We start from the raw sequence: 57,098 nt of genomic DNA, 5'->3' as shown, positions 1-57,098 counted from the left end.
GCCTTGTCGACGGCGGCCTGCATTTCCGGCGTGATCAGCGACTTGTTGTTGTCGTCGATCGCGGCGCCAACACCATCTTCCTTGACGCCGAGGGCCTGAACGCCAGCGGTGAACTTGTCGTTCTTGGTGTCGGTGTAGGCGTTGTAGACGGCGAGGTCGACGCGCTTGACCATCGAGGTCAGGACCGAGCCCGGATGCAGATGGTTCTGGTTGGAATCGACGCCGATCGACAGCTTCTTGTTGTCGGCGGCGGTCTGCAGAACACCAAGGCCGGTGGCGCCGGCAGCCGCGTAAATGACATCGGCGCCCTGATCGATCTGGTTCTTGGTGAGCTCGCCGCCACGAACCGGATCGTTCCAAGCGGCACCGGTGGTGCCGGTCATGTTCTGGAAGACCTGGATATCGGCCTTGGCAGCGCGCGCGCCCTGCTCATAACCGCATTCGAATTTGCGGATCAGCGGAATGTCCATGCCGCCGACGAAGCCGACCTTGCCGGTTTTGGAGGCCATGCCGGCGAGAATGCCGACCAGGTAGGAGCCTTCTTCTTCCTTGTAGACGACCGAGCGGACGTTCGGCTTGTCGACGACGGAGTCGACGATGATGAATTTGGTATCCGGGAATTCGGCTGCGACCTTCTCGATAGCCGAGGTCCAGGCGAAGGAGACGGCGACCACCGGGTTGAAACCGCGGCTTGCGAAGTTGCGGATGGCCTGTTCGCCCTGGGTGTCGCCGGTCGGCTCGAAATCGCGATAGGCGATGCCGGTCTCGGCCTTGAACTTCTCGGCGCCGTTATAGGCCGCTTCGTTGAAAGACTTATCGAACTTCCCGCCGGTGCCGTAAACCAGCGCCGGCTTAACATCGGCGGCAAGCGCCGTCGTCGACATGGCAGCCACGGCAAGGAGAGTGAGAAGGGATTTTTTCATTGTGCAGCCCTGTTGTTGCTATTCATTAGGGGTCCTCCCGCAAGCCCTTTTGGGCATGTCTGCGGAACCACCGACCTCCCCCCGGAGGCCTGGCTGCGCGCATCCTTGCATGGCTCACAGAAAAATTCACCAGAAATTTTTCAGGCGGTAAAGATTTGCAGCGATTGCTGAAAATCAGTTCTCCCGGGCTGATTTTTGGACATTTCCGCTGCCGGGATGCAAAATTTCCCGGCAATCCGACAGCCATGTTGGGATCACCGAAAGACCGGCGGCGACCGAATCTTCGGCCGAGCCGCAGCGGCAAGACCAGCTTGCCTATGCCGTGAAACGGCCGGCCACCGGCGGCTTCTTGTAGCCGACCATCCAAAGAAGCAGCGCGATCACAAGAAAAACCGCAAAGGCCGGCTGGAGCATCAGCCACTGAAAGATGAAGGCATAGAAGCGCGGGTGGATATAGTAGGAAAGCGCGGATTGCAGCGACGTCAGTGTGTCCGGGCTCACATCCTGCCAGGCATCCGACATCGGCGTCATGATCACGGCGGAGGCGGCAACCGATTGGATCGAATCGATGGTCCCGGCAATAACGGCTGCCGCAAGTGCGACAAGACTCGCCAGACGCAACAGGAAACGCATCAATCCCTCCGACGCTTCGATATGCCGGACAATTCCGGCGAGCCCGCGCCATTCTCCACCTTGAGAATTACATAGTCATCGCTGAGGTGAAGCACAATGGGATGGGCCGAGCGGAGTTTTATCGGAAGAAGTCAAAAAACTGTTAGATTTGGGTTGATCGGCAAAAATTCATCGGTATATATCGCGCCGTTCCGACGATTTGCTCCTATCCGGGCGCGAACGCCAAAGGACAGGTGGCCGAGTGGTTTAAGGCGCACGCCTGGAACGCGTGTGTACGTGAAAGCGTACCGAGGGTTCGAATCCCTCTCTGTCCGCCATTTTTCGCTAATAACCGTTGCTGCTTTCTCTTTAGCAGGCCGTCAAGTCTCGCGAGACTCCAATTGCATGCGGTAGCAGCCGAAACTGCGTGCCCGCCGACATCCACCGCGATGAACGACCCGTAGCTGGGCGTCGGAAGAGACCCATTCCCTCCCAACCACGGTCTGATCGACACCAGACCGGAAGTTGGCAGGCACTTGAGCAGCCGAACCTATTTAGCTGTACGGTCGCCGATGCTGCCGACGATGGGATCAGCGTGACGATAGCCAGACTCTATTCGAATATCTCCGAGACATTTGTCGCTGGGACTGTCCCCCCTTGAGGTCCTCCTTCGGACATCTGAAATTTGTGAGCCAGAACCGTGGAGGCATAGCAGATTCCAAATGTCTGCATGCTTTGCGAAACAATAAGGAGCGCCAATGTAATGAGGCTTATTTTACCACCCTGAAAGACAGCATCCGCTTCGTATGACATCGACGCCGCTATGGCTATCAATAGAAACGAAACAATGGGAGGAAGAATCATCCCCGCAAACAGGCGCAAAAAGGTTGGAAGGAAATTACGCCGCCCCCCGGCAAAGGCCTCTGCAAGCCCGCTAGTTGAGCCCGCTATTCCAGCAGTCGGCCAAGTTCCGACAAGAGCGAGGAGCAACGGATAGAAAATTGCGAACAGCCCGCCGCATAGCAGTACCAATGCACCCCTCGAGAAAGAAACAGCGCCGAATGCAAGAGGAACGCCGATTCCGATACCTATTACGACTAGCAGGATAAGAATATTTTTCCAGATGTAGCTGCCAAACCCGGCCATGCCCCGGTTGAGTTGCACTCGCCCGGTTCCGCTCAATATCGCATTTTGGACACAAAATCCTGTATATAACGCAATAAAGAACTGAGTAGAACCAACACCACTACTTTCGTTGTACTCTGAAAATAATATTATTGCACAGCTCATTGTGACAAATAAACAAACGAGAAATAAATTATATCTTATGAAGGAAATCGTTTCACGTAGCATTATCACCCCTGCCATCCGCCGTCGTTGCTGAGTCGAAGATATCGTCATCAAAATATAAGGCTGTCAAATGCGGGACGGTCATCAACGTGCTGGCGAACCCGGAATATGTCGGAGGTTGACAGCACACCGCAAAGATTCCTGAATTTTTACCACGCTGCTTCACCGCGTCTTTGCACGTTTGGGTTTAGGCTTCTGGCAAACCCAAAACAGAGGTAAAACAGGTGGAAGAACTTTCGGTGAAGTCGAAGATCATCAAATCCGTCTATTTCAGCCAGGAAGACGGGCGGCTCAGGATCTGTTTCAAGAATGGCGAGGAGCGTCTGTTCGAGGGCGTGCCCTCTTCGGAAGCCCATGCGATGACGGCGGCGCCGTCTCCCGGACATTATTATCTCGACCGGATCAGGACGCGGTTTCGCAGACTGGCTGCCTGAAACCGTCGGCACGGCCGGGATTGCGTCGGATTGAGACAGTGCCGGTGGATATTAATCCCCGGTTAACTCTCGCCTTCATCACAGTTGGATCAGCCCGAGCAGAAAGCGGCACTCTATCAGTGCTGCCGCTTTCAGAGATTCGGTCAGCCGGGAGGCTTGGTGGCGGACCCCAGCCAGGAAGCCGAGCCTCCCCGTCACCCCATCCGTTTCGCCGGATCGATCCGAGGTCGGGTTGTAATCGCCTCGAAATAGCCAATTGGGGCTAATCCTGTGAAAAACCGGAATGCTCACATCCGGACTCGACAATGCTTCATTAGCATGATTGCATAAACCCATGGAACGGGAGGCCGGGTCATGATGTTCGAGAATCTGCTTGAGATGCAGGAGCGCGGCGTGCGCGACCGTGCTCGTGGCCGCAGCCTGGCCGACAATCCGATGTCGAAGCCGGATGTGCTGCCGATCACCGATTTTCAGGAATGGTATTCGATGTTCGACGCCTGGCGCTTCGGCTGGTCGATCGAGGATGCGATGGCGGGGCACATCGAGGTACCCCGTGATGGCCGCGCTTCACCTCGAGCCTATACCAGGACGGTCTGATCGACCCTATCTTCGGCGCCGAAGAATTTCAGGTAGCGTTCGACTTCGGCCGGCTCGCCCGTCGCCTTCTGCGGGTTGTCGGAGAGTTTTACCGCCGGGCGGCCGTTGGCGTCGCTGACCTTGCAGACGATCGAGATCGGATTGAGGCCTGAGATTTCCGTCGGCGCACAGCCGGCAAAATCATTCGTCAGGTTGGTGCCCCAGCCGAAGCTCATGCGCACGCGACCTTCGAAATGCCGGTAAGTGTCGATGATGGCGTCGACATCGAGGCCGTCGGAAAAGATCAACAGCTTCTGGCGCGGATCGCGGCCCATCTTCTTCCACCAGTCGATGATCTTTTCACCGCCTTCGATCGGCGGCGCGCTGTCCGGACGGAAGCCGGTCCAGTCGGCGACCCATTCGGGGGCGTCGCGCAGGAAGGCTGCGGTGCCGAAGGCGTCCGGCAGGACGATCAGCAGGTTGCCGCCATAGAGCTTGTTCCAGTCGCGCAGGATCTTGTAAGGGGCGTTGCGCAGCTGCTCATCGGTCTGCGCCAGGGCGGCTGCCACCATCGGCAGCTCGTGGGCATTGGTGCCGACCGCCTCGAGATCGGAATCCATCGCCAGCAAGACATTGCTGGTGCCGGTGAAGGCCGGACCGATACCTTCCTTCAGCGCCTCGACGCACCAGCGCTGCCAGAGAAAACTGTGACGGCGGCGAGTGCCGAAATCGGAGATGCGCAGGCCCGGCAATTCCTTCAGCCGTTCTACCTTCGACCACATCTTTGCCTTGGCACGCGCATAGAGCACATCGAGGGTAAAGGGACCGAGCGCCCTCATCGCCGAGCGCGAACGCAGCTCGTTGACGATGGCAAGTGCCGGGATCTCCCACATGGTGGTTTCCTTCCAGGACCCATGGAAGTCCAGCACATATTGCCCCTCCTTCTTCGACAGCTCGTATTCGGGAAGCTGGAAGTTGGACAGCCAGGCAAGGAATTCCGGCTCGAAGATCTGCGCGCGGCCGTAGAAACTGTTACCCGCCAGCCATATCATCTCCTTCTTGGAGAGCCGCAGCGTGCGGGCGTGGTCGAGCTGTTCGCGCAGTTCGCCTTCATCGATCTCTTCGGCGAGATGCACGCGCTTGGTGCGGTTGATGAGGGTGAAGGAGGCGTTCACATCAGGATAGAGCTTCCAGATCATCTGGAGCATCAGCAGCTTATAGAAGTCGGTATCGATCAGGCTGCGGATGATCGGGTCGAGTTTCCAGGCGTGATTGTAGACGCGTCTCGCGATATCGGTCTTGGCCATGAGATTCCTGCCCTGTCCACTCCGGTCAGGTGCTGCCAAGTTCCGGGCCGGCGCACGAAACCGGCTCGTGCGCCTTCTTATCGAAAAATCGGCGGAGAAAGTCCAGACAAAACATAAACATCCCGCCGCAGCGTGGCGGCGGGATGCGGGAGATCGTCTGCCAAAGGCCTATTGGGCCGGTGCCGCAGGCTGGGCCGGTGCCGCAGGCGCGCTATTAGGGGCAGGCGCCGTTGCCGGCGTCTCGGTTGGACCCGCATTGCCATTCTGCATCGTCGGCGCGGGTGCTGCGTCGGATTGCTGCTGCTGAAGCTGTTGGCCGGGCTGCTGCGGCGCCACCTCGTTCGCCTCGCGGCGGCCCCAGATCTCGACTGGAATCCAGACCACGAAGGCAAGGATCAGCGCCACGAGCAGCACGGTCAGGATACGGTAACCCATACGCCCCTGCTTTGCCTTGACCGGCGGGATTTGCTGTTCCTTGTGAAGCTTTCCGTCGGATTTTTCCCAGCGTGTTTCGGTCTGATGCGCCATCATCGTCTCCTTCCGCTGCCTTGGCGGCCGATCTGGCCGCAAAGAACTTCGCAAGGAAAACGGGTGGCCGTCTGGAAGGTTCCGGGCTCAAACGTGCCGCGATCTTGGAATAGCCAAACCGCCGCAGCTTTGGCGCGAGATGCCGCTAATAACCGGCGGCGCGATCGATCACGAACTGCAGCGGCTCGCCGCGCTCAAAACGTGCGATCTGCATCTCGACATGGCGGAACAGCGCATTCTCTTCGGAGACCGCCGCGTCATGCGGGGTGATGAACACATTCTCCAATTCCCACAACGGGCTGTCGGCGGCGAGCGGCTCCACTTCGAAAACGTCGAGAGAAGCGCCGCCGAGGGTCCCTTCCCTGATGGCCGAGACGATGTCGGTCTCGATCTGGCTCTTGCCGCGGCCGGCATTGATGAAGACCGGCTGTCCGAGCGCACCATCGCGGCGGAGCTTCTTAAATAGCCCGCTATTATAGAAGCCGGTCGTCTCAGGCGTCAGCGGCAGCAGGCCGACCAGAATGTCGGTTTTGGCAAGAAACCGGTCCAGTTCGCCCGCGTCGAAGGTCTCGACGCCCTCGATTGTTTTGCGGGTGCGCGACCAGCCGATGACGTTGAAACCCATCACTTTCAGCTTGGCGACCGCATCCAGGCCCAGAATGCCGAGCCCCATGACGCCGATGGTCACCTCCGCCGCTTCCGGCGCAATCAATTTGGCCCATTCGCGCCGCCGCTGCTTGACGTCATGGGCATATTGGCCGCGCAGATGCATCAGGCACTGCATGACGACCCATTCGCTCATGCGGGTGGTCAGGCTGCGGTCGACGAAACGGACAATCGGAACGTCAGGCAAGCCGGCCATACCGATGATGTGATCGACGCCGGCACCACCCGAGAAGATCACCTTGAGGTTCGGCGCGCGTCGAAAGAGATCGGCATCCGGCTTCCAGAGAAGCGCGTATTCCGTTTCGCTGAAATCACGCTCGCGATTGGCGGGATCGGCCAGATTGATGCTGCCGCGGTCGGCAAAGGCCGTCTTCAGGACGCGGGCGACACCTTCGGGGTTGAACTTGATATCGACGAGGACGGGAGGACGAACTGACATGATCTTCTTTACTGCTGCACGGCGGGCGTCGGCACCGCCTCAATGTTGAAGGCGGCCGCCATGAGTGCCTTGGTGTAATCGTCCTTCGGCGCGCGGAAGATTTCCGCGGACGGTCCCTGCTCCACCACCTTGCCGAAACGCATGACGATGACGTCGTTGGCGAGCGCCTTCACCACCTTCAGGTCGTGGCTGATGAAGAGATAGGCGAGGTCGTGCTTCTTCTGCAGATCGCGCAGCAGGTCGACCACCTGCGCCTGCACGCTCATGTCGAGCGCGGATGTCGGCTCGTCGAGCATGACGAAACGGGGTTTCAGCACCATGGCGCGAGCTATGGCGATTCGCTGGCGCTGGCCGCCTGAAAATTCATGCGGATAGCGCCAGCGGGTCAGCGGATCGAGGCCTACCTCCTCCAGCGCCCAGCAGACACGCTGGTCGCGCTCCTCGGCGCTCAAGGCTCGCTCATGCACCTTCAGCCCTTCGGCAATGATATCGCCGACCGACATGCGCGGGCTGAGCGACCCGTAGGGGTCCTGGAAGACGATCTGCAGCTGGTTGCGCAATGGTCGCATTTCGCTGAAAGAATAACCGGCTATATCTTTACCGACAAAGGCAATCCGTCCCTGCGACGAGATCAGACGGGTGAGGGCAAGCCCGAGCGTGGTCTTGCCCGAACCGGATTCGCCGACGACGCCGAGCGTCTGGCCGGCGCGCAGCGAAAGATCGATGCCGTCGACCGCCTTCACATGATCGACGACGCGGCGCATCAGCCCCGCCTTGATCGGGAACCAGACGCGGATATCCGAGCCTTCCATCACCACCGGCTTCGACGGATCGGCAAGCGGCGGCTCGCCGCGCGGCTCCGAGGCCAGAAGATGGCGGGTATAGTCATGCTTCGGATTGGCGAAGACCTCTTCGACGGTTCCGGTCTCGACGATCCTGCCCTTGGTCATCACGCAGACGCGATCGGCGAATTTGCGGACGATGCCGAGATCGTGGGTGATGAACAGCAGCGACATGCCGTGTGCCGCCTTCAATTGCCGGAGAAGCTCGAGGATCTGCGCCTGCACCGTGACGTCGAGCGCTGTTGTCGGTTCGTCGGCGATCAGCAGTTCCGGCCGGTTGGCGAGCGCCATGGCGATCATGACGCGCTGGCGCTGACCGCCGGAGAGTTCGTGCGGATAGGCCTTTAGCCGCTTCTCAGGCTCGCGAATGCCGACCTGGTTCAACAGTTCCAGCACGCGCACCCGCGCCGCCTGGCCGGTGAGCCCCTGGTGCAGGGCGAGGATCTCGGCAATCTGCTTCTCGATCGTATGAAGCGGATTGAGCGAGGTCATCGGCTCCTGGAAGATCATGGTGATGTCGTTGCCGCGCACCTCCCGCAACGCCCGCTCGGATGCCTTCAACAGGTCCTGGCCCTTGAACAGGATTTCGCCGGAGGGATGACTTGCAGAGGGATAAGGCAAAAGCCGCAGGATCGAATTGGCCGAGACCGACTTGCCGGAGCCGGATTCGCCGACGAGCGCCACGACCTCGCCCTTGGCAATATCGAAGGAGATGCGATCGACGGCAAGCGAGGCTTCGCCGCCCTGGTGGAAGGCAACCGAGAGATCGCGGACGGAGAGGAGCGGTTCTGTCATGTCACTCATTGAAACGTCTTCCTCGGATCGAAGGCGTCGCGCACGGCTTCGCCGATGAAGATCAAAAGAGAAAGCATGATCGACATGGTGAAGAAGGCCGTCAGCCCGAGCCAAGGCGCCTGCAGGTTGGTCTTGCCCTGGGCGATCATCTCGCCGAGCGAAGGGGAGCCGGGCGGCATGCCGAAGCCGAGGAAATCGAGCGAGGTCAGCGTCGTGATCGAGCCTGAGAGAATGAAGGGCAGAAAGGTGAGCGTCGCCACCATGGCGTTCGGCAGCAGGTGGCGCCACATGATGGTGCGGTTGTTGACGCCGAGCGCACGGGCGGCGCGGACATATTCGAAATTGCGGGCGCGCAGGAACTCTGCGCGCACGACGCCGACAAAGCTGACCCAGGAGAAGAGCAGCATGATTCCGAGCAGCACGAAGAAGCCGGGCGGCAGGATCGCGGCGATAATGAGCAGGATATAAAGCACAGGCATCGACGACCATATTTCGATGAAGCGCTGCAGCAAGAGATCGGTCAGGCCGCCGAAATAGCCCTGCACCGCCCCTGCCGTGACGCCGATGATCGCCGAGCAGATGGTCAACGCCAGGCCGAACAGCACCGATATGCGGAAGCCGTAGATGACGCGCGCCAGCACGTCACGCGCTTGGTCATCGGTGCCGAGCCAGTTGAGATTGCCGAGCGTGCAGCCGGGATCGTTCACCCCTTGCGGATAACCGGAGCAACGCTCCTCCTTGGTCATCAGCCAGAAGGGGGGCGTCGGCGCCGAATGCGGAATGTTCGAGTTGACCGAGCGATAGGAATAATGGATCGGCGGCCAGATCATCCAGCCATTGGCATTGATCTCATCTGCTATCACCGAGGAGCGGTAGTCGGTTTCGGCGAGGAAGCCGCCGAATTTCTCCTCGGGATAGTCGATCAACACCGGAAACAGGATCTCGCCCTTATAGGAGGCGATGATCGGCCGGTCGTTGGCGAGGAATTCCGCGAAAAGGCTGAGCACGAACAGCAGCAGGAAAAGCCACAGCGACCAATAGCCGCGGCCATTCGCCCGGAAATTCTTCCATCGACGGATATTGGTCGGCGACAGCAGCCCCTTGCGCGGTGGCTTGACGGGGGTCGCGGTGACGGGATTGGCGGCCGCGTCCATCAGACATCCCTCCGCTCGAAATCGATGCGCGGATCGATCCAGGTATAGATCAGGTCGGAAATCAGGCTGACGAACAGACCGAGCAGCGAGAAAATGTAGAGTGTCGCGAAGACGATCGGATAATCCCGGTTGACCACCGAGAGGTAGCCGAGGCGTCCCAGGCCATCGAGCGAGAAGATATTTTCGATCAGCAGTGATCCGGTGAAGAAGGCGGAGATGAAGGCGCCGGGAAAACCGGCGATGATGATCAGCATGGCATTGCGGAAAACATGCCCGTAGAGCACCTGCCGCTCGTTCAGGCCCTTGGCGCGGGCGGTGACGACATATTGCTTCTTGATCTCCTCGATGAAGGAATTCTTGGTCAGAAGCGTCGTGGTGGCGAAGGCGGCGAGCGAAAGCGAGATCAGCGGCAGGGTGAGGTGCCAGAAATAGTCGAGCGGCTTCTGCCACCAGGCGAGCTCACCGAAATTGTCGGAAACGAGGCCGCGCAGCGGGAACCAGTCGTAAAAGGAGCCGCCGGCGAAAAGCACGATGAGCAGAATGCCGAAGAGGAAGCTCGGAACGGCATAACCGACGACGATGACGCCCGAGGTCCAGACGTCGAAGGTCGACCCGTCCCTGACTGCTTTGCGAATGCCGAGCGGGATGGAAATCGCATAAGAGAAGATCAGGATCCAGATGCCGAGCGAGATCGACACCGGCAGTTTCTCCTTGATGAGGTCGAGCACGGAGGTATTGCGGAAGAAGCTCTCGCCGAAATCGAAGCGGATGTAATTCCACATCATCTCGCCAAATCGCGTCAACGGCGGCTTGTCGAAGCCGAACTGTTTTTCGAGCTTGGCGATCAGCTCCGGATCGAGCCCCTGGGCGCCGCGATATTTCGAGCCTTCGTCGCTGCCGCCGCCACCGAGCAGATCGCCGCCGCCGGACAGGCGCTGATCGGCGCTGTCGGCCTGGCCGGTCAGCTGGGCAATCACCTGCTCGACCGGGCCGCCGGGGGCAAATTGAACGACAATGAAGGAAATTGCCATGATGCCGACGATCGTCGGTATCATCAAAAGCAGGCGGCGAATGACATAGGCGCCCATCAGCCTTCAGCCTCCGGAAATCTTCTTATTGTCTGCCTGCCGTCCAGTCGAATGCCGCTCAATCCGCCAGCCTTCCCTTGCCGGCCCTGCCGGCTTCTCCGTGATTCGCTCGTGCCATTTGGAGCCCAGAGCCCCAGCATTGCAAGCCCGCTCATTTTGCCGAGGTCGACCACCAGGCATCGGGGAAGCCAAGGCTGTAGGCCGGGAACTCGGCAGGGTGCGTTACTGTGTTCCAATAGGCGATATTAACGGTATCGCGGTAGAACAGGGGGATGACGTAATGGTTTGCGAGCAAGACTCGGTCCATTGCCTTGATCGCAGCGACCTGTTCATTGCGGTTCGGCGCGAAGATAATCATGCGGATGAGCTCATCGACGGCTGGATTGGCGATCCCCGCGTAGTTGCGAGAACCCTGCTGGTTGACAGAGCCGGATCCCCAATACTCGGCTTGCTCGTTGCCCGGATTCATTGTCTCCGCCCAGACATTCCAGATCATATCGAAGTCAAAGCTGCGTTCGCGGTTGACAGCTTGCGAAGCGTCGACTGTCCGAACTCGCGCATCTATGCCGATTTTCTTGAGATTGCTGGCATAAGGCACTGCCCAGCGCTCCAACATGGGGCTCGACAATAATATCTCGAAACTCATTGGCTGGCCGGTCTTGGTATTGACCATGCGATTGCCCTTCAACTCCCAGCCGGCTTCTTTCAGAAGAGCAATCGCCTTTCGGAGGTTGTCGCGGCTTTTCTGCGGATCACCGCCAACGGGATTGGTATAGGGTGTCGTGAAAACCTCCGGCGGAACCTTGTCCTTCATGCTCTGCAGTATTTCAAGTTCACGACCCTGGGGCAGGCCGGAGGAGGCGAGCTCGGTGTTCCAGAAATAACTGTCGATGCGCTTGTAGCTGTTGAAGGCAACCGTGCGGTTCAGCTCCTCGAAATCGAAACCGTAATTCAGTGCCTCGCGGACGCGCTCGTCCTTAAAGAGGTCACGCCGCATATTGGGTACCAGAGCCTGCAGAATGCCGGTGGAGCGCAGCGGATTTGCAACCTCTTCCTTCTTGAGGCGACCTTCCTTGACGGCGGGAAAATCATATCCCGTCGCCCAGCGGGCAGCCGTCGTCTCCTGCCAAAAGTCGCTGTTGCCGGCGCGAAAGGCTTCGAATTCGACGTCCCGATCACCGAAATAGGTGTAGATGACGTTGCGGAAATTGTTCTGGCCGACATTCACATTGAGATCCTTGCCCCAATAGTCGTCACGCAGTTCATAGCGGATCGCCGCTCCGGGCGAGAAGGACGCGATCTTGTAGGGCCCTGAACCCATCACTGGTTCGAGCGTCGTCTTTGAGATGTCGCGCGGCTTGCCGTCCGGTCCCTGCCCCTCCCACCAATGTTTCGGCACGACGACCAACTGGCCGAGAATATTCGGAAGCTCGCGGTTGTTCTTCTCGTCGAAAGTGAAGGTGACGTCGCGATCGCCGGTCTTTTCGGCCTTTACCACGTGGCGATAGTAGTTTGCGGTGGCGGGATTGTGCTCCTTGGTCTTATCCAGGCTGAAAATGACATCTTCGGGCGTCACCGGCTGCCCATCCGCCCATTTCGCCTCTTTGCGCAGGCGAAAGGTCGCACTCGAAACGTCTGCGGGAAAGGACAGTCCTTCGGCGAGCAGGCCGTAGGACACAAGCAGCTCGTCATCGGCGGGCTTCATCAACGTGTCGAATACGAGCGTCAGGCCTACCGCTGTCTGACCTTTTGCAAGGAGCGGATTAAAGGTGTCGAAGGCGCCGCTCGCGGAAAGGCGCAGATCTCCGCCCTTTGGGGCATTTGGATTGACGTAGTCGAAATGAGCAAAGCCCGGCTTGTATTTCATTTCGCTGATGACCGAGCTTCCGATCTGAAACGGCTGCTCTTCCCCCATTGCCGTCAAAGGCGTCAAAGCACCCGCAAGCGATAGAAACAGACCGATTTTCGACCACAAAGTCGCCATTCACGCATTCCCCTGAATATTGATGGATTCGACAATACGAGAAATAGGGGCGAAAAACAGGAGAGAGTTTGGTTTTTGGCCAGCTCGCGAAATTTTGAGCCGCCAGTTCCCGTCAGGAACGCAGTGCTTGGGCGCCGCGGCGATCCGTCACCGGCTCGTGCTGCGTTCGTCCGCCAAATCATCGATTCACCAAAATCGCTTTTCACGATAGATTCGAACGCAAATCACTTCAGCAGCGGCTCAAGGGAACAGCATGGCATTCGGCTTCGCTCAAGCTTTCAGGACATTCGGCAAACTAGCAATTGCCGGCGCGATCGGTGCCGGCCTTGCGGCCGGCGACGTCGGCGCCGAGCAGAAGACGCCAAGCCCAGGCAGCGCCAAGGCGCTGTTCGCAGGCATCAGCCTGCCGACGCAGGGGCCGGCGCAGCCGATCGGCTTTTATGCAAAGGGCTGCATGACCGGCGCGGTGGCGCTGCCGACCGACGGGCCGACATGGCAGGCGATGCGGCTTTCGCGCAATCGCCGCTGGGGCAACCCGGCGATGATTGCGCTCCTGGAACGGTTCTCGCAGGATGCGGTCAAATATGCCGGCTGGCCGGGCATCCTTGTCGGCGATGTCGCCCAGCCGCGCGGCGGGCCGATGCTCAACGGCCATTCCTCGCACCAGATCGGCCTCGATGCCGATATCTGGTTCACCCCGATGCCGGCGCGCCGCATGACGGCTGAGGAGCGCGAGGACCTGCCCTTCACAAGCATGCTGCAGAAGGACAAGTTCCTCACCGTCAACCCGAAGGTATGGACGGAATCGCGGGCGCGGCTCCTGATGCTGGCGGCGAGCTATCCCGAAGTGGAGCGCATCTTCGTCAATCCGGCGATCAAGAAGAAGATGTGCGACACCTGGACCGGCGACCGTACCAACCTTGGTAAGCTCCGGCCGATATACGGCCATGACTCGCATTTCCACATCCGCATCAAATGCCCGCTCGGTGCTGCCGGATGTACGCCGCAAGCCCCGGTGCCCGCCGGAGACGGCTGCGACAAGTCGCTCGCCTATTGGTTCACACCGGCGCCTTGGGCGCCACCGAAACCGCCCAAGCCCGGCGCCAAGCCGCCGAAGCCGCCGCGTGAGATGATGGTGTCCGACCTGCCGAAGGCCTGCGCCGCTGTGCTCGATGCCGCTTCCGTCGCTTCGATGCAAGCCGCCACTTATGGTGGGCCTTCCGCTGCAAGCGCGCTCGCCGCCGTTCCGGCAGCCGCGCCGGCTGATGACGACGAGGGGTTGCCGGATGTCGGTCCGTTGCCGAACGACAAGCCGGCGGTCCAATGAAGGGGCAGAGGCGCTGTCTTTCAAATCGCAAACACTTGGTATAAAGCGATCAAATCGATTGAATTGTTGGGGCGGAGATTCACTTCATGGCCGGCAGCAAATGCCTTGCGCTGATCGCGCATGACCAGAAGAAGGACGACATGGCGGCTTTCGCCCGCGCCAATCAGGACCTTCTTTCACACTGGAAGATCGTCGCGACGGGTACCACCGGCGGTCGGGTGCTCGATGCTGCTCCCGATCTCGACGTCATCAGGCTGAAAAGCGGGCCGCTCGGCGGCGACCAGCAGATCGGCGCGCTGATCTCGACCGGCGAAGTCGACGCGCTGATTTTCTTCGTCGACCCGCTGACGCCGATGCCGCATGATGTCGACGTGAAGGCGCTGATGCGGCTCGCCATCGTCTACGACATTCCGATGGCGCTCAACCTCGCGACCGCTATAAAGCTCCTACCCACCCTCGAAGCCTGATCAGCACGGAACCGGCCATGCCCAAACCCAACCACAGCACCGCTCCGCTTCCCTTCCCGATTCTGATCGGCGATATCGGCGGCACCAATGCCCGCTTCTCCATCCTCAGCGATGCCTATGCCGAGCCGAAACAGTTTCCGAACGTGCGCACGGCGGATTTCGCCACGATCGACGAAGCGATCCAGAAGGGCGTGCTCGACAAGACGGCGGTGCAGCCGCGCTCGGCGATCCTCGCTGTCGCCGGCCCGATCAACGACGATGAGATCCCCCTGACCAATTGCGACTGGGTGGTGCGGCCGAAGACGATGATCGAGGGCCTCGGCATCGAGGATGTGCTCGTCGTCAACGATTTCGAGGCGCAGGCGCTGGCGATTGCCGCCCTATCGGATGAAAACCGCGAACGCATCGGCAGCGCCACCGGCGATATGGTCGCCTCGCGCGTTGTGCTCGGTCCCGGTACCGGCCTCGGCGTCGGCGGGCTTGTGCATGCCCAGCATACTTGGATCCCGGTTCCCGGCGAAGGCGGCCATATCGATCTCGGGCCGCGCACCAAGCGCGATTATGAGATCTTTCCGCATGTCGAGACGATCGAAGGTCGTGTTTCGGCCGAACAGATCCTCTGCGGACGCGGCCTCGTCAATCTCTACAACGCCATCTGCGTGGCCGACGGCATCCAGCCGACGATGAAGGATCCGGCCGAGATCACCTCGCACGCGCTGGCGGTTAGCGACAAGGCGGCCGTTGAGACCGTTTCGCTGTTTGCCACCTATCTCGGCCGCGTGGCAGGCGACATGGCGATGGTGTTCATGGCGCGCGGCGGCGTCTACCTCTCCGGCGGCATCTCGCAAAAGATCCTCCCGGCGCTGAAGAAACCGGAATTCCGCCAGGCTTTCGAGGACAAGGCGCCGCATAGCGCGCTGCTTCGCACCATCCCGACTTATGTGGTGACGCATCCGCTGGCGGCGCTCGCAGGGCTTTCCTCCTATGCGCGCATGCCGGCCAATTTCGGCGTATCGACCGAAGGCCGCCGGTGGCGGCGCTGAGCCACCGCACGTCCCACCGGGCCGCGCCGCGGTCTAGCCAAACCAGTCCCAACTCTTTATAGAGCCGGCCAAAGTGCGCGCCACGTTCAGGACGCGCTCCGTCTCGGACAGGAAGCTTGATATTTGGAAGCCGTGGAAAGCAGAAAGCAGAGCGTCAGCAGCGATACCGTAACCGGCATCCTGAAGCGCATCATCGCTGAAAACGGCCGCGACCATCTCTGGGGTTATGTCTTCGCGATCGCCTGCCTCGTGGTCGTGGCGCTTTCGACGGCATTCACCGCCTGGATCATGCGGGCGATCATCGACGAAGCCTTCGCCAACCGCCGCGCCGATGTCGTCTGGATCATCTGTCTTTCGATCTTCGTCGCCTTCGTGCTGCGCGGCTTTGCCAGCTATGGCCAGGCCGTGGCGCTTTCCAAGGTCGGCAACAATATCGTCGCCCGCTATCAGCGCCGCCTCTATGCGCATCTGATGACGCTTTCCGTGGGCTTTTTCAGCGAGGCACGCTCGGCTCACATCGCAGCGCAGGTGAGCCAGAACGTCAGCGGCATCCGTGACGTGCTCAACCTGACGATCACCTCGACGGTGCGCGACCTCCTGACCTTCGTTTCGCTGATCGGCGTGATGGTCCTGCAGGACCCGCTGCTCAGCCTCGCCGTGTTCGTCATGGCGCCGCCGCTGCTCTATGCGCTGCGTTATGTTTCCAAGCGTCTTCGCTCGGCGACCCGTGAGGCCGTGCATCTGAACAGCCACGTGCTGGGGGCCATGCAGGAGACGATCCAAGGTATTGCCATCGTCAAAGCCTTTACGATGGAAGAGGAACTGGAGAACAAGGTCAACAAGCTCATCACGGCCGCCGAAAACCGGGCGAACCGGATTGCCCGGCTTTCCGAGCGAACCTCGCCGCTGACGGAGAGCTTCGCAGGCTTTGCCGTCGCCAGCGTGCTCGCCTATGCCGCCTATCGCTCGATCTATTACAACGTGGCACCGGGCGCCTTCTTCTCCTTCGTGACGGCGCTGCTGCTTGCCTATGATCCCGCCCGCCGCCTTGCTCGCCTGCAGGTGCAGATGGAACGCGCCGTCGTCAATGCGCGGATGATCTACGAATTGCTCGACATGGAGCCGCGCCAGCGCGACCTGCCGGATGCCCGGCCGTTGACGGTGACGCAGGCGAGAATCGAATTCCGCAATGTGTCCTTCGCCTACGGCAATGAAAGCGTGCTGAACAGCGTCAGCTTCGTCGCCGAGGGCGGGGCGACCACGGCGCTCGTCGGCCCGTCGGGCGCTGGTAAATCCACCGTCATCAGCCTCATTCCGCGTTTCTACGATCCGCGCGAAGGCGAAATCCTGATCGACGGGCAGGATATTGCCCATGTCACCAAGAAGTCGCTGCGCCACCAGCTCGCCTATGTCTCACAGCAGCCCTACCTGTTCGAGGGCACGATCCGCGACAATATCCGCTACGGCCGGCCGGAAGCGACCGATGCCGAGGTGGAAGGGGCGGCCCGGCTGGCCTATGCGCATGACTTCATCTCAGCGCAGCCACAGGGCTACGATACCCCTGTCGGCGAAAACGGCGTGACGCTTTCGGGCGGCCAACGCCAGCGGCTTTCGATCGCCCGCGCTTTGGTGCGCAACGCGCCGATCCTGCTGCTCGACGAAGCGACCTCCGCCCTCGACACCGAATCCGAGGCCGCCGTGCAGAAGGCGCTCGACGAGGCGATGACCGGACGCACCGTCGTTGTCATTGCCCATCGACTTTCGACCGTGGTGCGCGCCGACAAGATCGTCGTCATGCAGCAGGGCCGGGTCGTCGAGGAGGGCAATCATGAGACGCTTGCGAAGGTCAGCGACGGTCTTTACGCTCGCCTCAACAACCTGCAGAGGCCCTCGGCCTCGGATTCATACTAACATGGCGAGACTGACATGAGCGATGCTGCGATGAAACTGGTGGTGGTCGGCGCAGCTGGACGCATGGGGCAGACGCTGATCCGGCTCATTCATTCGATCGAAGGCGTGACGCTGCATGCCGCGATCGAGCGCGCCGGCTCCCCATTCGTCGGCAAGGATGCCGGTGAGATTGCCGGACTCGGGCCGACCGGCGTCATCATCGGCGACGACCCGCTCCAGGCCTTCCTGCATGCCGAAGGCGTAGTCGACTTCACCGCGCCTGCCGCCACGGTGGAGTTTTCCGGTCTCGCCGCTCAAGCCCGCATCGTTCATGTTGTCGGTACGACGGGCTGCTCGAGCGAGGACAACGCGAAGATCGCCGCCGCGGCCCGCCATGCCCGCATCGTCAAGTCGGGCAATATGAGCCTCGGCGTCAATCTGCTCAGCGTGCTGGCAGAGCAGGCCGCGCGGGCGCTCGATCCCGCAGATTGGGACATCGAAATCCTGGAAATGCACCACAAACACAAGGTGGATGCCCCTTCCGGCACCGCCCTTCTCTTCGGTGAAGCCGCGGCCAAGGGCCGCAATATCGATCTTGCGTCGAAATCGGTCAGGGTTCGCGACGGCCATACCGGCGCCCGCGAGGCGGGCACGATCGGTTTTGCGACGCTGCGGGGCGGCTCGGTCATAGGCGAGCATTCCGTGCTTTTCGCCGGAGAAGGCGAAATCGTCACCCTGTCGCACAGCGCGGCCGACCGTTCTATCTTCGCGCGCGGCGCCATCAAAGCCGCGCTCTGGGCGCGCGACAAGAAGCCGGGTCTCTATTCCATGCTCGACGTGCTCGGGCTTTCTTCCCAATAAGGATACTACGGAGGCATATTCATGAGCGGTACCCTCGTCCTCGTTCGCCACGGCCAGAGCGACTGGAACCTGAAGAATCTCTTCACCGGCTGGAAGGACCCGGATCTGACGGAACTCGGCATTCAGGAAGCCAAAGCCGGCGGCGCTGCGCTTGCCGAATACGGGATCAAATTCGACGTCGCCTATACCTCGGCGCTGGTGCGCGCGCAGCACACGCTGAAGCTCATCCTCGGCAAGGTCGGCCAGCCTGATCTCGAGACCATCCGCGACCAGGCGCTGAACGAGCGCGACTACGGCGATCTCTCCGGCCTCAACAAGGACGATGCGCGCGCCAAATGGGGCGAGGAACAGGTGCATATCTGGCGCCGTTCCTACGACGTGCCGCCGCCCGGCGGTGAAAGCCTGCGCGATACCGGCGCCCGCGTCTGGCCCTACTACCTCACCGAGATCCTGCCGCGCGTGCTGCGCGGCGAAAAGGTGCTGGTCGCTGCCCACGGCAATTCGCTGCGTTCGCTGGTCATGGTGCTCGACAAGCTCACCAAAGAAGGCGTGCTCGCCCTCAACCTCGCGACCGGCGTTCCGATGGTTTACAAGCTGAACGCGGATTCCACCGTCGCCTCCAAGGAAGTGCTGGGCGATATGTCCGGCGCACACTGAATTCTGTGAGGCGTGCCACCGAACGGGTCGGCACGCCTTATCTCAATTCCTGGCCTCAGTTCTCGATCGTGAACTGCACCCGGTCGGCGGCGAAACGGCTGATCGAATATTGTACTGGTAAGCCGTCGAGATCGGTGTTCATTGCCTTGGCAATCAGCAGGATCGCGCCGGGAGTGAGTTCCAGATCGGCAAGGTCGGCTGTCGCAGCATGGGCCGCTGTTATCTCGGTCGTCGCCCGGACGTAGTCCCCGAGGCCGAGCTCGGCGAAAGCCTTGGTGATCGATTCGTGCTTGCGGTAGGCCTCACCGATTCCGGCGAAACGTTCGGCGGGAAACCAGCTCGTCGCCTTTGAAACCGGCCGCCGGTCGGCATGGCGCAATGTTTCCAGCCGGATCACTTGCTCACCCTGTTTCAGGCCCAGCCAACGGGCAACGTCGGCGCTCGCCTCCTCCTGCGCCTCATCGAGCAGAAGGCCGCGCATCTCGCGCGCCTGATCGCCAATGCCGGCGGTGAAGCGCGTGCGCCGGGTGATGGGGAAATTCAGCCGCTCCTTGCGCTCGATCAGCGTGCCGCGACCTTGCACCGCACGCACGATTCCCTCCTGCGCCAGCGCAGCCAGCGCACTGCGCACTGTATGCCTGTTAACGCCGAATTGCAGCGCCAGCACCGTTTCCGGCGGCACCATTCCGGTTTCGTCATAGGCTCCGTTGCCGATCGCCTCGCGAATCCGATCGGCGATCTGACGCCACAGCGCCACACCCGTCTGCCTCTGCACCTGCTTCAGTCCTGCCATTCCGCCTCTGCCTTGCCTCACGATGTCACACGCTTGTCACGACACCGATTTAAGGCTAGGTATAGCTTGTATGGTTGTCTATATCAATAGACATTTGAGGAAGCAGCGATGATATCAGCGGACAAGACAGACGCCGCGTCACAGACGGTCTTGGAGCGCAAACGCGTTGCCGATCTGCTGGCGCGTGCGGAACGGAGCGAACTCCAGGCGGCCTGGGACGCGTTGCCGCAAAAGCCCGTGGCTTATCCGGTGCGCGGACCGGAGACCGGACTGGTGATGGTGCGCGGCCGCATCGGCGGCGGCGGAGCTCCCTTTAACCTCGGCGAGGTGACGATGACACGCTCAACGGTGCGGCTCGAGTCCGGCTCCATCGGTCATGCGCAGGCGCTCGGCACCGACCGGGAGAAGGCCCGTCTTGCGGCGATCTTCGACGCGCTCTGGCAGGAGGAGGCGACCAGGGATTTCGTCGAACAGGCGCTGCTTTTGCCGATCGCGGAAAGGATCGCCACCACCGAACGTCGTAAGGTGGATGAGACGGCGGCAACCCGCGTCGACTTCTTCACCATGGTGCGGGGGGACAACTGATGGGTCTGACGACAGAAGTCTTTACCGGTGGCTTTACCGATCCGGTTTTCCATGCGCAGAGCGTCTTCAAGATGCTGATGGACGGCGTGGCCCGCCCCGGCACCATCCAGACAGTTGAGCCCGAGATCGACCCGCCGGCGCCGCTCGGTATTGCCGCCGGCACGATCGCGCTCACTCTTTGCGACCATGACACATCAGTCTGGCTTACCTCGGGACTAGCGAAGTCCGCTGTGCCGGACTGGCTCGGCTTCCACACCGGCGCCCCGCTGACCGCCGAAAAGGCGGATGCGCGCTTTGCCTTCATCGAGGCGGGCACTGCGCTTTGCTCCTTCGGCCTGTTTGCGTCAGGCACGCAGGAATATCCCGACCGCTCGACGACTGTTGTCATCGAACTTCCCGAACTCGACGGCGGACGCAGGCTGGTGCTGATGGGTCCGGGGATCCAGAGCGTCGTGGAGATCGCGCCTGTCGGCCTACCGGAGACCTTCCTCAGGCTCTGGGCCGAGAACCGCGCGCTTTTTCCGCGTGGCATCGACATCGTGCTGACATCGGGCAAGCGCTTCGTCTGCCTGCCGCGCACCACCAAGATCACAGCAACGGAGATCTGAGCTCATGTATGTTGCCGTCAAGGGTGGCGAGGCCGCCATTGCCAATGCCCACCGTCTGCTCGCCGACCGTCGCCGCGGTGACCGGTCGCTGCCAGCGATCGGCATCGACCAGATCGTCGAACAACTCGCCCTCGCCGTCGACCGCGTCATGGCCGAGGCCTCGCTTTTCGACCGGACTCTCGCAGCGCTGGCCGTCCGTCAATCGCGCGGCGACATGATCGAGGCGATCTTCCTGCTGCGCGCTTACCGCACGACGCTGCCGCGCTTCGGTTATTCCAGACCGCTCGACACGGCTGGCATGGCGATCGAACGCCGTATCTCGGCGACCTACAAGGATCTGCCGGGCGGCCAGCTGCTCGGCCCCACCTTCGACTATACCCACCGGCTGCTCGATCCCTCCCTGCTTGAGGAAGAAGCGGTCGAGGCGCCGGCCCAGCGTCCGGCCGAGACCGGCCGCGTCATGCGCGTCTCCGAAATCCTCGGCGAGGAAGGCTTGATCGAGGCGGACGGCGACATGCCCGAGGATCACGAGATCGGCGACCTGACCCGCGAGCCGATGGAATTCCCGATGACCCGGGACCTGCGCCTGCAGGCGCTTGCCCGCGGCGACGAGGGCTTCCTGCTGGCGCTCGGTTATTCAACCCAGCGCGGCTACGGCCGCAACCATCCTTTCACCGGGGAGATCCGCATCGGCGAAGTCGAGGTGGAATTCGACGTGCCTGAGCTCGGTTTCGCGGTCTCGCTCGGCACGATCCAGATCACCGAGTGCCAGATGGTCAACCAGTTTAAGGGCTCGGCGAAGGCACCGCCGCAATTCACCCGCGGCTACGGCCTGGTCTTCGGCCAGAGCGAACGCAAGGCGATGGCAATGTCGCTGGTCGATCGGGCGCTGCGGGCAGAAGAGCTCGGCGAGGATATCACCGCGCCGGCACAGGACGAGGAATTCGTCATTTCCCACTCCGACAACGTTCAGGCAACGGGTTTCGTCGAGCATCTGAAGCTTCCGCATTATGTGGATTTCCAGGCCGAACTCGATCTCGTCCGCCGCATGCGTCGCGAACTTGAAGCCGCCCGGAGCAGCGGCGAAGAGATGAAGGAAGCCGCCGAATGAGCGATCTCGCCAGCTACAACTTCGCCTATCTCGACGAACAGACCAAGCGGATGATCCGCCGCGCCATCCTGAAGGCGATCGCCATTCCCGGCTACCAGGTGCCCTTTGCCAGCAGAGAAATGCCGATGCCCTATGGCTGGGGCACCGGCGGCGTGCAGGTAACGGCCTCGATCATCGGCCCTGATGACGTGCTGAAGGTCATCGACCAGGGCGCCGACGATACGACCAACGCTGTTTCCATCCGCGCCTTCTTCCAGAAGGTCGCCAATGTCGCGGTGACGACACATACCAGCGAGGCGACGATCATCCAGACACGCCACCGCATCCCGGAGGAAAAACTCGGAGCCGGCCAGGTGCTCGTCTACCAGGTGCCGATTCCCGAACCGCTGCGCTTTCTCGAACCGCGCGAGACCGAGACGCGCAAGATGCATGCGCTCGAGGAATACGGACTCATGCACGTGAAGCTCTATGAGGATATTGCCCGCAACGGCCGCATCGCCACGACCTATGCCTATCCGGTCAAGGTGCATGGCCGCTACGTGATGGATCCCTCGCCGACGCCGAAATTCGATAATCCGAAGATGCACAGGTCGGAAGCGCTGCAGCTTTTCGGCGCCGGCCGCGAGAAACGCATCTATGCCGTGCCGCCCTATACCGATGTCGTCAGTCTGGATTTCGAAGACCATCCCTTCGAGATCCAGCGCTTCGACAGGCCCTGCGCGCTCTGCGGCGCAGAGGACGTCTACCTCGACGAGGTCATTCTCGACGACAAGGGCGGGCGCATGTTCGTCTGCTCCGATACCGACCATTGCGAAGACCGCCGCGCCCAGGGGCATGCCGGCGAAATGCTGGCCCGGGAGGCTGCCGAATGACCGATATACCGCTTCTCAAGGTCAACGACCTCTCGAAGTTCTACGGCAAACGCATCGGCTGCCGGAACGTCTCCTTCGAGCTCTGGCCCGGCGAAGTGCTGGCCATCGTCGGCGAATCCGGCTCCGGCAAGACGACGCTGCTCAACTGCATCTCCACCCGGTTGATGCCGACGACCGGCAGCGTCGAATACCACATGCGCGATGGCAACTACCGCGACCTCTACCGCATGAACGAGGCGGAGCGCCGATTCCTGATGCGCACGGACTGGGGTTTCGTGCACCAGAACCCGGCCGATGGATTGCGCATGACCGTATCGGCGGGTGCCAATGTCGGTGAACGGCTGATGGCGATCGGCGACCGGCACTACGGCAAGATCCGCTCTACCGCCATCGACTGGCTCGAACGCGTCGAGATCGACGCTGACCGCATCGACGACCAGCCGCGCGCCTTTTCCGGCGGCATGCGCCAGCGGCTGCAGATCGCCCGCAATCTCGTCACCGGTCCGCGCCTGGTCTTCATGGATGAACCCACAGGCGGCCTCGACGTATCGGTGCAGGCGCGCCTGCTCGATCTCGTGCGCGGCCTCGTCAACGATCTCGGCCTCTCGGCCATCGTCGTCACCCACGATCTCGCCGTCGCTCGCCTGCTCTCGCACCGCATGATGGTGATGAAGGACGGCTACGTCATCGAACAGGGTCTTACCGACCGCGTGCTCGACGATCCCAGAGAGCCTTACACGCAGTTGCTCGTCTCCTCGATCCTGCAGGTCTGAGTTAGAAACCAGGAAACCCAAATCATGCCAACGCCCCTCGTCGTCTCCGAAGTCTCGAAGAGCTTCACCATGCACCTGCGCGACGGCATCAGGCTGCCTGTCGTCTCGGATGTCGCCTTCTCGGTATCTGCGGGTGAATGCGTCGTGCTCGGCGGCCCCTCGGGCATCGGCAAGAGCTCGCTGCTCAAGATGATCTACGGCAATTATGCCGTCGACACCGGTCAGATCCTCATTCGCCACCACGGGCGGATCGTCGATCTCGCCTCCGCCGATCCACGCACCGTGCTCACCGTTCGCCGCAATACGCTCGGCTATGTCAGCCAATTCCTGCGCACTGTGCCGCGCGTGGCGACAATCGACGTGGTGGCCGAGCCGCTCGTGGCGCGCGGCGAAGATGTCGTCGTTGCACGGGAAAAGGCAGGCGCCCTGCTCGCCAGGCTCAACTTGCCGGAAGCGCTGTGGCAGCTGCCGCCCGCCACCTTCTCCGGTGGCGAGCAGCAGCGCGTCAACATCGCCCGCGGCTTCATCACCGAGCATACGATCCTGCTCCTCGATGAACCCACAGCCTCGCTCGATGCGAAAAACCGCGCCGTTGTCGTCGGCATGATCGCGGAGAAGAAGAAGGCGGGCGTCGCCCTTCTCGGCATCTTCCACGACGAGGAAGTGCGCGAGGCCGTCGCCGACCGCATCCTCGACGTCCAGCAGTTCTCTCCTCGGAAGATCGCCGCATGAGCCGCCAGTTGGGTACCGAGCCCTATATCCACGAAACGGCTGATGTCAGCGACTCTATCTTCGGGCGCTACACCGAGGTCTCAGAACGCTGCCGCATTAGCGAAGCCACCTTCGGCGACTATTCCTACATCATGCAGGACGGGGCCGTCTGGTGCGCGACGATCGGCAAGTTCGTCAATATCGCCGCCGCCGTGCGCATCAACGCCACCAACCATCCGACCTGGCGCGCGACCCTGCATCATTTCACCTATCGCGCCGCCGACTACTGGCCCGACGCCGACATGGAGACGGACTTCTTCGCCTGGCGGCGCGCAAACCGGGTGACGATCGGCCACGACGTTTGGATCGGCCATGGTGCGACCATCTTGCCCGGCGTCAAAGTCGGCAACGGCGCCGTCATCGGTGCCGGCGCCGTCGTATCGAAGGACGTTGCGCCATACACGATCGTCGGCGGTGTGCCGGCCAAGCTCATCCGCGAACGTTTCCCGAAAGAGATCGGCGAACGCATGGACAGACTTTCCTGGTGGGATTGGCAACACGACCGGTTGCGCCTGGCTTTGCAAGATTTCCGCAACTTAAGCGCGGAAGATTTTCTGGTCCGCCACGAGGGCTAGACACCGCCTCCGCAGCGCGGAGATTTGTGACACTTCTTACATAAATCTGACATTTGAGGTTCATCAAGCGGGACTAATGCGGTGCTGACCAAGGCCTGAAGTGCAAGGGACCAGCATGATGTTCGAGCTGAAGGATGTCACCCGTCGTTTCGGAAAAAAGCTCGCCGTCGATGCCGTGACCCTCACCATTCCCCAGGGTCAGATGGTCGGCATCATCGGCCGCTCCGGCGCCGGCAAGTCGACGCTGCTGCGCATGATCAACCGCCTGCAGGAGCCGAGCTCCGGCTCCATTCATTTCGCCGGCGTCGAGGTCTCCGGGCTTCGCGGCCAGGCATTGCGCAACTGGCAGCGCGACTGTGCGATGATCTTCCAGCAGTTCAACCTGGTGCCGCGCCTGGACGTTCTCACCAATGTCATGCTCGGCCGCCTCAATCACCGCCCGACGCTTCTGAGCCTCCTCAACATCTTCACCCGCGAGGAGCGCGTGCATGCGATCGCGGCACTCGAACGGCTCGGCATCGAGCAGACGGCGCTGCAGCCGGCCGGCACGCTTTCCGGCGGCCAGCAGCAACGCGTGGCGATCGCCCGCGCGCTGATGCAGAACCCGAAGATGGTGCTCGCCGACGAACCGATCGCCTCGCTCGATCCGCTGAACGCCAAGATCGTCATGGATGCGCTGCGCGACATCAACGAGCGCGAGGGCATCACCGTCATCACCAATCTGCATACGCTCGACACCGCCCGCAACTATTGTGAGCGCATCGTCGGCATGGCCGGCGGCCGCGTCGTCTTCGACGGCAAGCCCTCGGAGCTGACGGCCGAAGCAGTGAAGCAAATCTACGGCACGGACAAGGACGGCGCCGGCATCGACGAAACGATGACCTCGACCTCCATCAATATCGCTCCCGAGGGCGCCAACAATCAATCCGTCGGCGTCCAGCCGCTGGCGTTGGCTGGTCTCTGACAGAGGCGGCCGCGATCGAACGCCCGCGTTAAGGGCACACTTCTTCGTAACGGGAAGGCCGGAGACACCGGTCAATAGGAGAGAACGCATGTTGAAGAAAGCACTCTTTGCGGCAACGGCGCTGTTTGCGCTCGCCGGCGCCGCCAATGCCGCAGACCTCAAGGAATTCCGCATCGGCATCCTTGGCGGCGAAAATGAAACTGACCGCCTGCGCAACTATGCCTGCCTCGCCGACCACCTGAAGCAGGAATTCGGCTTCGAGAAGGTCTCTCTCTTCCCGGCCGCCGACTATGACGGCGTTATCCAGGGCCTGCTCGGCGGCACGCTCGACTTCGCCGAACTCGGCGCTTCCGGTTACGCCTCCGTCTACCTGAAGGATCCGAAGGCTGTTACGCCGATCCTGACGACGCAGCAGAAAGACGGTTCGACGGGTTATTACTCGATCGGCCTCGCACTGAAGTCCTCCGGCATCAAGACCATCAAGGACGCCAAGGGCAAGAAGCTCGGCTACGCCGATCCGGACTCCACCTCCGGTTACCTCGTGCCGCTGACGCAGATCCCGAAGGACACCGGCATGCCGAACGACAAGTTCTTTGCCTCGACCCAGTTCAACGGCGGTCATGAAAACAACCTGCTTGCCGCCTATGACGGCAAGGTCGATGTCGCCGTCGACGACTCGTCGGGCATCGGCGACTTCAAGGATGGCTACACTTCCGGCACGTTCCGCAAGGAAGTCGACAAGGGCGCCGTCGATCCGAACAAGCTCGTTGAAGTCTGGCGTTCGCCGCTGATCCCGAACGGCCCGCTGGTCGTGCGCAACGCTCTCGGCCAGGAGTGGCAGACGAAGCTCGCAGCCTTCTTCACGGCCCTGCCGGAAAAGGATCACAAGTGTTTCTCGGCTGTCGAAGGCGGCGACTACAAGGGCTACGCTCCCGTCAAGCACGACTTCTACAAGGCCGTCGTCGAAGTTCGCAAGGCGGCCATCGGCGGCTGATCGCCTTTTGAATACGGGGGCGGCTGACAACGGCCGCCCTTTGTTTGTTATCGCGCGGAGCGTCCATGACCATTGCCGACACACAGCCGCACATGCAGAGCACGCAGGAGATCGGCACCGCCTGGGACCGGATGGTCGCCAAGCGCCGCTTCTACACCGTGCTCGGCCTGGTTATCCTTATCGCGGCTTTCGTGAGCTCCGTCCGCTTTGCCGATGAGAGCAATGCCGGCCATTTCTTCGAACGCCTGCCGCACCTATTCGACTTCCTGAGCTGGCTCATTCCCAAGGATTGGAACGACGTCTGGCGCGCGCTCTTCGACATAGCGAGCGTCAACGACAAGGGCGGCGAGGAATTCAACTTCATCAAAGGCCGCGTCTATATCTGGGGAGACTTCTACATCCCGGAATATTTCGAGCTGATGATCGTCACGATCAACGTGGCGCTGATCTCGACTATCACCGCCTTCGTCTTTGCGGTGCCCTTGAGCTTCTTTGCGGCGCGCAACCTGACGAGTTCGTGGCCGCTGCGCGTCTTCACCAAGCGGCTGATGGAATTCCTGCGCGCCTTCCCGGAAATCGTCATCGCCGGCCTGTTTTCAGCGATCCTGTCGATCGGGCCGGTCGCCGCCATCATCGCCATCACCCTGCACACGATCGGCGCGCTCGGCAAACTCTTCTACGAGGTTGCCGAAAACATCGACATGAAGCCGCATGAGGGGATGAAGGCCGTCGGCGCCAACTGGTGGGAGCGGGTGCGCTTCGCCGTCCTGCCGCAAGTGCTGCCGAATTTCACCTCCTATGCGCTGCTGCGCCTGGAGATCAACGTGCGCGCCTCGACCATCATCGGCGCCGTCGGCGGCGGCGGCATCGGCGAAGAGCTGAAGCTTTCGATCTCGCGCGGCTTCGGCGCAAAAACCGTTGCCCTCGTACTCCTGTTGTTCGTGACGATCATCGCCGTCGACCAGTTCTCCGCCTGGCTGCGCCGCCGTCTCGTCGGCGAACACGCCTTCCTTCTGCAACATTGAGGCCGCCATGACGGTGATCGACGCAAACCGCATGCAAGAGATTGAAGCGCGCTATCCGGAATATTTCCACCGGTCGTTCCGCCAGCGTTTCGGCGGGCTGATGATCCTCATTGCGACCCTCCTCTACGGCCTCTACGCCGTCTGGTTCTTTGACCTGCCCAAGCTTCTTGCCGAAGCTCACTGGGAGCGCGTCGGCATCTATCTCAGCCAATGGGTGAGTTATGATGTGCAGCCGGACTTCCGCATCCAGGATGACGGCTCGATCGAGGTGCGTTATCCCCGCTTCTCGCCGCTCGGCGACAATCCGCATCCGGACTGGGTGGTCAACAATCCCGATGGCAGCATCACCGTTTCCGTCAGCGGCACCAGCCGCAGCATCACCGTTTCGAAGAGCGAAACGATCGTGACCGCACACGGCGTCAGCGTCCCGGTCAACGTTTCGAGCGGCGCGCCCGAGGTGGTCGGCCCGGTGCCGAGCTGGATGACGGTCTATGACGACAACGTGCTCGCTGATCTCGGCTTTGCCGGCGACGTCAGCATTTCCGTCGATCGCGTGAAAGTTCGCAAGCGTTTCCTCGGCTGGGCGAATTTCCTCTTCGACACGCAATCGTCATTCTTCGACAAGCCGGTCGGCGACGTCCTTGGCCTCATTGTCTCCGGCCCGCGCATCAAGCCCGACCAGTCCAACCTGTCGCTCGCTTTCGATGACATCTGGAACAACAGCGAATGGCAGCACGGCGACGTCTGGACCAAGCTTTTCCAGACGATCGTCATGGCCTTTCTCGGAACGCTGCTCGGCGCGCTTGCCGCCTTCCCGCTCGCCTTCCTGGCGGCACGCAACATCACGCCGAACCGCCTCTTGAACCAGATTCTCAAGCGCTTCTTCGATTTCCTGCGCTCTGTCGACATGCTGATCTGGGCGCTTTTCCTGACACGCGCCTTCGGCCCAGGGCCGCTTGCCGGCAGCGGCGCGATCTTCCTCACCGAGACCGGCACGCTCGGCAAGCTTTATTCCGAGGGGCTCGAGAACATCGACAACAAGCCGCGGGAAGGCATCAAATCGACTGGCGCCCAGACCGTGCTCGTCCATCGTTACGGCATCATGCCGCAGATCGTCCCCGTCATCGTCAGCCAGACGCTCTACCAGTGGGAGTCGAACGTGCGCGGCGCCACCATCATCGGCGCCGTCGGCGCAGGCGGCATCGGCCTCAAACTCTGGGAGGCAATGCGCACCAACGCCAACTGGGAAAACGTCGCCTATATGGTCATTCTGATCCTGATCGTCGTCTTCCTGTTCGACGCCGCATCGAACGCGCTGCGCCATCGGCTGATGGGCACGAATTCGCACTGAGCACTCGATGAAGGCCGGTGGCGGCGCGGCCGTCATCATCATTCTGTCACGGAAATCTTTTAGCCGGGAGCCTGCTTGCGGTTCGCCGCCAAATCACTGCACATTGCGCTCCCCTTTCGACGATCCCCAGGACAAAATCCTTGCGCTACGCTCTCTATTTTTCGCCGCCGAAGGATGACCCTCTGACCGGCGCGGCTTCGCTCTGGCTCGGCCGCGATGCGTTCAGCGGCAAAACCTATCCTGCACCCGCACATGAGACGCTGAGTGCGGCAGAGCAGTTCGAGCTGACTGCCGACCCGCGACGCTACGGCTTTCATGCGACGATCAAGGCGCCGTTTTCGCTTGCCGCTTCTGTCACCGAAAAGGATCTCATGGCCTTTGCCGAGGAGTTTGCCGCGCGCACGCCGGCTTTCGAGATTCCCGAACTGGTGCTTGGCCAGCTCGGCCGCTTCTTCGCCCTTGTTCCCGGCTCTCTTCATCAACCTCTTCAGGATTTCGCCGCGAAGGTGGTAAAGTCATTCGAGCCGTTTCGCGCGGCGCTCTCCGAAGCCGATATCATCAGGCGTAACCCGGAGAAGCTCAGCGAAAGCCAACGCGCCAATCTGCAGCGCTGGGGTTATCCTTACGTCATGGAGGATTTCGGCTTTCACATGACGCTAAGCGGCCAGATCCCGGAGACACGCGCCGAGGTGATGAAAGCGATTCTGACCGAGCGCTTTGCCGGTTTCACCGGCCGGCCGCTTTCGATCTCCGGTCTAGCCGTCTTCATCGAGGAGACGCGCGGCGCCCCGTTCAAAGTTCGTTCCTGGCTGCCCCTTGCCGGCGCCAAAAACTGAAAGACCTGACAATATGAGCAAAGAGACCGTCTTTTCCAACGCCCGCATCGTTCTCGAGGACGACATCCTTTCAGGATCGATCCTTATCCGCGACGGCAAGATCGCCGATATCTCTGAAAGCAATTCGGTAGCCGGTGAAGATTTCGAGGGGGATTACGTCATTCCCGGCCTTGTCGAACTGCATACCGACCATCTCGAAGGCCATTATCAGCCGCGTCCGGGCATTCGCTGGCACAAGACGGCTGCCGTCCAGGCGCATGACGCCCAGATCGTCACATCGGGCATCACGACGGTCTTCGACTGCCTGCGCATGGGCGCGGACGAGGATGGCGGGTTCGAACATGGCGAGATGCGAGAGATGGCCGACGCCATCCAATCGGCGGAGAAGGAAGGCAGGCTGCGCGCCGAACACCTCATCCACCTGCGCTGCGAGGTATCGGCCGACAATGTGCTTGAACATTTCGCCGATTTCGAAAATGATCCGCATGTGCGGCTCGTCTCGCTGATGGATCACGCGCCCGGCCAGCGGCAGTTCCAGACGATGGATCAATATATCTTCTACTACCAAAAGAAGCGTGGTCTGAGCGATGAGGCCTTTGCCCGTTTCGTCGCCAAGCGCCAGGCGGAATCGGCGCGCAATTCGACGCCACATCGAAACGCCATCGCCAAGGTCTGCGCCGAGCGCGGCATCACGGTCGCAAGCCATGACGACGCCACACTCTCCCATGTCGACGAGGCGATCGACAATGGCGTGCGCCTTGCCGAGTTTCCGACCAGCTTCGATGCCGCCCGGGCATCGCACGAGCACGGCATGAGCGTGCTGATGGGGGCGCCGAACATCGTGCGCGGCAAATCCCATTCCGGCAACATCGCCGCCCGCGATCTCGCCGAAATGGGCGTGCTCGATGTTCTGTCCTCCGACTACGTGCCGCTCAGCCTGCTGCATGCACCCTTCATCCTTGCCGACGAGGTGGAAAGCATTACCCTTCCGAAAGCGATCGCGATGGTGACGTCGACGCCTGCCCGCACTGTCAGCCTCAATGATCGCGGCCGGATCGCGACCGGGCTGCGCGCCGATCTCGTCCGTGTCCACCGCTCGCACGGCGTACCGGTAACACGCTCCGTCTGGCGCCAGGGACGCCGTGTCGCATGACGCCGCACGAACCCCATGCGGCTGCTGGAGCCGAACGCGGTATCATGGTCGTCGTCGTTGGGCCGAGCGGCGCCGGCAAGGACACGCTGATGAACCTCGCTGCGCGGCGTTTTTCCGGCCGCGACAATGTGCATTTCGCCCGCCGCGTCATCACCCGCCACCGCGATGCCGGCGGCGAGGATCATCTTTCCGTCTCCCTTCAAGGCTTTGCCGCCATGGAGCAATCAGGCTCCTTCGCCGTGTGGTGGGAGGCGCATGGCCTGAAATACGGCATTCCGGCCGAAGTCTCGGTGGCGCTGTCGAGAGGCCATATCGTCGTGGCCAACGGCTCGCGCTCGGCGCTTCACCGCTTCCAGGCCGCTTTCCCGCGGCTGAAGGTCATCAATGTCACGGCCCGTCCCGAAGTGCTCGCCAGCCGGCTGGAAGCGCGCGGCCGCGAGACACACGAGGACATCATGGCCAGGCTTGCCCGCGGCCCGCTGACCGTGCGCGGCGACTATGACGTGACGGAACTCGACAATAGCGGTTCGCTGGAAGAGGCCGAACAGAAGATGATCGCGATTCTGGACGAATTGCTGGCCGAAGTGCAGCGACCACAGTAGGGAGGCAGGATGCGCGCCATCAAAGTCGTCGATTACGACACTTCCTGGCCACTGCTCTTTGCCGCAATCAGCGCCGAGGTCTCCGTCCTGCTCGGTGATCTCGTGCAGTCCATCGACCACATCGGCAGCACATCTGTGCCTGGACTTGCAGCCAAGCCGAAAATCGACCTCGATGTCGTCGTGGTATCTGACGACGCCTTACCGGCAGCGATAGAATTGGTACGCGCTGCCGACTTCACCTTTCACGGTGACCCTCACGGAGACGGCCGCTGGGTCTTTACCCGTAACCGCGAGGCTTGCGGGTACAGGCTCTATGTTTGCCCGCCCGATAATCCCGTGCATCGGCAGCGCATCCTGTTTCGCAACTATCTCCGAGACCATCCCGCAAAGGCCAAGGCCTATGCCGACCTCAAACGCCGCCTGGCCGCGGAGGCGGACGGCGATTGGGATTTCTATACCGGCGGCAAGTCAGCCTTCGTCGAGGAAACGATAAGATTGGCTACGTTGAAAACATGAAACCGGAATGCGCCGCGCACTCCGGCCATCGTCGATCAATCGCCCTCGCCGCGTCCGGATACGATCTCGCGTTTGCCGACGTGGTTTGCCGGGCCGACGAGACCTTCCTTTTCCATCCGCTCCACCAGGGAGGCGGCTCTGTTGTAGCCGATGCCGAGGCGGCGCTGGATGTAGGAGGTTGAGCACTTCTTGTCCCGCATGACGACCTTGACGGCCTGCTGGTAGAGCTCGTCACCGTCCTCGGCGCCCATAGCACTCTTGTCGAAGACGGCGCCGTCTTCTTCATTCTCGACGTCTTCCTCCTCGTCGGCCGTGACCGTATCCAGATATTCAGGACGGCCCTGCGTCTTCAGATGCGCGACGACTTTTTCGACCTCGGCATCGGAGACGAAGGGGCCATGGACACGGGCGATGCGGCCGCCACCCTGCATATGCAGCATGTCACCCTGTCCGAGCAGTTGCTCTGCGCCCTGCTCGCCGAGGATGGTGCGGCTGTCGATCTTCGAGGTGACCTGGAAGGAAATGCGGGTCGGGAAATTCGCCTTGATCGTGCCGGTGATGACATCGACCGACGGACGCTGGGTCGCCATGATCAGGTGAATACCGGCGGCACGCGCCATCTGCGCCAGACGCTGGATCGCACCTTCAATCTCTTTGCCGGCGACCATCATCAGATCGGCCATCTCGTCGACGATGACGACGATGTAAGGCATCGGCGCAAGGTCTAGCTCTTGGCTTTCTTCGATCGGCGCACCGGTTCCCCTGTCGAAGCCGGTCTGAACCATGATATGGATGGTCTCGCCCTTTTCGCGCGCCTGGGAGACGCGGCCGTTATAGCCGTCGATGTTGCGCACGCCGAGGCGCGACATCTTGCGATAACGCTCCTCCATCTCGCGCACCGCCCATTTCAGCGCCATGACAGCCTTTTTCGGATCGGTGACGACGGGCGTCAGCAGATGCGGAATACCGTCATAGACGGAGAGTTCGAGCATCTTCGGGTCGACCATGATCAGCCGGCATTGCTCCGGCGTCATGCGGTAGAGCAGCGACAGGATCATCGTATTGATGGCGACCGATTTGCCCGAACCGGTGGTGCCGGCGACGAGCAGATGCGGCATCTTTGCGAGCTCGGCAATCACAGGCTCACCGCCGATGGTCTTGCCGAGGCCGAGCGCCAGCTTATAGCCGCTCTTGTCGAAATCCTGGCTCTCGATCATCTCCCGGAAATAGACGGTTTCACGGGTGACATTCGGCAGCTCGATGCCGATGACGTTGCGGCCCGGGACCACGGCGACGCGGGCCGAAAGCGCCGACATCGAGCGGGCGATATCATCGGCCAGGCCGATGACGCGCGACGACTTCACGCCGGGCGCCGGCTCGAATTCATAAAGGGTGACGACGGGGCCGGGGCGGACATGAATGATCTCGCCCTTGATGCCGAAATCCTCAAGCACGCTTTCCAGAAGACCGGCATTCTGCTCCAGCGTCTCCTGCGACATGATCTCGCCGAGACGTTCTGGCGGCTCCTGCAAAAGAGCGCGCGGCGGGAATTCATAACCTGATGCATCGATCTTTTCAGGCCTTGCCGCAAGGCGCGGCGACGGCAGGACTGCGGCGACCGGGGGCGTAGGCCGAGGCATAGAGGCGGCCTGAGGCGCTGGGGCTGCCTGAGGCATTGGGGCGGCCTGAGGCACCGCCGTGACCTGAGGCATCGGCGCAGTCTGGGGCGCGACCTGAGGCGCAGGTGCAATCGCCGCCTCGCGGGTACGCACGGGCCTTTCCAGGGACATCGCCGCCGGCGGGCGCAGAGCCGCCGGCGCGGGCGCTGCAGCCGGCAGCTGGACCGGTCGGGATGCGGCCTGAGCGGGCTTCAGCGCGCCCGGACGCCATTCCATGACGCGAAACAGCGAGGTGATCGATTCGGGCGCGGTCTCGATCTTCGGAAGAATGATCGAGGGCACGCGCACCGGTTCGCCCTCCTCGAACGCCATGACTTCCCAGAAGGCAAAATCGGAAATCGAAGACAGTTCGGAAGCGACGCGCAGGGTAGGAGCCTCCACCGCGGCGGCCGGCGGCTGCAGCGTCTCGATCTCAGCCTGCACTACGGCAGCTTCAGCGGGCTCCGGCAGATAGATATCGAAGGGCACGTCGACCGCGACCGGTTCTATCCGTATCGCCTGCTGTTCCGCTTCCGGTTCACTGCGAACGGGCTCGTTCGACGGGCGGCGGCGGCTGATCAGCGTTTCGGGCGTGCGGGTGAAGCGAACATTCGGCGCGAGCGAGAAGTTGCTCTGCCAGATCGGCGCCGGCGGCCTCTCGCCTGGATTTTCCTCCGGAAGCTCCGTTTCAATGCCGCTGGAAAAATCTGCGGCATCCGTCAAATTGGTTCTGGGAAAACGCATGCGTCCGCTACTCACTCATGCCTAACAAATTACGACCCTACCGGGATAGAAAAGGAAGGTTAATAAGTTCCTTCCAGCCGTATCGCTCCGGTACGGCCCGGGGAGGTACATGGTCGTGATTTCAACGAGTTAGGAGAAGCGGAAAAATCTTTTTCAGTTTGGGGAGGCGGTTAATGCGCCTCGTCCCAATTGGTGGCGGCGCGGGCATCGACCTTGAGCGGCACGCGCATTTCGAGCGCCGGCATCGTGGCGTTTTCCATGACCGAGACAATGACCGGCATCGCCTTTTCGACATCCTCGTCCTCGACCTCGAAAATCAACTCGTCATGCACCTGCAGCAACATGCGCACACGCTCGGCAAGACCGGCTTCGGCGAGCGCCGGCTCCATCTTGATCATCGCCCGGCGAATGACATCGGCCGCAGAGCCCTGGATCGGCGCGTTGATTGCCGCCCGTTCGTTGAAGGCGCGCACCGAAGGGTTGGAAGAGCGGATTTCGGGATAGTTGATGCGGCGGCCGAAGATCGTTTCGACATAACCCTTGTCTCGGGCCATTGCCTTGCGGCTTTCCATATAGTCGCGGATGCCGGGGAAGCGATCGAAATATTTTTTGATGTAGTCGCCGGCCTCCGAGCGTTCGATCGAAAGCTGGTTGGCGAGGCCGAAGGCGGAGATGCCGTAGATGATGCCGAAATTGATCGCCTTGGCACGGCGGCGCACTTCACCCGGCATGCCTTCGACCGGCACACCGAACATTTCCGAAGCGGTCATGGCGTGAATGTCGACGCCGTCCTCGAAGGCCTTAGTCAGCTGCGGGATCTCGGCCACATGGGCAAGTACGCGCAGTTCGATCTGACTGTAGTCGGCGGAAATCAGCTTGTGACCGGGCGTCGAGATAAAGGCGGTGCGGATCTTGCGGCCTTCTGCGGTGCGCACGGGAATGTTCTGCAGATTCGGTTCGGACGAGGACAGGCGCCCCGTGGTCGTCGAAGCCAGCGAATAGGAGGTGTGGACCCGCCTGGTCTCCGGATGGATATAGCCCGGAAGCGCGTCGGTATAGGTGGATTTCAGCTTGGTGAGCTGGCGCCAATCGACGATCTTGCGCGGCAGCTCGAAACCGGCGGCGGCGAGATCCTCGAGCACCGAAGCGGAGGTCGACCATTGTCCGGTCTTCGTCTTGCTGCCGCCGGCAAGGCCCATCTTGCCGAACAGGATGTCGCCCAGCTGCTTCGGCGAACCGATATTGAACCGCTCGCCGGCGAGCTGGTAGATCTCGTCTTCCAGGCGCGCCGCACCCTGAGCCAGTTCGCCGGACAGCCGCGACAGGATCTGCCGATCGACCGTAATGCCACGCGCTTCCATGCGCGCCAGCACCGGCAGCAGCGGCCGCTCCAGCCGCTCGTAAACACTGGTCAGCCCCGCCGCCGTCAGCCGCGGCTTCAGCACCAGCCAGAGGCGCAGCGTCACGTCGGCGTCCTCGGCGGCATAATGGGTGGCGCGGTCGATATCGACCAGGTCGAAGGTGACGTTCGCCTTGCCGCTGCCCGCCACATCCTTGTAGGGGATCGGCGTATGGCCGAGGAATTTTTCCGAGAGCGGATCCATGCCGTGAGCGCCGGTGCCGGCGTCGAGCACGTAGGAGATCAGCATCGTGTCGTCGAAACTCTTCGTCTCGATGCCATAGCGCTTCATCAAGAGGTAGTCGTATTTCAGGTTCTGGGCGACCTTGAGGACCGATTCGTCCTCCAGCAATGCCTTCAGCCGCGGCAAGGCGTCACCCATGGAAATCTGGTTTTCGGCCAGGCCGCCGCCGAGCAGATCGCCGACGCCATTCTTGTGGGCGAGCGGCACATAGGCGGCGCGAATCTTTGTGCCGGTGGGATCGCTGACATTGTCGGCGATCGCCATCGCAAAGCCGACAAGCTCGGCCTGCATCGCATCCAGCGACGTGGTCTCCGTGTCGAAAGCCATGAGGCCGGTGTCGCGCGCATCGGCGATCCATCGGTCGAGCGTCGCGAGATCGCGGATCGTCGCATAGTTCGAATGATCGAAGGGCAGCGCCGCAAAAGCCTCGGCCCGCGCCTTGGCGAGATCGGCCGGCGAAAAAGCGCCTTCGATACCGGCCTTTGCCTTCGCGCGAGGCGGCACGGGCACCGATTCGCCCGAAACGTCCGGTATGCCGCCGGCAACAGGCTCCGGCTCGGCCGCATCGAGATCAGGACCATGGGCCGCCTTGCCCCACTCGATCGGGACCACCGCCGGTTCGATGGTGCTCGCATCGCAATCGCAGACTTCGGCGACGCGTCGTGTCAGCGACGTGAATTCCATCGTCTTCAGGAAGCCGATCAGCTTCGGGCCGTTTTGCGGTTCCAGTACCAGCGCGTCGAGATCGAGATCGAGCGGCACATCGGTGCGCAGGCGGACGAGTTCGCGCGAAAGCCTCGCCATCTCGATATTGGCAAGGATCATCTCACGCCGCTTGACCTGCTTGATCTCGGTGGCGCGCTCGAGCAGCGTGTCGAGATCGCCATATTCCTCGAGGAGCTGGGCGGCTGTTTTCGGGCCGATTCCCGGAATGCCGGGAACATTGTCCACGGAATCGCCGGTCATCGCTTGCAGGTCGATCATCTTTTCCGGCGGCACGCCCCATTTCTCGATGACGTCGGGAATGCCGATCTGCTTGTCCTTCATGCTGTCATACATGTGGACGTTGGGGGTGACGAGCTGCATCAGATCCTTGTCGGAGGAAACGATGGTGACGTCGGCGCCTGATGCTTCGGCCTGGCGGGCGTAGGTGGCGATGATGTCGTCGGCCTCGAAGCCTTCGGTCTCGATGCAGGGCAGATTGAAGGCACGAGTCGCCTCTCTTATGAGGCCGAATTGCGGGATGAGCTCTTCCGGTGGGGCCGAACGGTTTGCCTTGTAGGCGTCGTAGAGATCCTTGCGGAATGTCTTAGCGGAATAGTCGAAAATGACGGCAAGATGGGTCGGCGTTACCCCTACATCGGTGTTGCGCGCATCCCTCAAGAGCTTCCACAGCATGTTGCAGAAACCGGAGACGGCGCCGACCGGAAGACCGTCGGTCTTGCGCGTCAGCGGCGGTAGTGCGTGAAAGGCCCGAAAGATGAAGCCGGAACCGTCGACTAGGAAGAGATGATCGCCTTTTTTCATGCGTGCATGGATAGCGCGGGCAGGAAACGAGGTCCATATAAAGTTCGGTGCGCCAAGAGCGGAAAGAATTTCCGCTCACCAAACTGTTACCGATTTGTAACGTACCGTGACCCTTGAAAAACCACATTCGTAGCTACAAATGCATGTCACCGGCGCTTGATCGCGTCGCGGGTCTGATTACCGGCTTGTCCCCCGCCGCATCAGGCTTGGACAAAGGCCTTATCCCCCTCTCCGGGCCTTTGTCCCCATTTTAAAGTCGCCATGGCCAACCTCCAGGTCATGGCGACTTTTGTTTTTCGGGTTCGCGCCGTTCTGATCGCAGCTTGCATTTTTTGCAGCATCCTCTGCGATTTGCTGCATTGTCTCCGGCACGGTTTTGAGCCTAACTTGCGATCATGGGATTTAACCGCATGGATTCGGGAGCTTACCTTGCCAGCCAGCTGGCGAAGGGTTTTGCCCGCTCGCTGCACCAGCGCGCGATAGGGCTTGGTTTCTCTCCCGGCCAGTTTCCCATCCTGCTGGAACTCTGGGCCGAGGACGGGCTGACCCAGAAACAGCTTCTCGACCGAGTCGCTATCGAGCAGGCGACCATGGCCAATACGCTTTCGCGCATGGTCCGCGACGGGCTGATCGAGCGCCGGCCGCATCCCTCCGACAAGCGGGCGCAGCTGATTTTCCTGACGCCGAAGGCGCGTGCAATGGAAGCTGAGGCGATCGAGACCGCGCGTGAGGCGGACCTCGCGCTGTTCAAAGGCTTTCGCGGATTCGAACGCGAGCTGACGCTCGAATATATCCGCCGGCTGCTGGAAAACGCCAAGACGCTCTGATCGAGATTATTCACCGGCAAGACGCGTAGATCGCCGCCACGGAGGCGGCGACGCGTCAGCGTCGGCCGTCGAGGACAGAAGGCTTTTGGCGGCGAGCTTGATGCTCGGCTCGATATCCGGCTTCCCGAGCAAAAAGCCCTGCACCTGCGAGCAGCCTTCTTCGAGGACGATCTGGCGCTGCGTCTCGGTTTCGACGCCCTCCGTCACGACAGGCATGCCGAGGCTGTGGCCGAGACCGATGATTGCGCGCACGATCGAACGTGACGCCGCGTCATGTTCGAGCATGCCGGTGAAGCTGCGGTCGACCTTGATCTTGTCGAACGGGAAGGTTCGCAGGTTGGAAAGCGAGGAAAAACCGGTGCCGAAGTCGTCCATGACGATGTGAACACCGAGACTGCGCAGGCGCAGCAGCGTGGCCATCACCCGATCGCGGTCACGGATGAGAGCGGCCTCGGTGATTTCGATTTCCAACCGGTCGGGCGCGAGCCCCGTTTCCTCGAGGATTGCCTCGATCCGCTCGCAAAGGTTCGGCAGCATGAACTGCACCGGCGAGACATTGACGGCGATCGTCAGCGGATGCGGCCAGCGCGCAGCTTCTGCGCAGGCCTCGCGCAGCACCCATTCGCCGAGCTGGACAATCGATCCGCTTTCCTCGGCGATCGGAATAAAGACATCCGGCTCGCTGATGCCGTGCCCCGGCCGGTTCCAGCGCATCAGGGCCTCATAACCGCTGACCTCGCCGCTCAGTGCGCCGTAAATCGGCTGATAGCTGACATGGATCTGATTGCGGGTGATGGCGTGGCGCAGTTCGCTTTCGATCTGGCGGCGGGCGCGCGTGGCTTCGTCCATTTCCGCGTCGAAGAAACAGGCCTTGCCGCGACCGCCGTGCTTGACCCGATAGAGTGCGATATCGGCATTGTTGCAGATCTCGTCCACATCACGTCCGTCGGCCGGGTAAAGGGCGATGCCGAGGCTGACGCCGACGGCTGTTGGGTCGCGTGCCGTATCCATCTCGGCGGCGAATTCGTCGAGGATCGCCGCTGCGAGCTTCTGCGCGGCCGCCGGTTGCTGTCCGGCGGGCTGGATGATGGCAAATTCATCGCCACCGAGACGGGCGATCGTATCGGTTTCATCGGCGACGCGCCGGAGGATCGAGGCAACCTTGCGGAGAATTCGGTCGCCCTCGGCATGGCCGAAAATATCATTGACGCTCTTGAACCGATCGAGATCGATATAGAAGAGGGCCACCTTGCTGCTCTTTCGTTCGGCCATCTGCAGCGCCTGACGGATGCGCGTATCGAACAACGACCGGTTCGGAAGATCGGTGAGAACATCGTGGTGGGCGAGATGCTCGATCATCTCCTCGGCCTGCCTGCGCTCCGTCAGATCGCGCACCGCCAGCACGTCACAATTGTGCCCGCGATAGACGATCCTGCTCGTATTGACTTCGACGGCGATCTCCTTGCCGCTGCTGGTGCTGAGCAAGGTCTCGCCGGGCCTGTTCTGCCCCTGTATGGCGGTCAAAGCAGCGGACGGCGCCTTGCCGATAAGATCGGCAAGCTTCCAGCCGGAAAGAGCCTGGAACCGTTCATTGGCATCGATGACTCTGCCTTCGCGCAGGATCAGCAGCCCTTCCTGCGAGGCATTGGCGAGCCCTCTCAGATCCGTCAGATGGCTATCGATAAAAACCACCGCGATAGCGGTCAGAATGAGAGCCGTCGCCGCTACCACCACGATCGCTGCCAGCAGGCTGGTATCGAGCACCATCGCCGGGACCTCTTTGCCGGGATCCGGCACAAGCGTGATGCTTGCCATCGAAATGAAGTGGAGAGCGCAGATTGCAAGGACAAAGATGACGGACGAGGTGAGGAGCCGCCTCAGACCGCTCCACTGAAAGAAGGCGTAGAAGGCAGCGCTCGACAGCAGCGCCCCCGCGAGAACCGCACTCAGCGTCATGTAGGGATCGTAGACGATCACCGCCTGTGTCTCGATCGCCTGCATACCGGTCAGGTGCATCGAGGCGATGCCGAGCGCCATCAGGACGCCGCCGCGGATGCGCGAAAACCTGCCGCGGCTCTCCGAAGCGACGACGATCGCCGCCCACGAACCGGCAACCGACAGGAGAAAGGAAAGCGCCGTCAGCCCCAGTTGGTAGCTGATCGGCATGCCGCCGTCATAGGCCAGCATCGCGATGAAGTGCGTTGCCCATACGCCGGTGCCGAAGGCGAAAGCCGAGGCGCCTATCCAGAGCTTGCGGCGCCCGGCATCGCATCCTTGAGCGCGTGAAAGCGGCAGCATCGCTGCCATCGCGCCGATCAGACAAACCGCCGCGGCCGCGAGCACCAGCCGCCAATCATGATCGTCGCGAATACATGCAATGACCGAAAACATCCGCTCCCCCGAACAGCTGAATACGGCCAAGTTATTTGGGTTCTACTAAATAACTGTAAATTGAATTAGAAGGTTCTTCTATATCGCCGCAGTAATCTTCTTGCACCCGATCCGGACGCGGCCGCTTTCGCGCCGCCCATTTGCTTTTCCGCCTCGCCTGCTTTCCTCGTTTGGTCTATCGTCCGGCCAAATTTCAAAAAGGAGTCGAAAATGACGGATCTACAACAAGTGCTTGCGCGCGCGGATCAGAACCTTTCCTCAAGCCTCGAAAAGCTGTTCGAGCTTCTGCGCATTCAGTCGATTTCCACCGATCCCGTCTACAAGGCCGAATGCCGGAAGGCAGCCGAATGGCTGGTCGCCTATCTCGAAGGCCTCGGCTTTACCGCCTCGGTGCGTGACACACCCGGCCATCCGATGGTCGTCGCCCACCATGGCGGCGCTTCCGCCGACGCGCCGCATGTGCTTTTCTACGGCCATTACGACGTGCAGCCGGTCGACCCGATCGAGCTCTGGGAGAACGATCCCTTCGAGCCATCGATCAAGGATGTCGGCGATGGCCGCAAGATCCTGACCGGGCGCGGCACCTCCGACGACAAGGGCCAGCTGATGACCTTCGTCGAAGCCTGCCGCGCCTATAAGGAGATCAACGGCGCACTTCCCTGCCGCATCACCATTCTGTTCGAGGGCGAGGAGGAATCGGGCTCACCGTCCCTGAAGCCTTTCCTCGAAGCCAACGCCGCCGAACTCAAGGCCGATTATGCGCTTGTCTGCGATACCGGCATGTGGGACCGCGATACGCCGGCAATCGCCGCGGCACTGCGCGGCCTCGTCGGCGAAGAAGTGGTCGTGACGGCCGCCGACCGCGACCTGCATTCCGGCCTCTTCGGCGGCGCTGCGGCCAATCCGATCCATATTCTCGTCGAGGCGCTTGCCGGCCTGCATGACGAGACCGGCCGCATCACGCTTGATGGCTTTTACGACGGCGTCGAGGAAACGCCCGACAACATCAAGGCGTCATGGGAGACGCTCGGCAAGACGGCCGAGAGTTTTCTCGGTGAAGTCGGCCTTTCCATTCCCTCCGGCGAAAAGGGCCGGTCGGTGCTGGAACTCACCTGGGCCCGGCCGACGGCCGAAATCAACGGCATCTGGGGCGGATATACCGGCGAAGGCTTCAAGACGGTCATCGCCGCCAAGGCCTCGGCCAAGGTTTCGTTTCGGCTCGTCGGCACGCAGGATCCGGCGGCAATCCGTGAGGCTTTCCGCAGCTACGTCAGGTCGAAAATTCCGGCCGACTGCTCGGTCGAATTCCATCCGCATGGCGGCTCGCCGGCAATTCATCTGTCCTATGATTCGCCTGTTCTGACCAAGGCGAAGACGGCGCTTTCCGACGAGTGGCCGAAACCTGCCATCGTCATCGGCATGGGCGGCTCGATCCCGATCGTCGGAGATTTCCAGAAGATGCTCGGCATGGAATCGCTGCTCGTCGGCTTCGGCCTCGCCGATGACCGTATCCATTCGCCGAACGAGAAATACGAGCTTGTCTCCTACCACAAGGGCATCCGCTCCTGGGTGCGGATCCTTCAGGCGCTCGCCGGCTGAAGGGCAATTGCGCGCAGTGTCGGCGCGCTAAAATCAAAAATACAAAAAGGCCGGTCGCCCGGCCTTTCGTCATCCGCTCGGCTCGGTGCCAGTTCATCCGTGGTCAAGGAGCAAGCGGGTATTGATGTCAGACTGCCGCCGAAAGGTTAACAAAAGGTTAACCTTTCGGTCGGGACCAGACCTCAATTGCCGAACAGCCTGACGTGCCGGAGACGCTCCGCGCTCCTGTCGGTTCATGTGCCCTGTAGCAGCGCATGAGAGCACAAATCTCCCCCCATTCAAGCTACGTTCATCGCGCTCGGCCTATAAGCTATTGAAAGACAAAGCGAATGGTGACGCCATAACAAATGCCGGCGATCGCTCTATCTTTTGTTCCAAATGGCATATGCCAAGGAAAGGCAGTCGAGCGCTGCCAGAAAACACGCCAACGAGGAGTGAGAAGCGTGAAAAAACTCATCGTCAAAATAGCCGCGGCCACACTGCTAGTGCTGGCTCCGGCAATTGCGCAGGCCGCCGAGGGTTACTCGACGGCAAACGTCAACATGCGCGCAGGGCCAAGCACCCGGTATCCCGCAGTCGCCGTCATACCCGCCGGTTCGTCCGTCGAAATCCGTGGATGCCTTTCCAACGTCAACTGGTGTGACGTCGAATTCTACGGCGGCCGCGGCTGGGTTTCGGGCCAGTACGTGCAGGCAGTCTACGAGCAACGCCGCGTCTATGTAGGTCCGCGATATTACCGTCCGCTGGGCATTCCGCTGGTCACCTTCAGCGTCGGCAATTATTGGGACCGTTACTACCGCCATCGCGATTTTTATCGCGAGCGTGACCGCTGGAGCCGCGGCCCGGACTACTATTACCGCAACCGCGACTATCGCAATCGGGATTATCGCGACTATGGCAATCGGGAATACCGGGCCCGCGAGTATCGTGATCGCGACCGCGACTGGCGTGACGACGACCGGAGAGAGGAAGTCCGCCGGCCCGAGCGTCGGGAAACCGACACCAATTTCCGTGACCTACCGCAGTTCAGAGGCGGCAAAGCCGACACCTACAATCGTCCCGACCCCAGGGCCTCGCCCTTCGTCTGCCGTCCGGGCGATCCCAAGTGCGACTGAAAGAGCAGGGCGGCAGCGATGCCGCCCTTTTCTGAACAGCACTCACCGTGAACGGAGCCGAGAAAAAGCCCGGCGCTCCTTGGGGGGATGCACCGGGCCTGATGTCGATCGGCGCGCGTTGAGGGGAGACGGCCGATCATTCGCGGGACGTGAGGGGCTGTCCCGCTTCTCCATAAACAGCCGTCGAGCCTATTGGTTCCAGTCGGTGCATAATTCTTAAATCAGCAATTCCATTTTATTGTTACACCGCCTCCCCGGTCTGTGGTCATGACCCGCGCGCCTCGACAGCGCGACCACTCACTCTTTGTCCTTTAACACCCCGTTAAATCGCCGCAATTACAGTTCACTCGGATGATCGCGTCGCCCGCTGTATGGTTCCTTAAATCGAAATCAGTTTAAGGACAAAATTATGCAGCACTTCAAAGTGCTACAGCGTCCTTCTCGCGTCTAAAGAGACGCCTGGCGCTGTAACTGGGCGCCGTTATGCGAAGTGGGCTTCGCGATCGAACAGGGGATGCGACCGGTCCGCGATGGCAGTCAGAGGCAAATCAGGCGACAGAATCGAACCGTCCTTCAGCGGCCGCCCGGCCCGCGAAGATGATGAATTTTCGCTCGACGCCGATGACCGCGTCATCGGAAGCAGATCCGCGCGTCGCGGCGGCTCCAAGCCCCCGCCGCAGCGTGCCGCCCGCCAGCGGCGGCGCGAGCCGCGGGAGCGTGAAGGCGGCGGCCTTTTCGGTTTCCTGCGCGGCGTGGTCTACTGGTGCGTCGTGCTTTTCATCTGGGCCGGCATCGGCGTTGCCGGGCTCGTTCTCTATTACGGCTCGCGCATGCCGAGCGCCAGCACATGGGCGATCCCCGAGCGTCCGCCGAACGTCAAGATCACCGCCGTCGACGGCAGCGTCATTGCCAATCGCGGCGCCACCGGCGGCGAGGCGCTGTCGCTCGAAAACATGTCGCCCTATATTCCCGAAGCCGTCATCGCCATCGAAGATCGGCGTTTTTATTCGCATTTTGGCGTCGATCCGCTCGGCCTTGGGCGGGCGATCGTCACCAATTTCACGGCCGGCCACATGGTGCAGGGCGGTTCGACCCTGACGCAACAGCTTGCCAAGAATCTCTTCCTCTCTCCCGAGAGAACGCTGGAACGCAAGGTGCAGGAGGTGCTGCTCGCGCTCTGGCTGGAGCAGAAATACACCAAGGACCAGATCCTTGCGATGTATCTCAACCGGGTGTTCTTCGGGTCGAACGCCTATGGCGTCGAGGCGGCCTCTCGCCGCTACTTCAACAAATCGGCGCGGGATGTGAACCTCGGCGAGGCAGCGGTGCTGGCGGGCCTGCTCAAGGCGCCGTCGCGGCTTTCGCCGGCCCGCGACGCGGAAGCGGCGAATGCGCGCGCCCAGCTCGTGCTGGCGGCGATGCGCGAGCAGGGATTCATCACCGATTCCGAGGTCAAGACAGCGATGTCGCAGACCCCGGCTTCGGCCAAGAGCTACTGGTCGGGCGCCGGGCATTATGTCGCCGATATGGTCATGGACGAATTGCCGGGACTGATCGGCGACGTCAAGGAAGACATCATCGTCGATACGACGATCGACAAATCGCTGGAGAAGAAGGCTGAGCAGTCGCTGGTCGACGTGCTCGACAAGGAGGGCGGCAAACTCGATGCCTCGCAGGCGGCCCTGGTCTCGATCGATGGCACCGGGGCGATCCGGGCGCTCGTCGGCGGCAGAGACTATGCGACGAGCCAGTTCAACCGCGCCGTCAAGGCCAAGCGCCAGCCGGGATCTTCGTTCAAGCCCTTCGTCTATACGGCAGCGCTGGAAAAAGGGCTGACGCCATCTTCGGTGTTTAACGACGCGCCGATTCGCATCGGCGACTGGACTCCGGAGAATTACGAGAAGAAATACAATGGCGAAGTGACGCTGGCGACCGCGCTCGCCAAGTCGCTGAACACGGTGGCCGCGCAGCTGGTCATGTATGACGGGCCGGATCAGGTGATCAAGCTCGCCCACCGGCTCGGGATCGAAAGCGAGTTGCAGCCGAACGCCTCGATCGCACTCGGGACGTCCGAAGTGTCGCTGATGGAACTGACCGCCTCCTATGCAGCCTTCATGAACGGCGGCTACAAGGCGACGCCGCACGTCATCCGCCGAGTGACGACCGCCGAGGGCAAGGTTCTCTACGAAAATACCTATGACAGTCCGCCGCGCGTGCTTTCCGAGCAGATCGCCGCGCAGATGGATGCGATGATGATGGGCGTCATCGAAAACGGCACCGGCAAGAGCGCCAAGATTCCCGGCTGGCAGGCGGCGGGCAAGACCGGCACGACGCAGAATTCGCGCGACGCGCTGTTCGTCGGCTTTACCAGCAACCTCACGACAGGCATCTGGTTCGGCAATGACGACGGCAAGCCGATGAAGAAGGTGACCGGCGGTGGTCTTCCAGCCAAAGCCTGGAAGGAATTCATGGTCGCCGCCCACAAGGGTCTTTCGCCGGCGCCGCTCTTCGGCAACGGCCAGCTCATCGACGATCCGAACAGCGGCCAGCCGATGGCCCAGGCAGCGCCCGACGGCGGGCAGCCGGTCACGGCCGAAGTGCCGCCACAGACGACGATCGGCGGCATCATTTCCGGCGTCTTCGGCGGCGGCGAGAATGCAGAACGGTATCCACAGGCGCCTGTCCGGCAACAGCGGGCAAACCCCGGCAACGGCCCTGTTCCTCCTGCAGACGTAGCCGACGGCGGCAGTTCAGGCTACGACGGCATCGTGCCGCCCGGCGATGTCGGTGGGTCGCAGACGACCTCTTCGGTGCAGCCTCGGCGCACGACCCTGCTCGACCTGATCATGGGTCAATGAGATTCCGTGCTGCATGCCCGGCGCAAGCCATCTATCCTAGAAATCGTACGCTTTCCGCGGATCGGGCGGCCTCTTTCCCGGCTGCTGCGAAAATTGAAGGCAACACATTCGTTTTGCCGGATTCGGGGCCATTTCCCGCCTTGCAGTCGAGAAAACCGCTCCTTATATACGCCGCATCACCGCAATCACGATTGCGTAATCGCAAGTAGACCCATCCCGTAAGGGGCTGTCAGGGAAATGCCTTCTGGGGGTTCCGACAGCTTGCTTCAAGGAGAGAATGACATGGCAAAAGTAATTGGTATCGACCTTGGAACGACGAATTCCTGCGTCGCAGTCATGGACGGCAAGGACGCAAAGGTCATCGAGAACGCGGAAGGTGCGCGCACGACCCCTTCCATGGTGGCCTTTTCCGATGATGGCGAGCGCCTCGTCGGCCAGCCGGCCAAGCGCCAGGCGGTCACCAACCCGACGAACACGCTTTTTGCGGTGAAGCGTCTGATCGGCCGCCGCTACGAAGACCCGACCGTCGAGAAGGACAAGCATCTCGTTCCCTTCAGCATCGTCAAGGGCGACAATGGCGACGCCTGGGTCGAAGCCAATGGCAAGGGCTACTCGCCCGCACAGATTTCCGCGATGATCCTTCAGAAGATGAAGGAAACCGCCGAATCCTATCTCGGCGAAAAGGTCGAGAAAGCCGTCATTACCGTTCCGGCGTACTTCAACGACGCGCAGCGCCAGGCAACCAAGGATGCCGGCAAGATCGCCGGTCTTGAAGTCCTGCGCATCATCAACGAGCCGACCGCTGCCGCTCTAGCCTACGGTCTCGACAAGAAGGACGGCAAGACCATCGCCGTCTACGACCTTGGCGGCGGCACCTTCGATATTTCGATCCTCGAGATCGGTGACGGCGTCTTCGAGGTGAAGTCCACCAACGGCGACACCTTCCTCGGCGGTGAAGACTTCGACATGCGCCTCGTCGAATATCTCGTTGCCGAATTCAAGAAGGACAACGGCATCGATCTGAAGAACGACAAGCTTGCCCTGCAGCGCCTCAAGGAAGCCGCGGAAAAGGCCAAGATCGAACTGTCGTCGTCGCAGCAGACCGAAATCAACCTGCCGTTCATCACGGCTGACGCCTCCGGCCCGAAGCACCTGACGCTAAAGCTGACCCGCGCCAAGCTCGAGAGCCTGGTCGACGATCTGGTCCAGCGTACGATCGCGCCCTGCAAGGCAGCCCTCAAGGACGCCGGTGTCACCGCTGCCGAAATCGACGAAGTGGTTCTCGTCGGCGGCATGAGCCGCATGCCGAAGGTGCAGGAAGTCGTCAAGCAGCTGTTCGGCAAGGAGCCGCACAAGGGCGTCAACCCGGATGAAGTGGTTGCGCTCGGCGCCGCCATCCAGGCCGGCGTTCTGCAGGGCGACGTCAAGGACGTTCTGCTGCTCGACGTCACCCCGTTGTCGCTCGGCATCGAAACGCTCGGCGGCGTCTTCACCCGTCTGATCGAACGCAACACGACGATTCCGACCAAGAAGAGCCAGACCTTCTCGACCGCCGAAGACAATCAGCAGGCCGTCACCATCCGCGTTTCGCAGGGCGAGCGCGAAATGGCTGCCGACAACAAGCTGCTCGGCCAGTTCGACCTCGTCGGCCTGCCGCCGTCGCCGCGCGGCGTGCCGCAGATCGAAGTCACCTTCGACATCGACGCCAACGGCATCGTGCAGGTTTCGGCCAAGGACAAGGGCACCGGCAAGGAACAGCAGATCCGCATCCAGGCTTCCGGCGGCCTCTCCGACGCCGACATCGAAAAGATGGTCAAGGACGCCGAGTCGCATGCTGCCGAAGACAAGAAGCGTCGCGAGACCGTCGAAGCCAAGAACCAGGCCGAAAGCCTGATCCACTCTACGGAAAAGTCGCTGAAGGATTACGGCGACAAGGTCTCCGAAGCCGACCGCACCGCGATCTCGGATGCGATCGCCGCGCTGAAGTCCTCGACCGAGGCGACCGAAGCCGACGCCGAAGACATCAAGGCCAAGACCCAGACGCTCATGGAAGTATCCATGAAGCTCGGCCAGGCGATCTATGAAGCACAGCAGGCCGAAAGCGGCGCTGCTGCCGATTCCTCCGCGGAAGGCGGCGACAATGTCGTCGACGCCGACTATGAGGAAATCAAGGACGACGACCGCAAGAAGTCCGCGTAATCCGCGGCGGCGTGGTTATGCTTCAACACCTGATCCGGCTGCTCACCATGGCAGCCGGAAATCCATTTCCGGGGTTTAATCCTTAATGGCAAAAGCGGACTTTTACGAAACTCTGGGTGTAGCCAAATCGGCGGACGAGAAAGAGCTGAAGAGCGCCTTCCGAAAGCTGGCAATGAAATATCATCCGGACAAGAACCCGGATGACAAGGAAGCCGAACGGAAGTTCAAGGAAATCAACGAAGCCTACGAGATGCTCAAGGACCCGCAAAAGCGGGCAGCCTATGATCGTTATGGCCATGCGGCCTTCGAACATGGCGGCATGGGCGGCGGTGGCGGTGGCTTTGCCGGTGGCGGATTCTCCGACATCTTCGAGGATATTTTCGGCGAGATGATGGGCGGCGGCCGGGCGCGTCAGCGCTCCGCGGGAGGCCGGGAGCGCGGCGCCGATCTTCGCTACAATATGGAAATAACGCTGGAAGAGGCTTTCTCGGGCAAGACGGCGCAGATCCGCGTTCCAACTTCCATTACCTGCGACGTCTGTTCGGGATCGGGCGCCAAGCCCGGCACTCAGCCGAAGAACTGCGGCACCTGCCAGGGCTCGGGCCGCGTGCGCGCGGCCCAGGGCTTCTTCTCGATCGAGCGGACCTGCCCGACCTGCCACGGCCGCGGCCAGATCATTCCCGATCCGTGCCCGAAGTGCCACGGCCAGGGCCGGGTGACGGAAGAACGGTCGCTCTCGGTCAATATTCCCGCCGGCATCGAGGATGGTACACGCATCCGCCTGCAGGGCGAGGGCGAAGCCGGGGCTCGCGGCGGACCGGCCGGCGATCTTTATATCTTCCTGTCGGTTAAGCCGCATGAATTCTACCAGCGCGACGGAGCCGATCTCTATTGCGCCGTGCCGATCTCGATGACGACGGCTGCTCTCGGCGGAACCTTCGACGTAGCGACGCTCGACGGCACCAAATCGCGGGTGAGCGTGCCTGAGGGCACGCAGGCCGGCAAACAGTTCCGTCTCAAGGGCAAGGGTATGCCGGTGCTGCGTTCGGCGCAGACGGGCGACCTTTATATCCAGATCCAGATCGAGACACCGCAAAAGCTCACCAAACGTCAGCGCGAACTGCTGCAGGAATTCGAGCAGATTTCCTCCAAGGAGAACAATCCCGAGTCGACCGGCTTCTTTGCCCGGATGAAGGAATTCTTCGAAGGCTGAGCGGTCGATCGATACGCAATCGCGAGAGCCGGGGATGGAAACGTCTCCGGCTTTTTTTGCTCGCGCAAATCCTGATTTGAGACATGGGTAGTTCATGCCGGGCGATCTGTTCCAGATCGACACGGCGCCGGATCGGAACAGGAACTTGCGTTAACGCAGCCAGATGATGCCGCTTGCAAGTTTTTAAAATGACTCCAATCTCTGCCGTCAGCGCATGACCCAGGACCTCGCCATCGATGTCAGGAGGGTGATGCGCAGTTTCAGAGCGACAGAGCGTTTCCGGCGCGTCCCATTTGGATGCAGACGCTCTAACGGGGACCACGAAGCAAGAGTATCCATCATGGCGCCAACCTTTTCCACTCAGTCCGAAGATGTCGACGTTCTCGCCGGCGCCATCTACACATGGTGTGCCGAGCGCAATATCAAGCTTCGCAGCCAGCAGGGCCTTTCCATCGCCAGTATCGCGATCGACCTCTACCACGCCGGCCACCAGACGCAGGACGACCTGCTGACGGCGTTGCATGGGTGCGAGATTCATTGATTCACCAGCGCGTCGGGAAATGCGTCTACCTCTGAGGACAGGCAGCCCCCAGCATGGTTCGGATGTCGTCCCTGTTGCTTTTCCGAGCTCAGATGACCGCTTCGGCTGAGTTAGGCGGCGCTCTCGACCACGTCGCCGCTCATGAGTGTAAGGATGGTCTTGACCGCTTCCTTGCCCGCAGCCGAGTTCAGCTTGTCGTAGCTCAGCGCAAGGGCATAGGCATCAGGGCTGAGTTCGATACGGCCGCCGAATTCCGATATATCCGTCCCCTCGAAGAGGGCGGAGATCTCGACGCCGAGAAAAACCGCGATCTGATGCAGCTTACTGGCTGAAACGCGGTTCGTTCCCTTTTCATATTTCTGGATCTGCTGGAAAGTCAGCCCGAGCGCTTCACCAAGCTCGAGCTGGGAAACACGACGAATGGCGCGAAGCTGTCTGATGTTGCGACCAACAATGATATCGACCGGATCTGGCACTTCACCACTCTCTTATACATGAACCTTTTGTTCACCATATCGCTTTCCCGGGATAACGCAACCCGGCAGTTGCAAAATTCAACCGACTTTTTCTGGGCATTACGTTACGTCAGCAGCCATCGAGGAAAGTCGCAGAAGCCCTGCTATACAGGCTATCCGAGAACCCCGACGGTGACCGTCGTCGGTGAGGACTCCCAATGTCGGAGGCCTCTGATGCGGTTGTATTTTTCCAGGATTTGGGAAAACGGTACCGAAAAGTTCCGGAATCGATCGTGTTTGCGATGCTTCTGGTAAAGTGCGCGCGATCCGCGGCGCAAGGCGGCGCGCTTGCCAACCGCGCCGCTTCGGCTTAGCTGTCACGCTTCACGAACCCGGATACGCAATGCCGCATAAGGTTTCTCTTTCCCGTCTGAAGCTGACAGACTTCCGCAATTATGCCGCCGCGAGCCTTAGTCTCGATGGTCGGCATGTCGTGCTGACCGGAGACAATGGCGCCGGCAAGACCAATCTCATGGAGGCGGTCTCGCTGCTTTCGCCCGGCCGCGGTCTGCGCCGAGCCGCCTATGGCGACATTACCCGCGTCGGCGCGGCCGGCGGCTTTTCGATCTTCGCGGCGCTTGACGGCATGGAGGGCGAAGTCGAGATCGGAACCGGCATAGAAACGGGCGAGGACACCACAGCTCGCCGGCTTCGGATCAACGGCACCCCGGCTAAAACCGCCGACGAGCTGACCGATCATCTGCGTCTTCTCTGGCTGACACCGGCGATGGACGGGCTCTTCACCGGCGCCTCCGCCGACCGCCGACGCTTTCTCGACCGCCTGGTGCTGTCGCTCGATCCCGCCCACGGCCGCCGCGCGAGCGATTTCGAGCGCGCCATGCGCAGCCGCAACAAGCTGCTGGACGAAGGTCGCTTCGACCCTTCCTGGCTTGCCGGTATCGAAGAACAGATGGCAAGCCTCGGCATCGCCATGGCGCTCGCCCGCCAGGAGATGCTCGGCCTCTTGACCCGGCTGACCGAGGAAACACTGGAGAGTTCGCCTTTCCCGTCAGCCTCGCTGCAGCTCTCCGGCTTCATGGACGGCCAGTTCTCGCGGCCATCGGTCGACCTCGAGGACGACTACGCGGCGATGCTCGCCGAGAGCCGATACCGCGATGCCGGCGCAGGGCGCACGCTGGAGGGGCCGCACCGGACCGACCTCATCGTACACCACCGCGAAAAGGCGATAAAGGCGGAGCGGTGTTCCACCGGCGAGCAGAAAGCGCTGCTTGTCGGCTTGGTGCTTGCCCATGCGCGGCTCGTCGGCAATCTCACCGGTCATGCGCCGATCCTGCTGCTCGACGAGATCGCTGCGCATCTCGACGAGAACAGGCGCGCCGCGCTGTTCGACCTTATCGACGGACTGGGAGGTCAGGCCTTCATGACCGGAACGGATCGGGGAATGTTCTCGGCCCTCGGCGACAGGGCGCAGTTCTTTACGGTTGCGGACGGAAGGGTGTTCGGATGAGGGAGACAGCTTTTCCCGATGTCGCTTTTGCCGATGTCGGCGGCCATGCTACGATCGCCGCCATGGAACCTCTCAGCCCCGATGAAATCGCCCGGTATCAACGCCATATCCTGCTCCCCGAAATCGGCGGCGCAGGCCAGCAGAAACTCAAAGCCGCCCGTGTGCTGGTGATCGGCGCCGGGGGGCTCGGTGCGCCGATCCTGCAATATCTCGCCGCCGCCGGTATCGGCACGCTCGGCATCGTCGACGACGACCGGGTGTCCCTGTCCAATCTGCAGCGCCAAGTGATCCATGATTCCGGCACGATCGGCGAGCTGAAAACCGAAAGCGCCGCCTTGGCAATTGCCAGGCTCAACCCGCATGTCCGGCTCGTCCGCTTCGAGGAACGCTTTTCTCGCGAGACTGCCCGGCGTCAATTATCCGGCTTCGATTTCCTGATCGATGGCTCCGACAATTTCGATACGCGTTATGCCGCGGCCGATGCGGCGGAGGAAGCACGTATCCCGCTCGTCACCGGCGCCGTCGGTCGTTTCGACGGTTCACTGACCGTGCTAAAACCTTATGAGACGGCCGAGGACGGAGCGCCCAACCCAGGCTATCGCGACCTGTTTCCCGAGGCGCCTCCGGCGGGTCTGATTCCCAGCTGCGCTGAAGCCGGCATTATCGGCGCGCTCACCGGCGTCATTGGCACGATGATGGCGATGGAGGCGATCAAGCTCATCACCGGCGCCGGCGAACCGCTGATCGGGCGGCTGCTGCTTTACGACGCACTCTCGGCCCGGTTCGAAACCGTACGCTATAGGCGCCGCCGCGCCAGGCAGGCCGGATGAGGATTATCCGCCTCGACCAGAACTTCACGCGCTGGGACGAACTGCTCGCCCTCATCCTCACGGCCTTCGCTTCGATGAATGGCAGGATCGATCCGCCATCCTCGGCGCTCGGTCTCACGGCGGAAACGCTGGCAGCAAAGGCTGAGGCCGAGATCGGCCATGTCGTCATCGACGATGGCAAACTGACCGGCTGCCTGTTTCTGCGGCCGGAGGCCGATTGTCTCTATGTCGGCAAGCTCGCCGTTTTGCCGGCAGCGCAAGGCAAGGGCCTCGGCAGGCGTTTGCTGGCAGTTGCCGAGGAGACGGCTGCAGAATTCGGCCTTGCCGCCCTGCGGCTGGAGACACGCATCGAGCTTACCGACAATCACGCCGTCTTTGCCGCATGGGGATTTTCCAGAACCGCCGAGAAGGCGCATCCCGGTTTCACCAGGACGACCTTCGTCGAGATGCGGAAGAGCCTTATACGCTGACGCGCATCAGCGGCCAGGCAGCACCCGATTCGGCGGTCTGTGGCCGTCGATGAAGGTGCGAATATTGATGATGACCTTGTCGCCCATGTCGATCCGGCCTTCGATCGTCGCCGAGCTCATATGCGGCAGCAGCACGACCTTGCCCTCATTGGCGAGCTTGACGAGCTTCGGATTGACGGCAGGCTCGTTCTCGAAGACGTCGAGGCCGGCGCCGGCGATCTTGCCCTCTCTCAGGCATTTGATCAGCTGGGTTTCATCGACGACGTCGCCGCGCGCCGTATTGACGAGATAGGCAGTCGGCTGCAGCAGCGCCAGGCGGCGCGCCGAAATCAGGTGAAAGGTCGCCGGTGTCGAGGGGCAGTTGATCGAGACGATGTCGACGCGGGCCAGCATCTGGTCAAGACTTTCCCAATAGGTTGCCTCCAACTCGTCCTCGACGGCCGGATTGACGCGCTTACGGTTGTGGTAGTGAATCGAAAGACCAAAAGATTTGGCGCGGCGGGCCACCGCCGTGCCTATTCGCCCCATGCCGACGATGCCGATCCGCTTGCCGTGAATGCGCCGGCCGAGCATCCAGGTGGGAGACCAGCCGGCCCACTCGCCCGGCTTGTCGGTCAGGACCCGCGCCCCTTCGCCGAGCCGCCTCGGAACCGCGAGAATCAGTGCCATCGTCATATCGGCAGTGTCCTCGGTCAGGACGTTCGGCGTGTTGGTGACGGTGATGCCCTTGCGCGCCGCCGCCTCGACGTCGATGTGGTCGGTGCCGTTGGAGAAGCTGGCAATCAGCTTCATCTGCGGTCCCGCCTCATCGATCAGCGCCGCATCGATGCGGTCGGTGACGGTCGGCACCAGCACGTCGGCGGTCCGGACAGCGGCGACAAGTTCGGGAATGGAGCGCGGCGTGTCATCGATGTTCAGCTCGGCATCGAAGAGCTCCCGCATTCGGGTTTCGACGGCATCCGGCAGCTTGCGGGTGATGTAGACCTTCGGTTTTTTCTTCGCTGTCATGGCTGCCTGCGGTGCCTTGTTCAGAGGTCTTTAACCAAGAGGGGTGATAATTTTCCCGTTCCGGGCAATTTCTACCAGACCCGCACGCGAAGACAAACAAAACTCGTGGTGCAGCCGTGGAATGTAAAAGCCCGGACCGCGCGCAGGCCGTGCCTGGCGCGAATTCGAGCAAACGGAAGCCTCCATGCGCAGCAAAGTCCTGAAGTCCTGCCTCGCCCTTGCGATCGCTCTGGCCGCATCCATGGGAACCTTAGAATTTGCTCATGCGCAGGCAGCCAAGGGGCCGAGCGGCCTGCCACTGCCGCGCTTCGTCACATTGAAATCGAAGCGCGTCAACCTGCGCATCGGCCCGGGAACGGACTTCGCCGTATCGTGGATGTATCTGAAATCCGGCCTTCCGGTGGAGATCATCCAGGAATACGACAATTGGCGCCGCATCCGCGATGCCGATGGTACTGAAGGCTGGGTCAACCAGTCGCTGCTATCGGGCCAGCGCGCAGCGATCGCCGCGCCCTGGATGAAGACGAAGGGCAAGGGCGTCTATGTCAATCTGCGCCGTGAGGCGCAGCCCTCCGCCTCGATCGTCGCCAAGCTGGAACCCGGCGTGATGCTGACGATCGGCGAATGCAACGGCGATTGGTGCCACGCAGAAACCGACGGCGCCGCGGGCTGGGTGGCGCAGTCGGAAATCTGGGGCGCCTATCCCGGCGAAGCCTTCAAATAAGCCCCGCCTGTTTGGCGGCCTCGGAAAGCGAGGTCATCGGGCGCGGGCCGATCTGCTGGATGACAATGCCGGCAGCCAGGCAGCCGAGCTTGCCGCAATCCTCGAGGGACCGTCCCTGCGTGTAGCCATAGAGGAAGCCGGAGGCAAACAGGTCGCCGGCACCCGTCGTATCCACAACGTCCCGGATCCTGATCGCATCGACGTAATAACGCTCCCGGCCCTTCAGGATGACGGCGCCGTTCTCGCTCATCGTCACGGCGGCGATCTTGCAGTCCGCGGCGATCCTGTTCAGCGCCTCTTCGAAATCGTCGGTCTCGTAAAGCGACAGCGCCTCCTGGCGATTGGCAAAGACGATATCGACCTTGCCGGAGCGCATCAGATCGAGGAACTCGCCGCGGTACCGATCGACGCAGAAACTGTCGGACAGCGTCATCGACATTTCCCGGCCGTTTTCATGGGCGATGCGGGCGCAGTCGAGAATCGCCTCCTTGGCGCGCGGCGGATCCCACAGATAACCTTCGAAATAGGTGACCTTGGCATCGGCAACGACATCGGCCTCGACATCCTCAGGACCGAGTTCGACGCAGGCGCCGAGATAGGTATTCATCGAACGCTCGCCATCCTCGGTGACGAAGATCATCGAACGCGCGGTCGGCGGGAAGGTGCCCTTCGGCTTCGTCTGGTAGTGAACGCCCTGGGCGCGGATGTCGTGGGTGAAGATGTCGCCTAGCTGATCTGCAGCGACATTGCCGAAATAAGCCGCCCTGCCGCCGAGGTTGGCAACGCCCGCCGCCGTGTTGCCGGCGCTGCCGCCGGAGGCTTCGAGAGCCGGCCCCATGCGTGAATACAAGAGTTCGGCGCGTTCGGCGTCGATGAGGTTCATCGCCGCCTTCGTGATCTGGTTGTCAATGAGGAACTGATCGTTGCAACGGGCGATGATATCCACGATTGCGTTGCCGACCGTCAGAACATCGAATCTTGTCATGAAATGGGGGGTCCCGGATTTGTGATAGCCGGGGTTCGGTCTTAGCGAAATTTCCGCGGTTTGGAAGGACAAATGGTGAATGGCGCATCTATTTCTTCGCAAAAGTGCCGCTCATTCGTCACGCCCCTGTCATCTTCGAAATCTAGAAATACTCGCAGGAACACCGGCATAAGCAGCTTTCAGTTGCAGCCGGGCACCCGAGGGATGACCCCTTCGATCTTACGGCGCGATGCTGACCACGGATGAACTGGCAGCTTCGCGATTCGGGCATCCGGCAACGCCGGATGCGGAAAAGCGGGCTGTGCCCGCTT

Annotated in this window: 51 protein-coding genes and 1 tRNA gene (1 of these 52 running past the window's edge); 35 read left to right on the top strand and 17 right to left on the bottom strand. The window is 61.5% G+C overall.

The window, feature by feature from the left end:
* A protein-coding gene (locus ACQ7C1_RS09645) for a BMP family lipoprotein (protein ID WP_088390641.1) crosses the window boundary here: on the bottom strand, positions 1 to 923 show its 5' portion. Its footprint begins 70 nt before the window's first position; the window shows 923 of its 993 coding nt (coding positions 1-923); the start codon lies at positions 921 to 923; the stop codon falls past the left edge of the window.
* A 315-nt stretch (positions 924 to 1,238) separates the two neighbouring features.
* Positions 1,239 to 1,556 (bottom strand): hypothetical protein, encoded by a 318-nt coding sequence (locus ACQ7C1_RS09640; RefSeq protein WP_085776573.1) that lies wholly within the window; start codon positions 1,554 to 1,556, stop codon positions 1,239 to 1,241.
* Positions 1,557 to 1,783: 227 nt separating this feature from the next.
* On the opposite strand from ACQ7C1_RS09640, the gene ACQ7C1_RS09635 reads away from it, so the two are divergent.
* Positions 1,784 to 1,873: transfer RNA gene (locus ACQ7C1_RS09635), tRNA-Ser, on the top strand.
* Positions 1,874 to 2,147: 274 nt separating this feature from the next.
* Here the strand turns inward: ACQ7C1_RS09635 and ACQ7C1_RS09630 are convergent.
* Positions 2,148 to 2,888 carry a hypothetical protein gene (locus tag ACQ7C1_RS09630; protein WP_430958122.1) on the bottom strand — a complete coding sequence of 247 codons (741 nt, stop codon included), beginning with the start codon at positions 2,886 to 2,888 and terminating at the stop codon, positions 2,148 to 2,150.
* A gap of 221 nt (positions 2,889 to 3,109) precedes the next feature.
* Between ACQ7C1_RS09630 and ACQ7C1_RS09625 the strand changes: the two genes are divergently transcribed.
* Entirely contained in the window at positions 3,110 to 3,319 is a 210-nt protein-coding gene (locus ACQ7C1_RS09625) for a KTSC domain-containing protein (protein WP_064681543.1), read from the top strand.
* Between the two features lie 357 nt (positions 3,320 to 3,676).
* Complete coding sequence (locus ACQ7C1_RS09620; protein WP_085779920.1) at positions 3,677 to 3,916, top strand: CrpP-related protein; 240 nt, start codon at positions 3,677 to 3,679, stop codon at positions 3,914 to 3,916.
* Here ACQ7C1_RS09620 and pncB read toward each other — a convergent pair.
* The 7 genes from pncB to ACQ7C1_RS09585 all read right to left on the bottom strand — a co-directional run bounded on the left by pncB (position 3,898) and on the right by ACQ7C1_RS09585 (position 12,698).
* Positions 3,898 to 5,202 carry a nicotinate phosphoribosyltransferase gene (pncB, locus tag ACQ7C1_RS09615; protein WP_085776571.1) on the bottom strand — a complete coding sequence of 435 codons (1,305 nt, stop codon included), beginning with the start codon at positions 5,200 to 5,202 and terminating at the stop codon, positions 3,898 to 3,900. The two genes, ACQ7C1_RS09620 and pncB, sit on opposite strands and share 19 nt — an antisense overlap.
* A 168-nt stretch (positions 5,203 to 5,370) precedes the next feature.
* On the bottom strand, positions 5,371 to 5,733 hold the full coding sequence (locus ACQ7C1_RS09610; RefSeq protein WP_430958121.1) for a hypothetical protein: 363 nt from the start codon (positions 5,731 to 5,733) through the stop codon (positions 5,371 to 5,373).
* A gap of 142 nt (positions 5,734 to 5,875) precedes the next feature.
* Complete coding sequence (locus ACQ7C1_RS09605) at positions 5,876 to 6,835, bottom strand: 2-hydroxyacid dehydrogenase (RefSeq protein WP_183705421.1); 960 nt, start codon at positions 6,833 to 6,835, stop codon at positions 5,876 to 5,878.
* A gap of 8 nt (positions 6,836 to 6,843) precedes the next feature.
* Positions 6,844 to 8,481, bottom strand: a complete 1,638-nt coding sequence (locus tag ACQ7C1_RS09600; protein ID WP_430958120.1) for an ABC transporter ATP-binding protein — start codon at positions 8,479 to 8,481, stop codon at positions 6,844 to 6,846.
* On the bottom strand, positions 8,478 to 9,626 hold the full coding sequence (locus ACQ7C1_RS09595; protein ID WP_430958119.1) for an ABC transporter permease: 1,149 nt from the start codon (positions 9,624 to 9,626) through the stop codon (positions 8,478 to 8,480). The genes ACQ7C1_RS09600 and ACQ7C1_RS09595 overlap by 4 nt, the downstream gene beginning before the upstream one ends.
* A complete protein-coding gene (locus tag ACQ7C1_RS09590; RefSeq protein WP_097600409.1) occupies positions 9,626 to 10,714 on the bottom strand; it encodes a microcin C ABC transporter permease YejB in 1,089 nt (362 codons plus the stop codon). Before ACQ7C1_RS09590 ends, ACQ7C1_RS09595 begins: the two co-directional genes overlap by 1 nt.
* 151 nt (positions 10,715 to 10,865) lie before the next feature.
* Entirely contained in the window at positions 10,866 to 12,698 is a 1,833-nt protein-coding gene (locus tag ACQ7C1_RS09585) for an extracellular solute-binding protein (protein ID WP_430958118.1), read from the bottom strand.
* Positions 12,699 to 12,951: 253 nt separating this feature from the next.
* Between ACQ7C1_RS09585 and mepA the strand changes: the two genes are divergently transcribed.
* The 6 genes from mepA to ACQ7C1_RS09555 all read left to right on the top strand — a co-directional run bounded on the left by mepA (position 12,952) and on the right by ACQ7C1_RS09555 (position 18,943).
* Positions 12,952 to 14,025 (top strand): penicillin-insensitive murein endopeptidase, encoded by a 1,074-nt coding sequence (gene mepA, locus ACQ7C1_RS09580; RefSeq protein ID WP_430958117.1) that lies wholly within the window; start codon positions 12,952 to 12,954, stop codon positions 14,023 to 14,025.
* An 86-nt stretch (positions 14,026 to 14,111) separates the two neighbouring features.
* The gene (locus ACQ7C1_RS09575; RefSeq protein WP_085776563.1) at positions 14,112 to 14,492 is read left to right on the top strand and encodes a methylglyoxal synthase; all 381 of its coding nucleotides are present in this window, start codon (positions 14,112 to 14,114) and stop codon (positions 14,490 to 14,492) included.
* Between the two features lie 17 nt (positions 14,493 to 14,509).
* The gene (locus ACQ7C1_RS09570; RefSeq protein ID WP_430958116.1) at positions 14,510 to 15,535 is read left to right on the top strand and encodes a glucokinase; all 1,026 of its coding nucleotides are present in this window, start codon (positions 14,510 to 14,512) and stop codon (positions 15,533 to 15,535) included.
* A 123-nt stretch (positions 15,536 to 15,658) separates the two neighbouring features.
* Positions 15,659 to 17,446 (top strand): ABC transporter ATP-binding protein, encoded by a 1,788-nt coding sequence (locus ACQ7C1_RS09565; RefSeq protein ID WP_183705435.1) that lies wholly within the window; start codon positions 15,659 to 15,661, stop codon positions 17,444 to 17,446.
* Positions 17,447 to 17,461: 15 nt separating this feature from the next.
* Entirely contained in the window at positions 17,462 to 18,286 is an 825-nt protein-coding gene (dapB, locus tag ACQ7C1_RS09560; RefSeq protein WP_430958115.1) for a 4-hydroxy-tetrahydrodipicolinate reductase, read from the top strand.
* 21 nt (positions 18,287 to 18,307) lie between these two features.
* Complete coding sequence (locus ACQ7C1_RS09555; protein ID WP_430958114.1) at positions 18,308 to 18,943, top strand: 2,3-bisphosphoglycerate-dependent phosphoglycerate mutase; 636 nt, start codon at positions 18,308 to 18,310, stop codon at positions 18,941 to 18,943.
* 55 nt (positions 18,944 to 18,998) lie between these two features.
* Here the strand turns inward: ACQ7C1_RS09555 and phnF are convergent, their stop codons facing one another.
* Positions 18,999 to 19,736, bottom strand: a complete 738-nt coding sequence (gene phnF / locus ACQ7C1_RS09550; protein ID WP_430958113.1) for a phosphonate metabolism transcriptional regulator PhnF — start codon at positions 19,734 to 19,736, stop codon at positions 18,999 to 19,001.
* 108 nt (positions 19,737 to 19,844) lie between these two features.
* Here phnF and phnG point away from each other — a divergent pair, with 108 nt between their 5' ends.
* From phnG to ACQ7C1_RS09475, 15 genes are all read left to right on the top strand, one after another.
* Positions 19,845 to 20,321 (top strand): phosphonate C-P lyase system protein PhnG, encoded by a 477-nt coding sequence (gene phnG / locus ACQ7C1_RS09545; RefSeq protein WP_430958112.1) that lies wholly within the window; start codon positions 19,845 to 19,847, stop codon positions 20,319 to 20,321.
* The gene (phnH, locus tag ACQ7C1_RS09540; RefSeq protein ID WP_430958111.1) at positions 20,321 to 20,929 is read left to right on the top strand and encodes a phosphonate C-P lyase system protein PhnH; all 609 of its coding nucleotides are present in this window, start codon (positions 20,321 to 20,323) and stop codon (positions 20,927 to 20,929) included. Before phnG ends, phnH begins: the two co-directional genes overlap by 1 nt.
* A gap of 4 nt (positions 20,930 to 20,933) precedes the next feature.
* Positions 20,934 to 22,040 (top strand): carbon-phosphorus lyase complex subunit PhnI, encoded by a 1,107-nt coding sequence (locus ACQ7C1_RS09535; protein ID WP_430958110.1) that lies wholly within the window; start codon positions 20,934 to 20,936, stop codon positions 22,038 to 22,040.
* Positions 22,037 to 22,912 carry an alpha-D-ribose 1-methylphosphonate 5-phosphate C-P-lyase PhnJ gene (locus ACQ7C1_RS09530; protein ID WP_430958109.1) on the top strand — a complete coding sequence of 292 codons (876 nt, stop codon included), beginning with the start codon at positions 22,037 to 22,039 and terminating at the stop codon, positions 22,910 to 22,912. The genes ACQ7C1_RS09535 and ACQ7C1_RS09530 overlap by 4 nt, the downstream gene beginning before the upstream one ends.
* Complete coding sequence (gene phnK / locus ACQ7C1_RS09525; RefSeq protein ID WP_430958108.1) at positions 22,909 to 23,685, top strand: phosphonate C-P lyase system protein PhnK; 777 nt, start codon at positions 22,909 to 22,911, stop codon at positions 23,683 to 23,685. The genes ACQ7C1_RS09530 and phnK overlap by 4 nt, the downstream gene beginning before the upstream one ends.
* A gap of 24 nt (positions 23,686 to 23,709) precedes the next feature.
* Complete coding sequence (phnL, locus tag ACQ7C1_RS09520) at positions 23,710 to 24,417, top strand: phosphonate C-P lyase system protein PhnL (protein WP_085776552.1); 708 nt, start codon at positions 23,710 to 23,712, stop codon at positions 24,415 to 24,417.
* Positions 24,414 to 25,031, top strand: coding sequence for a DapH/DapD/GlmU-related protein (locus tag ACQ7C1_RS09515; RefSeq protein WP_430958107.1), 618 nt, complete (start codon positions 24,414 to 24,416; stop codon positions 25,029 to 25,031). Before phnL ends, ACQ7C1_RS09515 begins: the two co-directional genes overlap by 4 nt.
* A 118-nt stretch (positions 25,032 to 25,149) precedes the next feature.
* Entirely contained in the window at positions 25,150 to 25,995 is an 846-nt protein-coding gene (phnC, locus tag ACQ7C1_RS09510) for a phosphonate ABC transporter ATP-binding protein (RefSeq protein ID WP_430958274.1), read from the top strand.
* Between the two features lie 88 nt (positions 25,996 to 26,083).
* On the top strand, positions 26,084 to 26,989 hold the full coding sequence (gene phnD, locus ACQ7C1_RS09505; RefSeq protein ID WP_085776549.1) for a phosphonate ABC transporter substrate-binding protein: 906 nt from the start codon (positions 26,084 to 26,086) through the stop codon (positions 26,987 to 26,989).
* Positions 26,990 to 27,054: 65 nt separating this feature from the next.
* Positions 27,055 to 28,014 (top strand): phosphonate ABC transporter, permease protein PhnE, encoded by a 960-nt coding sequence (phnE, locus tag ACQ7C1_RS09500; protein WP_430958106.1) that lies wholly within the window; start codon positions 27,055 to 27,057, stop codon positions 28,012 to 28,014.
* Positions 28,015 to 28,021: 7 nt separating this feature from the next.
* Positions 28,022 to 29,365, top strand: coding sequence for a phosphonate ABC transporter, permease protein PhnE (gene phnE / locus ACQ7C1_RS09495; protein ID WP_430958105.1), 1,344 nt, complete (start codon positions 28,022 to 28,024; stop codon positions 29,363 to 29,365).
* 140 nt (positions 29,366 to 29,505) lie between these two features.
* Positions 29,506 to 30,201, top strand: coding sequence for a DUF1045 domain-containing protein (locus ACQ7C1_RS09490; RefSeq protein ID WP_430958104.1), 696 nt, complete (start codon positions 29,506 to 29,508; stop codon positions 30,199 to 30,201).
* Between the two features lie 13 nt (positions 30,202 to 30,214).
* Complete coding sequence (locus tag ACQ7C1_RS09485; RefSeq protein WP_430958103.1) at positions 30,215 to 31,354, top strand: alpha-D-ribose 1-methylphosphonate 5-triphosphate diphosphatase; 1,140 nt, start codon at positions 30,215 to 30,217, stop codon at positions 31,352 to 31,354.
* A complete protein-coding gene (gene phnN / locus ACQ7C1_RS09480; protein WP_097600430.1) occupies positions 31,351 to 31,956 on the top strand; it encodes a phosphonate metabolism protein/1,5-bisphosphokinase (PRPP-forming) PhnN in 606 nt (201 codons plus the stop codon). Before ACQ7C1_RS09485 ends, phnN begins: the two co-directional genes overlap by 4 nt.
* A 9-nt stretch (positions 31,957 to 31,965) precedes the next feature.
* A complete protein-coding gene (locus ACQ7C1_RS09475; RefSeq protein ID WP_430958102.1) occupies positions 31,966 to 32,472 on the top strand; it encodes a GrpB family protein in 507 nt (168 codons plus the stop codon).
* 35 nt (positions 32,473 to 32,507) lie between these two features.
* On the opposite strand, the gene ACQ7C1_RS09470 is transcribed toward ACQ7C1_RS09475, so the two are convergent.
* Entirely contained in the window at positions 32,508 to 34,874 is a 2,367-nt protein-coding gene (locus ACQ7C1_RS09470) for a DNA translocase FtsK (RefSeq protein WP_430958101.1), read from the bottom strand.
* 170 nt (positions 34,875 to 35,044) lie between these two features.
* Positions 35,045 to 38,044 (bottom strand): DNA polymerase I, encoded by a 3,000-nt coding sequence (polA, locus tag ACQ7C1_RS09465; RefSeq protein WP_430958100.1) that lies wholly within the window; start codon positions 38,042 to 38,044, stop codon positions 35,045 to 35,047.
* A 410-nt stretch (positions 38,045 to 38,454) separates the two neighbouring features.
* On the opposite strand from polA, the gene ACQ7C1_RS09460 reads away from it, so the two are divergent.
* The gene (locus ACQ7C1_RS09460) at positions 38,455 to 38,871 is read left to right on the top strand and encodes a MarR family winged helix-turn-helix transcriptional regulator (protein WP_097600434.1); all 417 of its coding nucleotides are present in this window, start codon (positions 38,455 to 38,457) and stop codon (positions 38,869 to 38,871) included.
* 6 nt (positions 38,872 to 38,877) lie between these two features.
* Here the strand turns inward: ACQ7C1_RS09460 and ACQ7C1_RS09455 are convergent, their stop codons facing one another.
* Positions 38,878 to 41,262, bottom strand: a complete 2,385-nt coding sequence (locus tag ACQ7C1_RS09455) for a bifunctional diguanylate cyclase/phosphodiesterase (protein WP_430958099.1) — start codon at positions 41,260 to 41,262, stop codon at positions 38,878 to 38,880.
* A gap of 210 nt (positions 41,263 to 41,472) precedes the next feature.
* Between ACQ7C1_RS09455 and ACQ7C1_RS09450 the strand changes: the two genes are divergently transcribed.
* The 6 genes from ACQ7C1_RS09450 (at position 41,473) to ACQ7C1_RS09425 (ending at position 50,787) form a co-directional block, all read left to right on the top strand.
* The gene (locus tag ACQ7C1_RS09450; RefSeq protein WP_085776539.1) at positions 41,473 to 42,861 is read left to right on the top strand and encodes a dipeptidase; all 1,389 of its coding nucleotides are present in this window, start codon (positions 41,473 to 41,475) and stop codon (positions 42,859 to 42,861) included.
* Between the two features lie 443 nt (positions 42,862 to 43,304).
* Positions 43,305 to 43,976, top strand: coding sequence for an SH3 domain-containing protein (locus ACQ7C1_RS09445; protein ID WP_430958098.1), 672 nt, complete (start codon positions 43,305 to 43,307; stop codon positions 43,974 to 43,976).
* A 530-nt stretch (positions 43,977 to 44,506) separates the two neighbouring features.
* Entirely contained in the window at positions 44,507 to 46,834 is a 2,328-nt protein-coding gene (locus ACQ7C1_RS09440; RefSeq protein WP_430958097.1) for a transglycosylase domain-containing protein, read from the top strand.
* Positions 46,835 to 47,116: 282 nt separating this feature from the next.
* The gene (dnaK, locus tag ACQ7C1_RS09435; RefSeq protein ID WP_430958096.1) at positions 47,117 to 49,033 is read left to right on the top strand and encodes a molecular chaperone DnaK; all 1,917 of its coding nucleotides are present in this window, start codon (positions 47,117 to 47,119) and stop codon (positions 49,031 to 49,033) included.
* Positions 49,034 to 49,118: 85 nt separating this feature from the next.
* Entirely contained in the window at positions 49,119 to 50,246 is a 1,128-nt protein-coding gene (gene dnaJ, locus ACQ7C1_RS09430; RefSeq protein WP_085776535.1) for a molecular chaperone DnaJ, read from the top strand.
* A gap of 340 nt (positions 50,247 to 50,586) precedes the next feature.
* Positions 50,587 to 50,787: a hypothetical protein gene (locus ACQ7C1_RS09425; protein ID WP_430958095.1), complete on the top strand. Its 201-nt coding sequence runs from the start codon at positions 50,587 to 50,589 to the stop codon at positions 50,785 to 50,787.
* A 110-nt stretch (positions 50,788 to 50,897) separates the two neighbouring features.
* Here the strand turns inward: ACQ7C1_RS09425 and ACQ7C1_RS09420 are convergent, their stop codons facing one another.
* The gene (locus ACQ7C1_RS09420; RefSeq protein ID WP_085776533.1) at positions 50,898 to 51,263 is read right to left on the bottom strand and encodes a helix-turn-helix domain-containing protein; all 366 of its coding nucleotides are present in this window, start codon (positions 51,261 to 51,263) and stop codon (positions 50,898 to 50,900) included.
* Positions 51,264 to 51,645: 382 nt separating this feature from the next.
* Between ACQ7C1_RS09420 and recF the strand changes: the two genes are divergently transcribed.
* The 3 genes from recF to ACQ7C1_RS09405 are packed head-to-tail and all read left to right on the top strand — an operon-like array spanning position 51,646 to position 54,070.
* Positions 51,646 to 52,770, top strand: a complete 1,125-nt coding sequence (gene recF / locus ACQ7C1_RS09415) for a DNA replication/repair protein RecF (protein ID WP_430958094.1) — start codon at positions 51,646 to 51,648, stop codon at positions 52,768 to 52,770.
* Positions 52,767 to 53,600, top strand: coding sequence for a molybdopterin-synthase adenylyltransferase MoeB (locus ACQ7C1_RS09410; protein WP_430958093.1), 834 nt, complete (start codon positions 52,767 to 52,769; stop codon positions 53,598 to 53,600). The genes recF and ACQ7C1_RS09410 overlap by 4 nt, the downstream gene beginning before the upstream one ends.
* Entirely contained in the window at positions 53,597 to 54,070 is a 474-nt protein-coding gene (locus tag ACQ7C1_RS09405) for a GNAT family N-acetyltransferase (protein WP_085776531.1), read from the top strand. The genes ACQ7C1_RS09410 and ACQ7C1_RS09405 overlap by 4 nt, the downstream gene beginning before the upstream one ends.
* Before the next feature lie 6 nt (positions 54,071 to 54,076).
* Here the strand turns inward: ACQ7C1_RS09405 and ACQ7C1_RS09400 are convergent, their stop codons facing one another.
* Positions 54,077 to 55,078 carry a 2-hydroxyacid dehydrogenase gene (locus ACQ7C1_RS09400; protein ID WP_097600442.1) on the bottom strand — a complete coding sequence of 334 codons (1,002 nt, stop codon included), beginning with the start codon at positions 55,076 to 55,078 and terminating at the stop codon, positions 54,077 to 54,079.
* A gap of 184 nt (positions 55,079 to 55,262) precedes the next feature.
* Between ACQ7C1_RS09400 and ACQ7C1_RS09395 the strand changes: the two genes are divergently transcribed.
* Positions 55,263 to 55,802, top strand: a complete 540-nt coding sequence (locus ACQ7C1_RS09395; RefSeq protein WP_011423530.1) for an SH3 domain-containing protein — start codon at positions 55,263 to 55,265, stop codon at positions 55,800 to 55,802.
* On the opposite strand, the gene ACQ7C1_RS09390 is transcribed toward ACQ7C1_RS09395, so the two are convergent.
* Complete coding sequence (locus ACQ7C1_RS09390) at positions 55,795 to 56,787, bottom strand: adenosine kinase (RefSeq protein WP_430958092.1); 993 nt, start codon at positions 56,785 to 56,787, stop codon at positions 55,795 to 55,797. The genes ACQ7C1_RS09395 and ACQ7C1_RS09390 overlap by 8 nt on opposite strands.
* Between the last annotated feature and the right edge of the window lie 311 nt (positions 56,788 to 57,098).

Source organism: Rhizobium sp. Nf11,1, assembly GCF_050587665.1.
GTDB lineage: Bacteria > Pseudomonadota > Alphaproteobacteria > Rhizobiales > Rhizobiaceae > Rhizobium.
Note: the sequence above shows the minus strand (reverse complement) of the source record. Positions and strands in the feature narration are given on the sequence as shown.

Coding starts and splice junctions, on each gene's coding strand:
- ACQ7C1_RS09485 (WP_430958103.1), top strand. CDS start 30,215: ATGAGCAAAGAGACCGTCTTTTCCAACGCCCGCATCGTTCTCGAGGAC.
- ACQ7C1_RS09470 (WP_430958101.1), bottom strand. CDS start 34,874: ATGCGTTTTCCCAGAACCAATTTGACGGATGCCGCAGATTTTTCCAGC.
- phnH (WP_430958111.1), top strand. CDS start 20,321: ATGGGTCTGACGACAGAAGTCTTTACCGGTGGCTTTACCGATCCGGTT.
- phnD (WP_085776549.1), top strand. CDS start 26,084: ATGTTGAAGAAAGCACTCTTTGCGGCAACGGCGCTGTTTGCGCTCGCC.
- ACQ7C1_RS09425 (WP_430958095.1), top strand. CDS start 50,587: ATGGCGCCAACCTTTTCCACTCAGTCCGAAGATGTCGACGTTCTCGCC.
- pncB (WP_085776571.1), bottom strand. CDS start 5,202: ATGGCCAAGACCGATATCGCGAGACGCGTCTACAATCACGCCTGGAAA.
- ACQ7C1_RS09575 (WP_085776563.1), top strand. CDS start 14,112: ATGGCCGGCAGCAAATGCCTTGCGCTGATCGCGCATGACCAGAAGAAG.
- ACQ7C1_RS09590 (WP_097600409.1), bottom strand. CDS start 10,714: ATGGGCGCCTATGTCATTCGCCGCCTGCTTTTGATGATACCGACGATC.
- dnaJ (WP_085776535.1), top strand. CDS start 49,119: ATGGCAAAAGCGGACTTTTACGAAACTCTGGGTGTAGCCAAATCGGCG.
- ACQ7C1_RS09630 (WP_430958122.1), bottom strand. CDS start 2,888: ATGCTACGTGAAACGATTTCCTTCATAAGATATAATTTATTTCTCGTT.
- ACQ7C1_RS09410 (WP_430958093.1), top strand. CDS start 52,767: ATGAGGGAGACAGCTTTTCCCGATGTCGCTTTTGCCGATGTCGGCGGC.
- phnN (WP_097600430.1), top strand. CDS start 31,351: ATGACGCCGCACGAACCCCATGCGGCTGCTGGAGCCGAACGCGGTATC.
- ACQ7C1_RS09570 (WP_430958116.1), top strand. CDS start 14,510: ATGCCCAAACCCAACCACAGCACCGCTCCGCTTCCCTTCCCGATTCTG.
- ACQ7C1_RS09600 (WP_430958120.1), bottom strand. CDS start 8,481: ATGAGTGACATGACAGAACCGCTCCTCTCCGTCCGCGATCTCTCGGTT.
- ACQ7C1_RS09640 (WP_085776573.1), bottom strand. CDS start 1,556: ATGCGTTTCCTGTTGCGTCTGGCGAGTCTTGTCGCACTTGCGGCAGCC.
- phnE (WP_430958106.1), top strand. CDS start 27,055: ATGACCATTGCCGACACACAGCCGCACATGCAGAGCACGCAGGAGATC.
- ACQ7C1_RS09440 (WP_430958097.1), top strand. CDS start 44,507: ATGGCAGTCAGAGGCAAATCAGGCGACAGAATCGAACCGTCCTTCAGC.
- ACQ7C1_RS09450 (WP_085776539.1), top strand. CDS start 41,473: ATGACGGATCTACAACAAGTGCTTGCGCGCGCGGATCAGAACCTTTCC.
- ACQ7C1_RS09585 (WP_430958118.1), bottom strand. CDS start 12,698: ATGGCGACTTTGTGGTCGAAAATCGGTCTGTTTCTATCGCTTGCGGGT.
- mepA (WP_430958117.1), top strand. CDS start 12,952: ATGGCATTCGGCTTCGCTCAAGCTTTCAGGACATTCGGCAAACTAGCA.
- ACQ7C1_RS09605 (WP_183705421.1), bottom strand. CDS start 6,835: ATGTCAGTTCGTCCTCCCGTCCTCGTCGATATCAAGTTCAACCCCGAA.
- ACQ7C1_RS09535 (WP_430958110.1), top strand. CDS start 20,934: ATGTATGTTGCCGTCAAGGGTGGCGAGGCCGCCATTGCCAATGCCCAC.
- dnaK (WP_430958096.1), top strand. CDS start 47,117: ATGGCAAAAGTAATTGGTATCGACCTTGGAACGACGAATTCCTGCGTC.
- ACQ7C1_RS09395 (WP_011423530.1), top strand. CDS start 55,263: ATGCGCAGCAAAGTCCTGAAGTCCTGCCTCGCCCTTGCGATCGCTCTG.
- ACQ7C1_RS09405 (WP_085776531.1), top strand. CDS start 53,597: ATGAGGATTATCCGCCTCGACCAGAACTTCACGCGCTGGGACGAACTG.
- ACQ7C1_RS09610 (WP_430958121.1), bottom strand. CDS start 5,733: ATGATGGCGCATCAGACCGAAACACGCTGGGAAAAATCCGACGGAAAG.
- ACQ7C1_RS09400 (WP_097600442.1), bottom strand. CDS start 55,078: ATGACAGCGAAGAAAAAACCGAAGGTCTACATCACCCGCAAGCTGCCG.
- phnE (WP_430958105.1), top strand. CDS start 28,022: ATGACGGTGATCGACGCAAACCGCATGCAAGAGATTGAAGCGCGCTAT.
- ACQ7C1_RS09595 (WP_430958119.1), bottom strand. CDS start 9,626: ATGGACGCGGCCGCCAATCCCGTCACCGCGACCCCCGTCAAGCCACCG.
- ACQ7C1_RS09530 (WP_430958109.1), top strand. CDS start 22,037: ATGAGCGATCTCGCCAGCTACAACTTCGCCTATCTCGACGAACAGACC.
- ACQ7C1_RS09475 (WP_430958102.1), top strand. CDS start 31,966: ATGCGCGCCATCAAAGTCGTCGATTACGACACTTCCTGGCCACTGCTC.
- phnF (WP_430958113.1), bottom strand. CDS start 19,736: ATGGCAGGACTGAAGCAGGTGCAGAGGCAGACGGGTGTGGCGCTGTGG.
- phnL (WP_085776552.1), top strand. CDS start 23,710: ATGCCAACGCCCCTCGTCGTCTCCGAAGTCTCGAAGAGCTTCACCATG.
- phnC (WP_430958274.1), top strand. CDS start 25,150: ATGTTCGAGCTGAAGGATGTCACCCGTCGTTTCGGAAAAAAGCTCGCC.
- ACQ7C1_RS09555 (WP_430958114.1), top strand. CDS start 18,308: ATGAGCGGTACCCTCGTCCTCGTTCGCCACGGCCAGAGCGACTGGAAC.
- ACQ7C1_RS09515 (WP_430958107.1), top strand. CDS start 24,414: ATGAGCCGCCAGTTGGGTACCGAGCCCTATATCCACGAAACGGCTGAT.
- recF (WP_430958094.1), top strand. CDS start 51,646: ATGCCGCATAAGGTTTCTCTTTCCCGTCTGAAGCTGACAGACTTCCGC.
- ACQ7C1_RS09620 (WP_085779920.1), top strand. CDS start 3,677: ATGTTCGAGAATCTGCTTGAGATGCAGGAGCGCGGCGTGCGCGACCGT.
- phnG (WP_430958112.1), top strand. CDS start 19,845: ATGATATCAGCGGACAAGACAGACGCCGCGTCACAGACGGTCTTGGAG.
- ACQ7C1_RS09455 (WP_430958099.1), bottom strand. CDS start 41,262: ATGTTTTCGGTCATTGCATGTATTCGCGACGATCATGATTGGCGGCTG.
- dapB (WP_430958115.1), top strand. CDS start 17,462: ATGAGCGATGCTGCGATGAAACTGGTGGTGGTCGGCGCAGCTGGACGC.
- ACQ7C1_RS09390 (WP_430958092.1), bottom strand. CDS start 56,787: ATGACAAGATTCGATGTTCTGACGGTCGGCAACGCAATCGTGGATATC.
- ACQ7C1_RS09460 (WP_097600434.1), top strand. CDS start 38,455: ATGGATTCGGGAGCTTACCTTGCCAGCCAGCTGGCGAAGGGTTTTGCC.
- phnK (WP_430958108.1), top strand. CDS start 22,909: ATGACCGATATACCGCTTCTCAAGGTCAACGACCTCTCGAAGTTCTAC.
- polA (WP_430958100.1), bottom strand. CDS start 38,044: ATGAAAAAAGGCGATCATCTCTTCCTAGTCGACGGTTCCGGCTTCATC.